This is a genomic window from Agarivorans gilvus (genome assembly GCF_001420915.1).
GTDB classification, from domain to species: domain Bacteria; phylum Pseudomonadota; class Gammaproteobacteria; order Enterobacterales; family Celerinatantimonadaceae; genus Agarivorans; species Agarivorans gilvus.
The window spans coordinates 3,138,015-3,194,404 of sequence record NZ_CP013021.1; the positions used below are offsets into that span (position 1 = coordinate 3,138,015).

General features: G+C 47.1%; 59 protein-coding genes and 2 pseudogenes (2 of these 61 cut by a window edge). 36 read left to right on the plus strand and 25 right to left on the minus strand.

Annotation, left to right across the window (positions count from 1 at the left end; genetic code table 11):
* On the plus strand, nt 1-307 hold the 3' end of the coding sequence (locus AR383_RS14755; RefSeq protein WP_055733823.1) for a M14 family metallopeptidase. Its footprint begins 818 nt before the window's first position; 307 of the gene's 1,125 nt are visible here — the last part of the coding sequence; the start codon falls outside the window, past its left edge; the stop codon is at nt 305-307.
* A 369-nt stretch (nt 308-676) separates the two neighbouring features.
* The gene (locus AR383_RS14760) at nt 677-1,411 is read left to right on the plus strand and encodes a PEP-CTERM sorting domain-containing protein (protein ID WP_055733824.1); all 735 of its coding nucleotides are present in this window, start codon (nt 677-679) and stop codon (nt 1,409-1,411) included.
* Nucleotides 1,412-1,473: 62 nt separating this feature from the next.
* Here the strand turns inward: AR383_RS14760 and gltS are convergent, their stop codons facing one another.
* Nucleotides 1,474-2,697, minus strand: coding sequence for a sodium/glutamate symporter (gene gltS, locus AR383_RS14765; protein WP_055733825.1), 1,224 nt, complete (start codon nt 2,695-2,697; stop codon nt 1,474-1,476).
* Nucleotides 2,698-2,842: 145 nt separating this feature from the next.
* A complete protein-coding gene (locus AR383_RS14770; RefSeq protein ID WP_055733826.1) occupies nt 2,843-4,183 on the minus strand; it encodes a sigma-54 interaction domain-containing protein in 1,341 nt (446 codons plus the stop codon).
* Nucleotides 4,184-4,362: 179 nt separating this feature from the next.
* Here AR383_RS14770 and AR383_RS14775 point away from each other — a divergent pair, with 179 nt between their 5' ends.
* On the plus strand, nt 4,363-4,794 hold the full coding sequence (locus AR383_RS14775) for a hypothetical protein (RefSeq protein ID WP_055733827.1): 432 nt from the start codon (nt 4,363-4,365) through the stop codon (nt 4,792-4,794).
* 71 nt (nt 4,795-4,865) lie between these two features.
* Here AR383_RS14775 and AR383_RS14780 read toward each other — a convergent pair whose 3' ends face one another.
* The 6 genes from AR383_RS14780 to AR383_RS14805 all read right to left on the minus strand — a co-directional run bounded on the left by AR383_RS14780 (nt 4,866) and on the right by AR383_RS14805 (nt 10,607).
* Nucleotides 4,866-5,810, minus strand: a complete 945-nt coding sequence (locus AR383_RS14780) for a mechanosensitive ion channel family protein (RefSeq protein ID WP_055733828.1) — start codon at nt 5,808-5,810, stop codon at nt 4,866-4,868.
* 171 nt (nt 5,811-5,981) lie between these two features.
* On the minus strand, nt 5,982-6,176 hold the full coding sequence (locus AR383_RS14785; RefSeq protein ID WP_055733829.1) for a hypothetical protein: 195 nt from the start codon (nt 6,174-6,176) through the stop codon (nt 5,982-5,984).
* A 4-nt stretch (nt 6,177-6,180) separates the two neighbouring features.
* On the minus strand, nt 6,181-6,360 hold the full coding sequence (locus AR383_RS14790) for a DUF1328 family protein (RefSeq protein ID WP_055733830.1): 180 nt from the start codon (nt 6,358-6,360) through the stop codon (nt 6,181-6,183).
* Between the two features lie 45 nt (nt 6,361-6,405).
* Entirely contained in the window at nt 6,406-6,963 is a 558-nt protein-coding gene (locus tag AR383_RS14795; protein WP_055733831.1) for a BON domain-containing protein, read from the minus strand.
* Nucleotides 6,964-7,195: 232 nt separating this feature from the next.
* A complete protein-coding gene (gene gorA, locus AR383_RS14800; protein WP_055733832.1) occupies nt 7,196-8,545 on the minus strand; it encodes a glutathione-disulfide reductase in 1,350 nt (449 codons plus the stop codon).
* A 58-nt stretch (nt 8,546-8,603) separates the two neighbouring features.
* On the minus strand, nt 8,604-10,607 hold the full coding sequence (locus AR383_RS14805) for an ATP-binding protein (RefSeq protein WP_055733833.1): 2,004 nt from the start codon (nt 10,605-10,607) through the stop codon (nt 8,604-8,606).
* Between the two features lie 187 nt (nt 10,608-10,794).
* On the opposite strand from AR383_RS14805, the gene prlC reads away from it, so the two are divergent.
* From prlC to glpG, 9 genes are all read left to right on the plus strand, one after another.
* Nucleotides 10,795-12,828: an oligopeptidase A gene (prlC, locus tag AR383_RS14810; RefSeq protein ID WP_055733834.1), complete on the plus strand. Its 2,034-nt coding sequence runs from the start codon at nt 10,795-10,797 to the stop codon at nt 12,826-12,828.
* A gap of 72 nt (nt 12,829-12,900) precedes the next feature.
* On the plus strand, nt 12,901-13,983 hold the full coding sequence (locus AR383_RS14815) for a mechanosensitive ion channel family protein (protein WP_055733835.1): 1,083 nt from the start codon (nt 12,901-12,903) through the stop codon (nt 13,981-13,983).
* A gap of 505 nt (nt 13,984-14,488) precedes the next feature.
* On the plus strand, nt 14,489-15,607 hold the full coding sequence (locus AR383_RS14820; RefSeq protein WP_055733836.1) for a branched-chain amino acid ABC transporter substrate-binding protein: 1,119 nt from the start codon (nt 14,489-14,491) through the stop codon (nt 15,605-15,607).
* A 95-nt stretch (nt 15,608-15,702) separates the two neighbouring features.
* Nucleotides 15,703-16,629, plus strand: a complete 927-nt coding sequence (livH, locus tag AR383_RS14825; RefSeq protein ID WP_055733837.1) for a high-affinity branched-chain amino acid ABC transporter permease LivH — start codon at nt 15,703-15,705, stop codon at nt 16,627-16,629.
* The gene (locus tag AR383_RS14830; protein ID WP_055733838.1) at nt 16,626-17,897 is read left to right on the plus strand and encodes a high-affinity branched-chain amino acid ABC transporter permease LivM; all 1,272 of its coding nucleotides are present in this window, start codon (nt 16,626-16,628) and stop codon (nt 17,895-17,897) included. Before livH ends, AR383_RS14830 begins: the two co-directional genes overlap by 4 nt.
* Nucleotides 17,894-18,658 (plus strand): high-affinity branched-chain amino acid ABC transporter ATP-binding protein LivG, encoded by a 765-nt coding sequence (gene livG / locus AR383_RS14835; protein WP_055733839.1) that lies wholly within the window; start codon nt 17,894-17,896, stop codon nt 18,656-18,658. The genes AR383_RS14830 and livG overlap by 4 nt, the downstream gene beginning before the upstream one ends.
* A gap of 19 nt (nt 18,659-18,677) precedes the next feature.
* Nucleotides 18,678-19,379: an ATP-binding cassette domain-containing protein gene (locus tag AR383_RS14840; protein WP_055733840.1), complete on the plus strand. Its 702-nt coding sequence runs from the start codon at nt 18,678-18,680 to the stop codon at nt 19,377-19,379.
* Between the two features lie 141 nt (nt 19,380-19,520).
* Nucleotides 19,521-19,847: a thiosulfate sulfurtransferase GlpE gene (glpE, locus tag AR383_RS14845; RefSeq protein ID WP_055735062.1), complete on the plus strand. Its 327-nt coding sequence runs from the start codon at nt 19,521-19,523 to the stop codon at nt 19,845-19,847.
* Entirely contained in the window at nt 19,844-20,698 is an 855-nt protein-coding gene (glpG, locus tag AR383_RS14850) for a rhomboid family intramembrane serine protease GlpG (RefSeq protein ID WP_157051754.1), read from the plus strand. Before glpE ends, glpG begins: the two co-directional genes overlap by 4 nt.
* A 34-nt stretch (nt 20,699-20,732) precedes the next feature.
* Here the strand turns inward: glpG and AR383_RS14855 are convergent, their stop codons facing one another.
* Complete coding sequence (locus AR383_RS14855; protein ID WP_055733841.1) at nt 20,733-21,134, minus strand: flagellar basal body-associated protein FliL; 402 nt, start codon at nt 21,132-21,134, stop codon at nt 20,733-20,735.
* 191 nt (nt 21,135-21,325) lie between these two features.
* On the opposite strand from AR383_RS14855, the gene AR383_RS14860 reads away from it, so the two are divergent.
* Nucleotides 21,326-21,889 carry a chorismate--pyruvate lyase family protein gene (locus AR383_RS14860; RefSeq protein ID WP_055733842.1) on the plus strand — a complete coding sequence of 188 codons (564 nt, stop codon included), beginning with the start codon at nt 21,326-21,328 and terminating at the stop codon, nt 21,887-21,889.
* A gap of 22 nt (nt 21,890-21,911) precedes the next feature.
* The gene (gene ubiA / locus AR383_RS14865) at nt 21,912-22,751 is read left to right on the plus strand and encodes a 4-hydroxybenzoate octaprenyltransferase (RefSeq protein WP_055735064.1); all 840 of its coding nucleotides are present in this window, start codon (nt 21,912-21,914) and stop codon (nt 22,749-22,751) included.
* Here the strand turns inward: ubiA and plsB are convergent.
* Complete coding sequence (gene plsB / locus AR383_RS14870; protein ID WP_055735065.1) at nt 22,748-25,141, minus strand: glycerol-3-phosphate 1-O-acyltransferase PlsB; 2,394 nt, start codon at nt 25,139-25,141, stop codon at nt 22,748-22,750. The two genes, ubiA and plsB, sit on opposite strands and share 4 nt — an antisense overlap.
* A 222-nt stretch (nt 25,142-25,363) precedes the next feature.
* On the opposite strand from plsB, the gene AR383_RS14875 reads away from it, so the two are divergent.
* Together AR383_RS14875 and AR383_RS14880 are read left to right on the plus strand one after the other, a co-directional pair.
* On the plus strand, nt 25,364-26,050 hold the full coding sequence (locus tag AR383_RS14875; RefSeq protein ID WP_055733843.1) for a zinc metalloprotease: 687 nt from the start codon (nt 25,364-25,366) through the stop codon (nt 26,048-26,050).
* Nucleotides 26,051-26,377: 327 nt separating this feature from the next.
* Nucleotides 26,378-27,715: a sensor domain-containing diguanylate cyclase gene (locus tag AR383_RS14880; protein WP_055733844.1), complete on the plus strand. Its 1,338-nt coding sequence runs from the start codon at nt 26,378-26,380 to the stop codon at nt 27,713-27,715.
* 37 nt (nt 27,716-27,752) lie between these two features.
* On the opposite strand, the gene AR383_RS14885 is transcribed toward AR383_RS14880, so the two are convergent.
* Complete coding sequence (locus AR383_RS14885; RefSeq protein WP_055733845.1) at nt 27,753-28,412, minus strand: thiopurine S-methyltransferase; 660 nt, start codon at nt 28,410-28,412, stop codon at nt 27,753-27,755.
* 312 nt (nt 28,413-28,724) lie between these two features.
* On the opposite strand from AR383_RS14885, the gene AR383_RS14890 reads away from it, so the two are divergent.
* From AR383_RS14890 to AR383_RS14935, 10 genes and pseudogenes are all read left to right on the plus strand, one after another.
* A complete protein-coding gene (locus AR383_RS14890; protein ID WP_232304749.1) occupies nt 28,725-29,198 on the plus strand; it encodes a GNAT family N-acetyltransferase in 474 nt (157 codons plus the stop codon).
* A 165-nt stretch (nt 29,199-29,363) separates the two neighbouring features.
* Nucleotides 29,364-29,915 carry a class IV adenylate cyclase gene (gene cyaB, locus AR383_RS14895; RefSeq protein ID WP_055733847.1) on the plus strand — a complete coding sequence of 184 codons (552 nt, stop codon included), beginning with the start codon at nt 29,364-29,366 and terminating at the stop codon, nt 29,913-29,915.
* 167 nt (nt 29,916-30,082) lie between these two features.
* A complete protein-coding gene (locus AR383_RS14900; protein WP_198150158.1) occupies nt 30,083-30,559 on the plus strand; it encodes a DUF6653 family protein in 477 nt (158 codons plus the stop codon).
* Between the two features lie 78 nt (nt 30,560-30,637).
* A pseudogene (locus AR383_RS14905) lies at nt 30,638-30,811 on the plus strand (NIPSNAP family protein); the annotation flags it as partial.
* A 375-nt stretch (nt 30,812-31,186) separates the two neighbouring features.
* Nucleotides 31,187-31,846, plus strand: coding sequence for a hypothetical protein (locus AR383_RS14910; protein ID WP_055733849.1), 660 nt, complete (start codon nt 31,187-31,189; stop codon nt 31,844-31,846).
* Between the two features lie 379 nt (nt 31,847-32,225).
* The gene (gene lexA, locus AR383_RS14915) at nt 32,226-32,876 is read left to right on the plus strand and encodes a transcriptional repressor LexA (RefSeq protein WP_055733850.1); all 651 of its coding nucleotides are present in this window, start codon (nt 32,226-32,228) and stop codon (nt 32,874-32,876) included.
* Between the two features lie 323 nt (nt 32,877-33,199).
* Nucleotides 33,200-34,267, plus strand: coding sequence for a cytochrome c oxidase subunit II (coxB, locus tag AR383_RS14920; RefSeq protein WP_083481763.1), 1,068 nt, complete (start codon nt 33,200-33,202; stop codon nt 34,265-34,267).
* A gap of 11 nt (nt 34,268-34,278) precedes the next feature.
* Nucleotides 34,279-35,868, plus strand: a complete 1,590-nt coding sequence (gene ctaD, locus AR383_RS14925) for a cytochrome c oxidase subunit I (RefSeq protein WP_055733852.1) — start codon at nt 34,279-34,281, stop codon at nt 35,866-35,868.
* Between the two features lies 1 nt (nt 35,869).
* On the plus strand, nt 35,870-36,454 hold the full coding sequence (locus AR383_RS14930; RefSeq protein ID WP_055733853.1) for a cytochrome c oxidase assembly protein: 585 nt from the start codon (nt 35,870-35,872) through the stop codon (nt 36,452-36,454).
* Entirely contained in the window at nt 36,438-37,313 is an 876-nt protein-coding gene (locus AR383_RS14935; protein ID WP_055733854.1) for a cytochrome c oxidase subunit 3, read from the plus strand. Before AR383_RS14930 ends, AR383_RS14935 begins: the two co-directional genes overlap by 17 nt.
* Before the next feature lie 10 nt (nt 37,314-37,323).
* On the opposite strand, the gene AR383_RS14940 is transcribed toward AR383_RS14935, so the two are convergent.
* Complete coding sequence (locus tag AR383_RS14940; protein WP_055733855.1) at nt 37,324-37,527, minus strand: DUF2909 domain-containing protein; 204 nt, start codon at nt 37,525-37,527, stop codon at nt 37,324-37,326.
* Here AR383_RS14940 and AR383_RS14945 point away from each other — a divergent pair.
* From AR383_RS14945 to dinF, 6 genes and pseudogenes are all read left to right on the plus strand, one after another.
* Nucleotides 37,520-38,248, plus strand: a complete 729-nt coding sequence (locus AR383_RS14945; RefSeq protein ID WP_055733856.1) for an SURF1 family protein — start codon at nt 37,520-37,522, stop codon at nt 38,246-38,248. The genes AR383_RS14940 and AR383_RS14945 overlap by 8 nt on opposite strands.
* The gene (locus AR383_RS14950) at nt 38,245-38,748 is read left to right on the plus strand and encodes a hypothetical protein (RefSeq protein ID WP_055733857.1); all 504 of its coding nucleotides are present in this window, start codon (nt 38,245-38,247) and stop codon (nt 38,746-38,748) included. Before AR383_RS14945 ends, AR383_RS14950 begins: the two co-directional genes overlap by 4 nt.
* A 16-nt stretch (nt 38,749-38,764) precedes the next feature.
* Nucleotides 38,765-39,624, plus strand: a pseudogene (locus tag AR383_RS14955) (COX15/CtaA family protein); the annotation flags it as partial.
* Between the two features lie 21 nt (nt 39,625-39,645).
* The gene (locus tag AR383_RS22585) at nt 39,646-39,780 is read left to right on the plus strand and encodes a hypothetical protein (protein WP_335338406.1); all 135 of its coding nucleotides are present in this window, start codon (nt 39,646-39,648) and stop codon (nt 39,778-39,780) included.
* Nucleotides 39,758-40,672, plus strand: coding sequence for a heme o synthase (cyoE, locus tag AR383_RS14960; protein ID WP_055733858.1), 915 nt, complete (start codon nt 39,758-39,760; stop codon nt 40,670-40,672). Before AR383_RS22585 ends, cyoE begins: the two co-directional genes overlap by 23 nt.
* Nucleotides 40,673-40,739: 67 nt before the next feature.
* Nucleotides 40,740-42,074, plus strand: a complete 1,335-nt coding sequence (gene dinF / locus AR383_RS14965) for an MATE family efflux transporter DinF (RefSeq protein ID WP_055733859.1) — start codon at nt 40,740-40,742, stop codon at nt 42,072-42,074.
* Nucleotides 42,075-42,078: 4 nt separating this feature from the next.
* On the opposite strand, the gene trmL is transcribed toward dinF, so the two are convergent.
* From trmL to AR383_RS14980, 3 genes are read right to left on the minus strand one after another with little or no spacing between them, the layout of a single operon-like run.
* The gene (gene trmL, locus AR383_RS14970; RefSeq protein WP_055733860.1) at nt 42,079-42,543 is read right to left on the minus strand and encodes a tRNA (uridine(34)/cytosine(34)/5-carboxymethylaminomethyluridine(34)-2'-O)-methyltransferase TrmL; all 465 of its coding nucleotides are present in this window, start codon (nt 42,541-42,543) and stop codon (nt 42,079-42,081) included.
* A 25-nt stretch (nt 42,544-42,568) separates the two neighbouring features.
* Nucleotides 42,569-43,903: an ATP-binding protein gene (locus AR383_RS14975; protein WP_055733861.1), complete on the minus strand. Its 1,335-nt coding sequence runs from the start codon at nt 43,901-43,903 to the stop codon at nt 42,569-42,571.
* 2 nt (nt 43,904-43,905) lie between these two features.
* Nucleotides 43,906-44,640, minus strand: a complete 735-nt coding sequence (locus tag AR383_RS14980) for a response regulator (protein ID WP_055733862.1) — start codon at nt 44,638-44,640, stop codon at nt 43,906-43,908.
* Between the two features lie 110 nt (nt 44,641-44,750).
* Here AR383_RS14980 and AR383_RS14985 point away from each other — a divergent pair, with 110 nt between their 5' ends.
* From AR383_RS14985 to cysE, 3 genes are read left to right on the plus strand one after another with little or no spacing between them, the layout of a single operon-like run.
* Nucleotides 44,751-45,248: a Spy/CpxP family protein refolding chaperone gene (locus tag AR383_RS14985; RefSeq protein ID WP_055733863.1), complete on the plus strand. Its 498-nt coding sequence runs from the start codon at nt 44,751-44,753 to the stop codon at nt 45,246-45,248.
* 48 nt (nt 45,249-45,296) lie between these two features.
* Nucleotides 45,297-46,199 (plus strand): cation diffusion facilitator family transporter, encoded by a 903-nt coding sequence (locus AR383_RS14990; RefSeq protein WP_055733864.1) that lies wholly within the window; start codon nt 45,297-45,299, stop codon nt 46,197-46,199.
* A 9-nt stretch (nt 46,200-46,208) separates the two neighbouring features.
* Complete coding sequence (gene cysE / locus AR383_RS14995) at nt 46,209-47,015, plus strand: serine O-acetyltransferase (RefSeq protein WP_198150160.1); 807 nt, start codon at nt 46,209-46,211, stop codon at nt 47,013-47,015.
* Between the two features lie 8 nt (nt 47,016-47,023).
* Here the strand turns inward: cysE and AR383_RS15000 are convergent, their stop codons facing one another.
* A complete protein-coding gene (locus AR383_RS15000) occupies nt 47,024-47,248 on the minus strand; it encodes a DUF1653 domain-containing protein (RefSeq protein ID WP_055733865.1) in 225 nt (74 codons plus the stop codon).
* Between the two features lie 192 nt (nt 47,249-47,440).
* Between AR383_RS15000 and zapB the strand changes: the two genes are divergently transcribed.
* Nucleotides 47,441-47,647, plus strand: coding sequence for a cell division protein ZapB (zapB, locus tag AR383_RS15005; protein ID WP_055733866.1), 207 nt, complete (start codon nt 47,441-47,443; stop codon nt 47,645-47,647).
* 18 nt (nt 47,648-47,665) lie between these two features.
* On the opposite strand, the gene rraA is transcribed toward zapB, so the two are convergent.
* From rraA to priA, 9 genes are all read right to left on the minus strand, one after another.
* Nucleotides 47,666-48,154, minus strand: coding sequence for a ribonuclease E activity regulator RraA (rraA, locus tag AR383_RS15010; RefSeq protein WP_055733867.1), 489 nt, complete (start codon nt 48,152-48,154; stop codon nt 47,666-47,668).
* Between the two features lie 162 nt (nt 48,155-48,316).
* Complete coding sequence (gene hslU, locus AR383_RS15015) at nt 48,317-49,648, minus strand: HslU--HslV peptidase ATPase subunit (protein WP_055733868.1); 1,332 nt, start codon at nt 49,646-49,648, stop codon at nt 48,317-48,319.
* Between the two features lie 19 nt (nt 49,649-49,667).
* Nucleotides 49,668-50,198 (minus strand): ATP-dependent protease subunit HslV, encoded by a 531-nt coding sequence (hslV, locus tag AR383_RS15020; RefSeq protein WP_055733869.1) that lies wholly within the window; start codon nt 50,196-50,198, stop codon nt 49,668-49,670.
* Between the two features lie 110 nt (nt 50,199-50,308).
* The gene (locus tag AR383_RS15025) at nt 50,309-50,638 is read right to left on the minus strand and encodes a hypothetical protein (protein ID WP_055733870.1); all 330 of its coding nucleotides are present in this window, start codon (nt 50,636-50,638) and stop codon (nt 50,309-50,311) included.
* On the minus strand, nt 50,625-51,293 hold the full coding sequence (locus AR383_RS15030; protein WP_055733871.1) for an AAA family ATPase: 669 nt from the start codon (nt 51,291-51,293) through the stop codon (nt 50,625-50,627). Before AR383_RS15030 ends, AR383_RS15025 begins: the two co-directional genes overlap by 14 nt.
* A 106-nt stretch (nt 51,294-51,399) precedes the next feature.
* Nucleotides 51,400-51,702: a PilZ domain-containing protein gene (locus tag AR383_RS15035; protein WP_055733872.1), complete on the minus strand. Its 303-nt coding sequence runs from the start codon at nt 51,700-51,702 to the stop codon at nt 51,400-51,402.
* 278 nt (nt 51,703-51,980) lie between these two features.
* A complete protein-coding gene (locus tag AR383_RS15040; protein ID WP_055733873.1) occupies nt 51,981-52,535 on the minus strand; it encodes an SPOR domain-containing protein in 555 nt (184 codons plus the stop codon).
* 2 nt (nt 52,536-52,537) lie between these two features.
* Entirely contained in the window at nt 52,538-54,289 is a 1,752-nt protein-coding gene (gene argS, locus AR383_RS15045; RefSeq protein WP_055733874.1) for an arginine--tRNA ligase, read from the minus strand.
* Nucleotides 54,290-54,441: 152 nt separating this feature from the next.
* A protein-coding gene (gene priA, locus AR383_RS15050) for a primosomal protein N' (RefSeq protein WP_055733875.1) crosses the window boundary here: on the minus strand, nt 54,442-56,390 show its 3' portion. Its footprint extends 250 nt past the window's final position; the window shows 1,949 of its 2,199 coding nt (coding positions 251-2,199); its start codon lies off the right edge, out of view; it ends in the stop codon at nt 54,442-54,444.

Here is a 56,390-nt window from a genome sequence, read left to right on the forward strand (position 1 = left end):
AGGGATCCCTTCTTACGATCAGCGCCATCAATTGTTAGAAGATACCTTCAAGCAGGCATTTAAGGCGATTTCTCCGGATTTTCAAGATACTCACGGTTACCCCAAAAATAAGCCCGGCGAAGCCAATTTAAATATCGCAGCAGCATGGCTGGGTGAACAATTTAAAACTCTGTCTTACACCATTGAAATGCCATTTAAGGATAATGCAGATTTGCTCGATCCCGACTTTGGTTGGTCGGCCGAGCGCTCGATGCAACTGGGAGCGGATGTCTTGTTCGCGATTAAGCAGACCCTCGCAAAAATTTAGTATTAATTAGGGAGGCGGCCTTGGCATTCTCCCTAGTCTGACCCAGCCTATTGCTGTTAACTGTCTATTTTTTTTACACTCGTGAATTGTGCTTTTTCATGACTGGCGAATGAAATTTCACATATTTTAGCTGCTTTGAAAGCAAACTGTGATGCCTGTCAAACTCTATTTACATGGCATAAAGTTCTAGATTTTACAATTGTTTGCCTGCGTTTTAGTTGAACGGCATCGTGTATGGTTATCTGTATGATAATAATAACTTTTTATTTACTGGAATGGTTCATGCTTCCTTTGCGGTCGATGATTAGGCTGATGCATGGAGTGCAACATGAAAAAAGTGATAACTAAGATGCTGTTGGTCGGTTTAAGTTGGGGGTATTCTCTAACTTTGCTTCTGCCGCGTTTATCTATGAGCAAGACGTAACTAATGAGGTGATTTTTGGCAGCGGCAACCTTAATGGAGGCTTTACTGTAGACCGGCAAAACGGCATTGAGCTCGGCTTGCGAGCTAAATTGCGCTTTGATGAAACCAACAGCCCGCAGAATATTTTTAATAGTGATGGTGCTGGCAGTTATCAGTTTGACAATGTTTTACCACCAAGCGGTTTTGGTTTTGCACCGGGTTCTACTTCTACCGCTATTTGGAACTTCGAGTGGTCAGTTAACAGTAGCTTCGATGGAAGCGGTGGGATGTTAAGTAGCTACAGCTATTTATTAGAAATTGATTTTGATCCCAGCGCAGCAACTAATTTCTTAGCCTTCGATCCCGTGAATGTGAGCAATGCAGATCATGCCCTAGGCAACAATTCCACCGCTAATGGGGCAGGCTTGATTGATTCGGTGAACTATGCAGCACTACTTGATGATTACAATCTGGTGCAAAATTCTTGGAACATGGAGTTTTTTGACGACGCCACTTATAGCTTCGACGCCAGAGTAGCGGGCACTTATGACATTAGACTCAGTGCTTACGACCAACAGGGGCGTGAATTAGCGAGTAGTGCCATACAGGTGGTTAATGCAGCCGTGCCTGAGCCACAAACTTGGTTGAGTTTTGCCTTGGCGATGTTTAGCTTGTTATGGATGCGGCGTCGACAAGCTTAATACCGGTAACTAGATTAACTAAAAACGGAGCCAAATTTAGGCTCCGTTTTGCTGTTTGGCGTTTAAGTTAAAAAACCAATATAAACTTGCAGCACAATCAGGTTAACGATGTCGATGAAGAAGGCCCCCACAATCGGTACCACCATGAAGGCTTGTGGTGAAGGTCCGTTGCGCGAAACCAGAGCACTCATATTCATTACCGCGGTTGGGGTCGCCCCTAAACCAAAACCACAATGTCCACCGGCCATAACCGCGGCATCGTAGTCTCGGCCCATGAAACGGTAACTCACATAGCTGGCAAACAGCGCTAACATCAAGGTTTGGCAGAATAAAATAATCAGTAGCGGTAAGGCTAAATCAAAAATTTCCCATAAACGCAGGCTCATTAGGGTCATCGATAAAAATAACGACAGTGACAGGGTACCGAGTAAATCCACACATTCACCGTTTACATGGTAGCGACCACTGAGTTCGCTGATATTGGCAATCACTACACCAAAAAATAAGGCGTAGACAAAGTCCGGCATTTTTAGCCAGGCCAAGGCTAAGTCAGCCTCGACTTGCTTGGTATATTTAGCTAATACCACGCAAACCAGCATCAGAAATAGGATTTCTATCACCGTGGTAGGGGTCACTAAATCTTCTTCTTTACGGCTATAGGTTACCAAGTCGGGGTGGGTTTTATGGTGGTTTTTCCCCTTGGAGAAGGGCGACTCAAGCTGGTCTTTTTTGATCAGCCGCTCACCCACTGGGCCACCAATAATGCCGCCCATCACTAAACCAAAGGTCGCTGCCGCCATGGCAAATTCGAGAGTGGGGATATGGTATTCTTCGGCAAAAATTTGCGACCACGCCGCCCCTGTACCGTGGCCTCCCGAGAGGGTAATGGAGCCGGCAAACAGCCCCATAAGCGGTTCTAAACCCAAGGATGAAGCCAAAATAACCCCTAGGCCGTTTTGCAACACGATATATACCGAGGCGATGCCTAGGAACACGAAAACCTTGGCTCCGCCCTTCATTAGCAGCTTATAGTTAGCAGCCAAGCCAATGGTGCTGAAGAACATCAACATGAAGGTATCTTGCAAGGGCAGAGAGAACCGTAATTCTATGCCTTGCAGCTTCAGCAGGGTGATACCGACAGCGACCACTAGGCCACCGACGATGGGTTCTGGAATATTGTATTTTTTGAGTAATGCAACGTAGTGGCAGATAATTCGGCCGATGAACAAGACACTTAATGCAATCAGAAAAGACTCTAGCTCTCCTATTTGGTAAACGGTATCCATAAAACATGACCTTTACTTTATAGTTGAGTGATTAGTATACAACGTTGTTTTCGGTCTAACACAACTGGCTTGAAATTTGAGCAGTTTTAGTCAGATGCTCGAAGGGCTCGACTGACACTAGTTCGAGCCTTGGCTTTACAATTGACTACTCTTGGTATTTATCGAGCTTGTTGTAGAGAGTTTTTACGCTAATACCTAAATCTTGTGCCGTCTCGGTTTTATTGCCTTCGTTTACGTTTAGCGTTTTGATGATGGCCGCTTTCTCTATTTCCTCTAGCGCAACCCCGGCTGGAATGATTTCCTCTAGGCTAGAGCCTGTTTCCAAAGGGGGCGCTTCAAAGATAAGATGCTCGGTGCTTATTACTTTATCCGCCAAGATGAAGGCGCGTTCAATGGTGTGTTTTAACTCTCTTACGTTGCCTGGCCAACTGTGGTTGGCAACTTTTTCCAGCGCGGCTTGGTGGATGGTTTTATGTTGGGTTTCGTTGGCGTTGCGGTACGCGATAAAGTGCTTGGCTAAGCCGACAATGTCTTCCCCACGCTCGCGCAAGGGTGGTACCGTTAATGGGAAATGTGCCAGTCTATAATACAGATCTTCACGTAGGTAATTCTGTTCCACTGCTTGCTGAGGATCTCGGTTGGTGGCGGCCACAATTCTCACTTTGGCTAACTTCGCAGCTTGTGCTCCCACTGGGCGGTATTCGCCGGTTTCCAGAACGCGTAGCAGTTTGACTTGTTGCTCAAGGGGCATTTCAGTGACTTCATCGAGAAATAAAGTCCCGCCTTCGGCTTGCTGAAAGACCCCTTGATGGGTCTTATTGGCACCGGTAAAAGCGCCTTTCACATGGCCAAATAGTTCACTGTCGACCAATTCTGGGCTTAGTGCGCCGCAGTTTATTGCAATAAAGGGCTGTTGGCTACGTTGGCTGGCAAGGTGAATGGTTTTCGCCACCAGCTCTTTTCCGGCGCCGCTTTCGCCAACAATTAGCACGTTGGCCTCGGTTTTAGCTACTCGTCTAAGTTGACGGTATAAGCGATGCATTGGGGCTGAAGAACCCACCAGCAAGCCAAACTGGTCTAAATCACTGGTGCCCACCCGCTGTCCTTTGGTCACTTTTTCTGAATAAAGCTGATTTATTTCCTCAAGCGTTTCGTTTAACACTTGGATGTCCAGCGGGGTGCGGTAGTGAAAAATGGCGCCAATTTGCATTAACTTATCTAGATGAGGGTTAGGCTCGCCTTGGCTGATGATGATTAAGTCCATGTCATCTAGCACTTTTAAGCTATTCAGTGTTTGATAGTCTTGTTCGCTGAAGTTAACAAGCTCAATAATGGCTACCGGCGGAGCCAATTGGCTTAAGCGAGTAGGCCAGTCGGCACAGTCCACGTCTTCAATTAAGCTAAATCGAGATAATTCTGTACAAGCCTTAATTTGCTGTCTCAAGTCCTTGTTTTGAATGTTGAAATAGAGCTTAGCTTGGTTCATGCAAGAATCTCAAAAATTTATCAATCTTCAATGTATGGGAATCCGGCGGTGGCGACAAGTTAAGTTGATTAATTTATTTATTTTTAATTGTCTTTGTTTCGCTTCCAGCTTGGTACAAAGCTTGTAAGTCATAAGAGGAAAACACTATTTGGTAACTGCTATGGACAAAGGAGCATCGGATGAACAGAACAGCATGCGCCAATACCGAGGACGAACCGCAGTTTGCTGTGGCAATTCAGGTTATTAATCTTTTAAGAGACCACTATCAGCGCTGTTTGAGTTTAATTCACCAGCCCTTGGAACACGCTGTTAGAAGGGCCTTGGAGCGCTTGATTAGAGTTGAGCAAAAAGCCATTTGTAGTTTGGCTAATTTCGTTAAAAAAGAGGATCTTAAGCAAGATATCATCAAACAAAGTAGCGCCTCTGTAAGGTTAGTTGAGCCATCTACAGATGCGCTCTTACAAGAAAACTTAGCTTTGATAGAGGCACTCAAGTTGCAGTTGCAAGCGCTGCAACAGCCTGCGTTAATCCAATTATTATCTTATTGGTTAGCGGCATTACAAATAGAGCATGATGAGCTGGCTAAGCACATACAGGCTCAGCGAGTGTAGGGCAAAGGTAAAATTTATTCATTACCGGTAATTTTTACCCAGTGTTGGCTGAGCTTAAGTGAGCGCTAGGCTCACTGTTCTGTTGTTTGCTGCTGATGCTGGGATGAGCGACTTAGTTGAAACCGGCTATGATTGAGCATAGTCGAGAGATCCTCTCCCCCTTTAATCGCAAAATCCATAGTACGGATCGGAAAGGGAATCACAATACCGGCCTCATTGAGGGTTTGTTTGATGGTGATTACGGCTTGGTGTTTTGCTTCCATAAACCCTACCTCCCCCGGATACGCTATCCATAACCAGACCAATAAATTTATACTGCTATCATTAAAGCCGTCGGCGTACACAGCGGTTTGTTGCGGGTCGTAAATGAATTTATGTTTATTCAGTGCATCGGTGATGAGTTTTGCCGCACGCTCGGGGTCGTCTGCGTAGGAAATACCCACTGGGATCTCAATTTTACGTATTCGATTGGCGCTAAAGTTCGTCAGAATGTTTCTAAACAGCAGCTTGTTAGGGATTATCTCTCGCTGCCCAGAAAAGGTGCTAACTATGGTATTGCGAAGGTTAATGGCTTCAACGCTACCAAATACTCCGTTTGCTTGAATAATATCGCCGATTTTAAACGGCTTACGAATACTCATGCTGATCCCAGAAATGAGATTTTCGGTCATATCTTGAAAGGCGAAGCCAATCGCCAAACCAACGATACCCGCCCCCGCCAGTAGTGAAGTCACTGTGCCTTTAAGGCCCACTAAGTCCAAGGCAATAAATAAGCCGCTGCTAGCTATTACGATCTTCACTATCGAGCTAAGCAGGCTTATTGCTTCTTTTGAATCAATGACCTTTTGAGTGAGGTTTTTGATGATGTGCCCCAGCACTTTTGCCAGTAACAGGAATACCAGTACCACTACAAGGGCTAACACAATGTTAGGTAAAAGTGTGATTGAGTCTTCCACCCAGTTTTGTAGTTTTTGCTGGATTAACGACCAGAAATTATTCAGATTGATATTGTCCATAAGTTGCCAGTCTGTTGTTAGTGCTAAGTTTGGGGGTTATGAGCTTGGCGAGCTTGAGAGGGAGCTGGGTAGGCTGCGCTAGTGCAATAGGGTCGGCTGAACACATGGTATTTACCTTGCAGCTGCGTAGCAAAGCGGCCGAAGCCGCTTGTTGAAACAACACACCAAGTACTAACAGTCTTGGTCTTCTGTGTTTAGCTGTTCTTTAGCTTGTTCACAGCTATCTTCGATGGCGTTTTCAATGTCGGTGGCCGCCTCATCTATGGACTCGCCAGCATTCTCGGCGGGCCCTTCACTACAGGCGCTTAAACTAAGTAACAGGGCGCTAATTAGCGCCAGGCTATAAGAACGTTTAGGTGATGTCATTTGCTTACCTTTGGTTGCTGCGTTTACTTTTGAACAGGTTAAAGACTAAAGAAAGCACCAGTAGCATTACGAACAGGTAAAAAATAATTTTAGCAATACCTGCTGCAGCACCGGCTATGCCGCCGAAGCCTAAAACGGCTGATATCAAAGCGATAATGAGGAATATAAATACCCAGCTAAGCATAGTGATAGCTCCTTTTATTTAACCGTTTTAGAGTGAAGTGAGGGATTATTGTAAAACTCTGAGTTGGTTAACCACTTCGTCTACATCATTGGTATTTCGGGCGATAGCGAGGGCTAAATCTTGTTCCGCATCTGAGCTAACTTCACCACTTAAAGTGACCACTTTATCTTCTGTGTTTACCTCGATATCAGTACCGCTAATTTCAGACTCTAATAACAAGCGGGTTTTCACCACGGTAGAAATTTTGCTATCGGTTAGGCTGTTTAACATCTCATTATCAGTTTGTTCTTGGTCTTGTTTGCTTTTAACAACCGTTAGTTGGTTATCCACCTCTTCGACTCCGTCCAAGTTAGCGACTAATTCTGCTGCCAGCGATTTTTCAATTTCGCTTTCTACCGAGCCGCTTAAAGTCAATTGGCCATCTTTCACATCAGTATTAATGTCGAAAGAGTTGAGGTTAGTATTGAGTAGTAGAGTGGTTTCGGCTTTGCCGTCAATCCACGCGTCTTTGGCGTCATCTTGCCAGTTATTGGCCGCGAATACAGAACCTGAAGTGGTGATTAAGGCAGTGCTAAGAACAATACTTGGTACTAAGTTTTTCATCATGGTTCTCCTTGGTTAATATTACATAGTTACCATAGCGAAGACCGTGCCAAAAATTTAAGTTGTTGATTTATAGTTGTTTTGTGTTGTTTTTGTGTTTTGAGGGATGCTTTTGCTGTAATTTGCTTGTGAAGATATTACAGGGTGAAATGTAAGAACTATCGGCAGCTTGGGCAGTGAAAAAGTAGGCTAAAGCGCAAAGTATCGCTTTAGCCTTGGTGAGGTGCGTTAATTAACGAAGGGTGACAAATTCTTCAGCGCTGGTGGGGTGAATCGCTACACAAGCGTCGAAATCCGCTTTAGTGGCCCCCATCTTCATGGCTACGCCAAAGCCTTGTAAAATTTCGTCCATGCCTAAGCCAATTCCGTGTAAGCCGACCACTTTTTCATCTTCACCTACACAAATGAGCTTCATTTTGGTGACTTGACGGTGTTGGGTCACTGCGGTGTACATGGCACCAAAGCTAGAGGTGTAAACTTTGACATGATTTTCACCGTATTTGGCTACCGCTTCTGGCTCGGTTAAACCAATAGTGCCAATCGCTGGGTGACTAAATACCACGGTGGGCACCAGTTCGTAATCCATCTTAGCGGTGGTTTTACCGTTAAATAGGCGTTCAGAGAGCAAGCGTCCTGCTTTTACTGCCACAGGGGTGAGCTCAATTTTACCGATGTTATCGCCTACCGCATAAACACCTTCTACCGAAGTATTAGAGTAGTCGTCGACTTTGATGTAGCCGTAATCGTCTAGCTCTACGCCGATGCCTTGCAGGTTAATTTGATCGGTGGCTGGCTCGCGGCCAATGGCCCAAATCAGCTTATCCACTTCAAGGCTGTTGCCGTTTTCAAAGTTTAATTTAAGGCTGCCATCGGCCAATTTTTCAACCGACTGAGGTATGCTGTGGGTATGCAAGGTAGGGCCGTCTTCGGCCATAATTTCCATTAGCGTTTCGTTTAGCATTGGGTCGAAGTCACGTAGCGGCGCATGCTTGCGCACTGCTAAATGGGTTTCGCTGCCTAAGGAATGTAATACGCCAGCTAGCTCTACCGCAATATAACCCGCGCCGACTACAACAACGCGCTTTGGTTGCTCACTTAAAGCAAAAAAGCCGTCTGAGTCGATGCCGAGTTCAGCCCCTGGAATGTTGGGTATACTAGGGCGACCACCTGTAGCGATGAGAATATGTTTAGCGCGGATTTGCTCGCCATTAACTTCTACGGTATTGGCATCAACAAATTTGGCAAAACCATTAATTAGGGTAACCCCATTATTGCTTAAGACGCGGTCATAGGAGCCATGAATACGCTCAATATAGGCTTCGCGGCTAGCCACTAGGGTTGACCAGTCGAATTTGTTGACGTGAACATCAAAGCCGTAATCAGGGGCATAGCGGTGAATGGCTTCGGCCACTTGGGCACCAAACCACATCGCTTTTTTCGGTACGCAACCTACGTTTACACAGGTACCACCAACGTGGCGGGCTTCAATTAGGGCGACTTTTTGGCCATACATTGATGCGCGGTTAGCAGAGGCAATACCACCACTACCTGCGCCAATGCATAGGTAATCGAATTCTTTCATATTTACTCCATGTAGGGCCGAAAACTTGCAGCAGTATAGCCTGTCCGACTAACAGATGTTAATCGGCTTTTTGTGCTTGGTAGGGGATCCGTATGGAGAAATGTACTCCTTCACCGGATTGGCTATCAAAAGCGATATGGCCTTTAAGTAGCTGTACTACCAAGTTGTAAACGATGTGAGTGCCTAAGCCGCTGCCGCCTTGACCACGTTTTGAGGTAACAAAGGGGTCGAAGATCCGTTGAGCAATATCACTATCTACACCGCGTCCAGAGTCATGATAATCAATGTGTAATTGATCGTTTTCTTTTTGAATGGAAATATTAATACGTTTTTCTCCATCCCAGTCTTCAAATCCGTGTTTCACCGAGTTGAGAATTAGGTTGGAGTAGATTTGAGTGAAGCTACCAGGGAAGCTATACAGCTCTAAATCACTGGGGCAGTCCACCACAATTTCACAACCAGAACGGCGAATTTTGTGGCCTAGTGAGGTAATTACTTGATTCACGTTCTCATTTAAGTTGAAGGTGTAACAAGCCTCGGAGCTTTGGTCCACCGCCACTTGTTTAAAGCTGCTGATTAAGTCGGAAGCGCGGCGTAAGTTGTTAAGTAATAGCTCGGTAGATTGGTTGAGGTTTTCGATTAACTTTTCCATCAACTTACGGCTTAGCTTGCCACTTTCAATGTTCTTCTTCAGTTGATTGCTTTGCTCTTGCAGATAAGAGGCGGCGGTAACACTAATGCCAATAGGGGTATTAATTTCATGAGCTACCCCGGCGACTAATCCACCTAACGAAGCCATTTTCTCTGCTTCTACCAGAGATTGTTGGGCATTTTTCAATTTGTCGAAAGCACTGGCCAACTGTAGGTTACTTTCCTCCAAGCGTTCGGTGCGCGATTGTACCTTTTGCTCTAGTTCGTCATTGAGTTTTTTAATCTCGTTCTCCACTCGTTTGAGCGGGGTAACGTCGTAACCAAAGGCAATCATACGTGAAACATGATTACCCTCGTAAAATGGTACGAAGGTCCATAATAGGGTGTATTTGTTGTTGGCTTGGTCGGTGAGAGTCAGTTCCTGATCTTGAATTACTCGCAGTTGGCGCAGGTCATTCTCAATTTTCTCTCGCATGTCGTTATCGATGAATACACTGAGCCAGTTTTGCCCGACTAATTCGTCTTGATGAAAGCCGGTAAGCATTACCCCTGCAGGGTTAGCGGTCAAAACATTGAGTTGGTTATCTAGAGTCACAATGACCGCGTTACTGGCATTAATGACGGTGGCCGAAAAGTCACGCTCGTGGGCCAGTTGCTCGGTGGCCTTGAGCTTTTGGGCAAACTCGTGGTCAATTTTTTGGGTCATTTGGTTGAGGGTATTAACCAATTCTCCCAGCTCGTCATTACGCGGTTTACCGCTGGCATCTAGCTTGAGAGGGGCCCCCAAGTTGTCTAAATCTAAGTTGCGGGTGTAGTCCACAATGGTATTAAGGTGGCGCACAATGATGTAGTAAATAATAAATAGAATGCCTATCGACACCACTAGGGTTTTAATGGTTTGGCTAACCAAAATTAAGATGGCTTTTTGCCAGAGCCGTTGATAAACCTGCTCTAATGAAGCTGCTACAAACAGCTTGCCGACCATTTCTCCTTGGTAAATTAATTCGAACTCTTGAGAAAGATCGTAATGGTCGGCGGAGCGGCCGCGGGCTAACAAAGGGACTTCAGAAGAGCCTAAAATTTCTTTGACCAACACATATTGCATGTTGGGTAAGTTCATAATGCCTTCGATTTGTACTTCAACTTGTTCTTCGTCCAAGTTCCATAAGCTGGCGGCAATCGGTTGTAAAAAGCTGACTTCGATTTGGTCAATGCTTTCTTCGATGACTTCAACATCTTGTTTATAGTCGTAACGTAATTGGATCAGGGTGATGATAAGTGCAAGCAGGGTCGAACAGATGAGAATGTAGGACAGCATTCGCAGAGATAAGCTGTTAGTTCCCTTATTTAAGGCTAATTTATGCCACAACCCAGTGTTTTGGCTCACTGAAGTTTTGTTGTTATTGTCCATTAATAAATGAGTCCTGTTGGCCTAGGCTATTGATAAACCAGAAAACCAAAATAATCCCTAAGGAAATCATAGTCTAATTCAAAGCTATGTAAACTGTGGAAATGATGATTCGCGGGTTGATTTACAAATTATCAACCCCAGATTAAGGTATTCATAGTTATCATTTCTTCAGCCTTAAGGATCCCCTATGAGCAACCCCTTACTTGATTTGCCAGGATTACCTCCCTTTAGCAAAATTAAGCCGGAACATGTGCAGCCCGCGGTAGAGCAAGTGATAGCTGAATGCCGCGCTACTATTGAGCAAGTACTCGAGCAGCCCAAGCCTACTTGGCAGAATTTTATCTTGCCTTTAGATGAGGTAAATGATCGCTTAAGCCGCTTATGGTCGCCAGTGAGCCACTGTAATTCGGTGGTGAATAGCTCAGAACTGCGCCAAGCTTATGAAGCCTGTTTGCCCTTATTGTCGGAATACAGTACCTTCGTTGGCCAGCACAAAGGCCTATACCAAGCTTACAAACAACTCGCTGAAGGCGACGAGTTTAGCGGTTACAATGCCGCGCAAAAAAAGACCATCAAGGATGCGCTACGTGATTTCGAGTTGTCGGGCATTGGTCTAGCGGCCGAGCAACAACAGCGTTACGGCGAAATAGTTAAGCGCCTCTCTGAATTATCTTCACAGTTTTCGAATAACGTATTAGATGCCACTTTGGCTTGGCAAAAACATATTACCGATGTTGAAGACTTAGCGGGTTTACCGGAATCTGCGCTAGCCGCCGCTAAACAAGCCGCCGAACAAAAAGACTTAGACGGCTACTTACTCACTCTAGAGTTCCCTAGTTACCTACCTGTGATGACTTATGCCGATAAGCGCGAGCTGCGTGAAGAGATGTATCGCGCCTTTTGTACTCGCGCTTCAGAGCAAGCCAGCACCGAACAGAAGTTTGATAATACTGCGATTATTGAAGAAGAACTGAAGTTACGTAGCGAGCTGGCCGAATTACTCGGTTTTGACAGCTATGCTGATAAGTCATTGGCCACCAAAATGGCCGAGTCTCCCGAGCAAGTGCTGGGTTTTTTAAATGATTTAGCCAGCCGCTCTAAGCCTCAGGCGGAACGCGAATTAGCCGAGCTAGAAGCCTTTGCCAAAGAGCATTACCAAGTTGAGCGCTTGGCCGCTTGGGATATGGCTTATTATTCGGAAAAATTGAAGCAGCATACTTATGCGATTTCCGACGAACAACTACGCCCTTACTTCCCCGAAGACCGCGTTTTAGGTGGTTTATTTGAAGTAGTGAAGCGCTTGTTTAAAGTTGAAGTGGTAGAAAAACAAGGTATCGACACCTGGCATCCAGACGTACGCTTCTTTGAAATTAACGATGCCAGTGGCGAGCTACGTGGTTCTTTCTATCTCGACCTATATGCTCGCGAACATAAACGTGGCGGCGCGTGGATGGATGGCTGTATTGATCGTCGAGTTGACGTGAATGGCCAGCTGATTAAACCGGTGGCCTACCTCACTTGTAATTTCAACAAACCGGTGGGCGACAAACCGGCATTGTTTACGCATGATGAAGTGATTACCCTGTTCCACGAGTTTGGCCATGGTATTCATCATATGCTGACCAAGGTTGATGAATCTGCGGTATCGGGGATTAATGGCGTGGCTTGGGACGCGGTAGAATTGCCCAGCCAATTTTTAGAAAACTGGTGCTGGCAAAGCGAAGCTCTGGCCTTTATCTCGGGCCACTATGAAAGCGGAGAACCCTTACCACAGGCCTTGTTAGACAAGATGTTAGCTGCGCGTAACTTCCAATCGGCGATGACTATGGTTCGCCAGTTAGAGTTTTCACTGTTTGATTTCCGCTTGCATCATGAAACGGGCTCACTCAGCAGCGTGCAAGATTTGTTAAATGAAGTTCGTGAGCAGGTATCGGTAATTAAGCCACCTAGCTTTAACCGCTTCCAAAATAGCTTTAGCCATATTTTTGCTGGTGGCTATAGTGCCGGTTATTACAGCTACAAATGGGCCGAGGTCTTGTCGGCTGATGCCTTCTCAAAATTTGAGGATGAGGGTATTTTCAATGCTGCAACTGGCTTAAACTTCTTAAGTAATATTTTGGAAAAAGGCGGTTCTGAAGAGCCCATGGAGCTATTCAAAGCCTTTCGAGGAAGAGAGCCGAAGGTGGACGCCTTGTTGCGTCACTCCGGTATTGCCGCTTAACTAAGTACGGCATGTCTAAACAGGAATAACGCGGCTTTGGCCGCGTTTTGTTTGTTAATAGAGAGAACCCCGATGTTTGAAGAATTTGCCCTGTGGTTAGAACAAGAGCAAGCACAGTTATCCACCTCAAACTGGCTGTTTGATGTGGCGGCAGTATTAGCCCTAACCCTGATTGCCTTTGTCATGTGGCGTTTGCTGGCCTCTCGCTTAAGCCGTTTAACTGAGAAAACAAAAACGGTGTGGGATGACGCAATTTGGTATGCGCTGTGGAAGCCGATCAATTGGATGATTGCGGTGGTGGGCCTGTCTTTGGTGGCAGTGGTATTTGCCAATACTCTTGATTCAGACTTCAAACCCTTTATTCCGATTATCCGCCAAGTGATGGTGGTATTTCTGCTGGCGTGGGCGGCGATGCGCTTTGTGCGTAAGGCTGAGCAGCAGTTTATTGAAGCGGGCAAAGACAAAACCACCGTGCAGGCGGTGGCTAAATTATGTCGTGCGGCAATTATTATTTTATTTCTGCTGGCGGTCTTTCAAACCTTAGGTTTTAGTATTTCTGGGGTACTGGCCTTTGGTGGTATGGGCGGCTTGATTGTGGGTATGGCTGCCAAAGATCTATTGGCAAACTTTTTTGGTGCCTTGCTGGTTTACTTTGATAAACCCTTTAAAGTGGGTGATTGGATCCGCTCTCCCGATCGCAGCATTGAAGGTACGGTAGAAAACATCGGTTGGCGGGTAACGAAAATTCGTACCTTCGATAAACGCCCCTTGTATGTGCCTAATTCTATTTTCTCTAGTATTGCGGTAGAAAACCCCAGCCGAATGAGTCATCGCCGCATTAAAGAAACCATTGGTATTCGTTACGATGATGCCGACAAAATGAGGCAGGTGGTGCACGAGGTGGAGCAAATGCTGCGTAACCATCCGGAGATCGATACCAGCGAAACCCTAATGGTGAATTTTGATAGCTTCAATGCATCATCTTTAGACTTCTTTATTTACACCTTCACCAAAACCACCAATTGGGTGCACTACCACCAAGTGAAACAAGATGTATTAGCTAAGGTGATTGATATTGTGTTGGCTAATGGGGCAGAGTTTGCCTTTCCCACCCGTACTGTCCATCTCAGCTCCCCCCAAGCTGCAGCAGATTAAACCAAGCGTTGCTGGGAATAGCCGGCTATTCCCAGCATTACATCCTGCTTGTTTGAGTAATTATTACTGAATATTTATTCTGCCTAATAGCGTAAATCTTCAAAATATAAGCGTGGGTAACAGCTAAATCTCACGCAAATATGTCTATTTACTTTATATTTATTCTGAAATTTTTGATTTCACCTTGTCAAAATTTACTTATCTAACTGCCTTGTAGCATATTTGGGATAAATAAGAGGTAAATGCTGAATTTGTGATCATATGTGGTGTAAATAATTATCTTTCTAGTGGTTTTTTCTGAAAGTGCTTTGATTGTACGACAAAAGCTAGATTTTTAAGTTGCAAAAACTCAGGTTGCAAGCGCCGCCTGCTCTGCGGCAACTTGTGAAAGCCTATAAATTTAGGGTAAAACAACAGCCAATGAGGTGAATTTTGTATTAAGGCTTAATACGACACTTCTGCAAACACAATCAATATATATAAAAAAGCGAACATGGAGTTTTCAATGACTAAATGGAAGAAATCAGCTTCAGGGCTAGCGGTATCCTTAGCACTATTGGGTGCCGCAACGTTTGCACACGCAGCAGATACCGTTAAGGTGGCAATTGCTGGCCCAGTAACCGGTCCGGTAGCGCAATATGGTGACATGCAATTTGCTGGTGGCGGCGTAGCGGTGGACTTGTTGAATCAAGCCGGCGCTTTGTCGGGCAAGCAAATTGAAGCCGTGGTCTACGACGATGCTTGTGAACCTAAGCAAGCGGTAGCGGTAGCCAACAAAATCATTAATGACGGTGTTAAGTACGTAATTGGTCATTTATGTTCAGGTGCCACTCAACCGGCTTCAGACGTTTACGAAGATGAAGGTGTATTGATGATTACGCCTGCTTCAACCAACCCCGATATCACTACTCGTGGTTACGGATTAATTTTCCGCACTATCGGTCTAGATAGTGACCAAGGCCCAACCGCCGCGCGTTACATTATCAACAGCGTTAAACCTGAGCGGGTTGCGGTTATTCACGATAAACAACAATACGGTGAAGGTATTGCTACCTCTGTTAAACAAGAGCTAGAAGCTGCTGGTACTAAAGTGGTGGCCTTTGAAGGTGTAACCGCAGGTGACAAAGATTTCTCAGCGCTAATTGCTAAATTGAAAAAAGAGAATGTAGATTTTGTTTACTATGGCGGTTACCACCCAGAGTTGGGTTTGATCCTGCGTCAATCTGCTGAAAAAGGCCTAGACGCTACCTTCATGGGCCCAGAAGGCGTGGGTAACAAAGATATCTCTGCAATTGCTGGTCCAGCATCTGAAGGTTTGTTGGTGACTTTGCCGAAGAAATACGACTTAGACCCAGCTAATAAACCCATCGTTGATGCTCTAGTCGCTAAAGGTGAAGACCCAACTGGGCCTTTTGTATGGACAGCTTACGCGGCAATGCAGTCTATTGTGGCCGGGGTAAATGGCGCGGGAGATGATCCAGAAGCCGTAGCCGAATACCTACGTAACAACAGTGTAGATACCGTAATGGGCCCTCTACAATGGGACGAAAAAGGCGACCTTAAAGGTTTCGACTTTGGTGTATTCACTTGGCATGCTGACGGTTCTTCTTCAGCCGCTAAGTAATTCCGTACTATACGCCGGTTAGCCATCGGCTAATCGGTGTTTCTGTTTTAAAGACGCTTAATTGGTGGTCATTGAACCACTGAATTGGGGCAGCTATGTCTGAGCAATTTTTCTATTTCTTTCAGCAGCTAGTGAATGGACTAACCGTTGGTAGTACTTATGCGCTGATCGCCATTGGTTATACCATGGTGTATGGCATTATCGGCATGATTAACTTCGCCCACGGTGAAGTGTATATGATCGGTAGTTACGTGGCGTTTATTGTGCTGGCTGCACTCTCCCTTATGGGGCTAGATTCTCTACCTATTTTATTGTTTGGTGCCTTTGCCATCAGCATTATTATTACCAGCGCCTATGGTTGGACGATTGAAAAAATCGCCTATCGGCCAGTGCGTGGCGGCAACCGCTTAATTGCGCTGATTTCCGCCATTGGTATGTCCATCTTCTTGCAAAACTTGGTTCGGCTTTCTCAAGGCAGCCGAGATATTGCCATGCCCAGTTTAATCACTGGCGGTTGGACCTTTGGCCCTGAAGATGGCTTCAATCTGACTATTTCCTACATGCAATTGGTTATTTTTGTGGTGACTTTTATCACCATGATAGCCCTGACTACTTTTATCACTCATTCGCGCATGGGCCGTGCATGTCGTGCTTGTTCTGAAGACATTGGTATGGCGAATTTGTTAGGCATTGATACTAACAAAGTAATTGCTCTCACTTTTGTGATCGGTGCCGCTTTGGCGGCGGTAGCTGGGGTGTTGTTGGGTATCTACTACGGTGTAATCAACCCCTATATTGGTTTTATGGCGGGACTAAAAGCGTTCACCGCAGCGGTTCTCGGGGGCATCGGCTCGATACCCGGCGCTGTAGTGGGCGGACTACTTTTAGGCATTACCGAAGCGATTACTGCCGGTTACTTCAGCACTGAATATAAAGATGTGGTGTCCTTTGGTTTGTTATGTTTTGTATTGTTGTTTATGCCTACGGGACTGTTGGGTAAACCGGAGGTAGAAAAGGTATGAGTAAGCTCAATCTTTCTGGCGCATTAATCTCCACCATTACCTTTATGTTATTAGCCGGCTGGCTAATGGGGATCCGTATGGAGCCCAGCAGCAGCGGTTTAAACCTCGCCTTGGCTGAGCCCGAGTATATAAAGTGGCTGTTTGTTGGCATGGCGGCGGTGTTTGTTAGCCAACTGCTTCAGCCTTTAATCTTTAGCGGCAAAATAAAAACCAAGACCCAAAAGAAAGCCTACTTTAAGTTGCCCAGCCCAGAGCAAAACCCTAAAGCCTACCGTTTGTTGGTGTCTTTTGCCTTGGCTGGCGCCATTATCTGGCCCTTTATTGTAAGCCGTGGCTCGGTGGATTTAGCCACCCTCACACTCATTTATGTGATGCTCGGTTTGGGTCTTAACGTGGTGGTGGGACTAGCTGGCTTGCTCGACTTAGGCTACGTGGGTTTCTACGCAGTGGGCGCTTACACCTACGCACTACTCAGTGCTGACGGCTTTGGTTTTTGGACTTGCTTACCGATTGCCGGTGGTATGGCGGCTTTATTTGGCTTCTTGCTGGGCTTTCCGGTATTGCGCTTGCGGGGTGACTATTTAGCCATTGTGACCCTAGGTTTTGGTGAAATTATTCGTCTATTGCTGAATAACTTAACCGAATTGACTGGCGGTCCTAATGGGATTAGCGGCATTCCTAAACCCACCTTGTTTGGCTTGGAGTTTAACCGTCGTGTTAAGGGCGAGGGCTTTGATACCTTCCATAATTTCTTCGGCATTAGTTATAACTCGGAATACAAGGTGATCTTCTTGTATTTGATGGCTTTGCTGTTGGTGGTATTAACGGTAATTGTGATTAACCGTTTATTAAGAATGCCGATTGGTCGTGCTTGGGAAGCCCTGCGCGAAGATGAAATTGCCTGTCGCTCGTTGGGCCTAAACCCCACGGTAGTGAAGCTAACAGCCTTTACCATTGGTGCGGCCTTTGCTGGTTTTGCCGGTAGCTTCTTTGCGGCTCGCCAAGGTTTTATTAGCCCAGAGTCATTCACCTTTATTGAATCGGCGATTATTTTGGCGATTGTAGTATTGGGTGGCATGGGTTCGCAAATTGGTGTGGTATTGGCGGCGATTATTATGACGGTATTGCCTGAGATGGCCCGTGAATTTAATGAATATCGCATGCTGATGTTTGGTTTGATGATGGTATTTATGATGGTTTGGCGTCCGCAAGGTTTGTTACCTATGTCGCGCCCTCATATTGAGCTAAAAGAGGGGGCCAAAGCATGAGTTCATTGTTAGACGTTAACGGCCTTACCATGCGCTTTGGTGGCTTGTTGGCGGTGAATAACGTTGCGCTAAAGCTCAACGAAAAAGAAGTGGTATCGGTGATTGGTCCCAATGGCGCGGGCAAAACCACGGTATTTAACTGCTTGACCGGTTTTTATAAACCCACCGCTGGGCAAATCCTCTATCGAGGTGAAGCACTGCAAGGCCTTGCTGGGCATCAAATTGCTCGCAAAGGCATTGTGCGTACCTTTCAGCACGTGCGCTTGTTTAAAGACATGAGCGTGATTGAAAACCTGTTGGTGGCCCAGCATAGGCACTTAAATACCAACTTCTTGGCGGGCTTATTAAAAACGCCCAGCTTTAAGAAGAGTGAGGCAGATGCTTTAGCCTTTGCTGAATACTGGTTAGAGAAGGTGGACTTAAAAGAGTTTGCCAACCGCAAGGCGGGCAACTTGGCTTATGGTCAACAACGTCGCTTAGAGATTGCTCGCTGCATGGTGACGCGTCCGGAAATTTTGATGCTGGATGAGCCCGCGGCTGGCTTAAACCCCAAAGAAACTGACGACTTAGATAAGTTAATCATGGACTTGCGAGACAATGAAGGGGTCTCGGTGCTGTTGATTGAGCATGACATGAAGTTAGTGATGGGGATTTCAGACCGTATCTATGTGGTTAACCAAGGCTGTCCTCTAGCCAATGGTAGCCCTGAGGAAATTCGCAATAACCCCGAGGTAATTAAAGCCTATCTGGGTGAGTTTTAGGGCGAGGGATAAAACAACAATGTTAGAGTTTAAGAATGTTTCAACCCACTACGGCCCAATTCAAGCCCTGCACGATGTTAATGTGAAGGTGAATGAAGGCGAAATTGTCAGTTTGATTGGTGCCAATGGCGCCGGTAAAACCACCCTATTGATGACCCTTTGTGGAGACCCACGAGCCAGTAGCGGCCAGGTGTTGTTTGAAGGCAAAGACATTACCGCTCAGCAAACCCACAGCATTATGCGTGGTGATATTGCCGTGGTACCAGAAGGCCGCCGCATCTTTTCGCGTTTAACTGTGGAAGAAAACCTGCACATGGGGGCATTTTTTGCCAACAAGCAGCAAACGGCCGAGCGTATTGAAGAGGTATACAGCCTGTTTCCGCGCTTGCTTGAGCGGGTTAACCAGCGTGCCGGCACTATGTCGGGCGGTGAACAACAAATGTTGGCGATTGGCCGAGCCTTAATGAGCAAGCCGCGTTTATTGCTGTTGGACGAACCTTCCTTGGGTTTGGCACCTATTATTATTCAGCAGATCTTTGATATTGTTGAACAATTGCGCCAACGCGGAATGACGGTGTTCTTGGTGGAGCAAAACGCCAACCAAGCGCTGCGCTTAGCCGACCGAGGTTACGTACTGGAGAATGGCCGTATCGTACTGGAAGACACTGGCGACAATCTGTTGGTGAATGAAGAAGTACGCAAGGCTTACTTGGGCGCATAAGACCAAGTTAGTAGCACTAAAAAGCAAGCTTCGGCTTGCTTTTTTTATCGCCAAATTTGGCGGTTTTAGGCTGCTATAGCTTTTGTCCTTTTCGCTTAAACCAGTTAAAGTGGTCGAAAAATCTAGGTGGTAAATACGATGATGGAACAGTTTGAACAAATTGATGTAACTGGCGCGCAACAGAAAATGGCTGAGCAAGGCGCGGTATTGCTAGACATGCGAGACCCGCAGTCATTTGCCCAAGCTCACCCAGTGAATGCCTTTCATCTTAATGATGGCAGCCTCAACCGTTTGCTTACCGAAACCGAGTTCGATACGCCGTTGATTGTGATGTGCTACCACGGCATATCTAGCCAAGGTGCCGCCCAATATTTGCTGCAACAAGGCTTTGAAGAAGTTTATAGCCTGCAAGGTGGCTTTGAAGCTTGGCGCAGTGTTGCGCCAATTGAATCTGGTGAGGCCGAGTGAAACATCTAGTTGTTATTAATAATCCCAGGGTCGCCCAGGCCTTTGTCGATTACATGGCGGTGCTCAACATCGAGTGTCAGCTTGCTCCTGCCGAGCAAGGCGTGGTGGTGATATTGATGGATGAGCAGCACCTAGAAAAAGCCGAATATGAACTCCAACAGTTTTTAGCCAACCCTAGTGATGCTAAATACTCGGCTGCTTCTTGGAAGGTGGCCGACAGCCGTAAAGCGACATTTTCTTACGGTGGTAAGGGTATGGTGAAAAGTGCCTTTCTGGCTCACGCTGGCCCGGTAACACTAGCTGTATTAGCCATTTCCGCAGTAATTTTTGCCTTGATGCAGATGGGCTTTGAACGCAGTTTGATCCTCAACCTCACCATTCCGCCTGATTTAAGCATGCTACTTTCGGCAGACTTTTGGCGAGTGATTAGTCCTATCTTTCTGCATTTTTCGATTATTCATATCGCTTTTAACGGCTTATGGTGGTGGCAGTTGGGCGGTGAAATTGAGCGCCAGTTGGGCAGCTCTAAATTGCTACTGATTACTATCGTGGCGGCGGTGATCCCCAATGTGGCACAACTGTTGGCAACCGGCCCCTTCTTTGGTGGCTTATCGGGTGTGGTGTATGCCTTGTTGGGCTACTGTTGGTTTACTGGCTGGCTGCGCCCACAAACCGGCTTACAGTTGAATCCGGCGATAGTCGGTTTTATGTTGGTATGGTTGGTGATTGGTTTTATGGATGTAGTGGGGCCATCTACGGCTAACCTAGCGCATTTATTTGGTTTATTTGTGGGTTGTGCACAGGCTTTATTGGATAGGTTTGTGACCACGGATAAAAGCAAAGCTGTTTGAGTAACAAGGCCCATCTTCGATGGGCCTTGGTTTTTTACTGGTAGATATACTTGGTAAACAGCAGTTTGCGAACCAGCTTCTTGCCGGTTTCTTGTACTAGTAAATCGTTAATCGCCTCTTCACACATTTGGCGAATGGTTTCTCGTCCATTCAACGACTTAATATCATCTTCGCTTTGTCTGCCTAAAATTTCGATAATAGTATCGCGGATCAACGGGGCATGATGCTCAATGCTGCTGAGGTCGCTTTGGTCTTCCACCATTACCTCGGCAGTCAATCGTACATAACCTAATTTTTTACCGGTACTGATGTAGTTGGTAATAATATCTGGCTCAAAACCAAAATAAGCAAAATTGGGATTGGTGGCTTCTTGGCTGTGCGCCAGCAGTGGCAAACTTAAGCTCAAACAAACTAGCCAGCGGTAAACAAATTTCATATGACTTTTTCCTTTATAGTCTTAGCTTTATTGTTTCCCTTAGTGGGCGGTAGGTCAAGTTAGTCGCTGGAAATATTCTTTACAGTGAATGTTTTATCGGCAAGGTAAGCTCGCTGCTCTGCTTGACAACGGTTTACATTAAATGGCTATTTACCTGATAATGAAGCCACTATTCTTAGCCGTGGATATGCGTGACTATTAACTATTCTCAGCCCTGCGGGGCCGATGGCAATTGGCAAGCGCCGCAACATTTTGTTTTTCCTTCTCCGGTTTTGGCGGACTGGCTGCAATACCCCGGTTCTTTAACCGCCCGTTTGCGCGAGCACTGTCAGCAGTTCAGCATCAAGGTGTTGTATGAAGGCTTTAGTGAGATTGCTCCACACGAACAATTAGCCCTCGCTTGTGCTGGACCCTATTGGGTGAGGGAAGTCTTATTGTGTTGTGATGGCGTGAATTGGGTATTTGCCCGCAGTATTATTCCGCAAAGCTCTTTAGAAGGCGATGCGGCTGCGGTGAGTCAATTGGCCGATAAGCCCTTGGGTGAGTTATTGTTTACTGGTCAAGGGCAGCGCCAAAGTATCGAGCTATGCCAAATTGCTGCGGCGTCGTCGATTTACCAATATGCCGACTCATCCCAGCCTTTGTGGGGGCGGCGTTCGCGTTTTCTGTTGGCTAACGCACCTTTGTTAGTCGCCGAAATATTTCTACCAGATTGTGCAGCGTATCGAGGAGATCCTGGTGTTGCAGCTAGCTAGTTTTCGTCCTTATTGGCAGTTAATGCGTGCCGACAAACCTATTGGCACTTTATTGCTATTGTGGCCCGCGCTGTGGGCGCTGTGGCTAGCCGCCGAAGGGGTGCCTGATTTGTCGGTGCTGCTGGTATTTGTAATAGGGGTGTTTTTAATGCGTTCGGCCGGTTGTGTGATTAACGATTATGCTGACCGCAAGGTTGATGGGCATGTTAAGCGCACGGCGCAGCGCCCTTTAGCGGCGGGCATAGTGAGCGAGACTCAAGCGCTATCGCTGTTTGCCGCTTTGGTGGTGTTGTCGTTTTTACTGGTATTAACTCAAAACGGTTTAACTATTCAGTTATCGTTTGTGGCCTTGGGTTTGGCCGCACTGTACCCTTTTATGAAACGGGTGACGCATTTACCGCAGTTGTTTTTGGGGCTGGCCTTTAGCTGGTGTATTCCCATGGCTTATGCTGCGCAAACTGGCAGAGTGCCAGCCGAAGCATGGCTATTGGTAGTGATTAACGTGACTTGGACCATCGCTTACGACACTAAATACGCGATGGTGGACCGCGATGACGATCTAAAAATAGGGATTAAGTCTACGGCAATTTTATTTGGCCGTTTCGACAAGTTGATCGTGGGTTTATTGCAGTTAGCATGTTTAGTCTGTTTTGCGGCCATGGCTTATATTAAGCAGTTGGGTCTGCTGTTTGACCTTGCTTTATTAGCGGCTGCCGCACTGTTTGTATATCAGCAGAAGTTAATCAGGTATCGCCAGCGTGAAGCTTGCTTTCAGGCCTTCTTAAACAATAACTATGTGGGCTTGGTGATTTTTGTGGGAATCGCCAGCCATTATGCATGGCTGGCGTGGTCGGCTAGTTAAGATTCTAAATCGAGTAGTGCGATAATCGAGTCGTAAACGCCGTCGGCTAAGAGTGGCGACAGCTGAGCGAATAGCTGCTGCGCTGCGTTACTCTCTTGATAGCCTTGTTCCCGCATCAGCGTCAATAAGTTACTGGTAATGCGTTTGTCGTAGTACTCTGGCGCATCAATGTGATGCATTTGCGCCAAGCGCTGGGCTCCAGCTAGCGCTTGTTTCTCTAGTTGCGCACGCTCTAGGTGTGGGCGATTGGCTAGCAAGGCGGCAACCACTGCATAGCGGTGCAGACTTTCCTGGGCCAGTTGGGCCAGCAATAACAAGCGGCCGCGGCGGTGCTTATCTATTCTAAAGCAATCACCATTTTCACTGATCAGCTTCAAGGCGACAAATTCGGCTAAGTAGCGCTCCACCAATTCGCTAATCTCATCGCTGTTATACCGTAAAAATAGTTCGCCTTTTAGTAAGGGGTAGAGCTGTTCTATGAGTGTTAATAGCTGCTCTCGGCTAATGCTGCGGTGTTGCAGTAAAGCGCTGGCAATAAAGGCAGGCATGATCAGCAGGTGAATGATGTTGTTGCGGTAGAAGTTCATCAAGACTTGTTGTTTTTCATCTAAGCCGATGATCTCACCCAGATAATCACTGTTAGTTTGAAACTTATCTAAGCTCAGTGCTTGGTCGATTAGCGCCTCGGCATCTAAATCTGGCACCGTAACATGCTCACTGTAAGGAACATTTTTAATTAGGCTTAGGCATAAGTCCATTTGCTTGGCGAGCTGTTTTCTGGGCATGGCGCGGTTTTCGGCAGCCAATAAAATACTGGCGCTTAAACACAGACCATTAACGGCGGCAGCGCTGTTAATATTTTCCATCAGTTGGAGCGAAATATCGTTCACAGCGGGCACTAACCAATGAGGTTTACTGCCTTCTTCTATGGGCTCTCGCCAGTCTGGAGCCAGTTGATTTAAGCGGTGGTTGACGTTGATTGGCTCACCGAAATTAACATAGCCGTGGCCAAAGTTACGTAGCTTACGCAGCATGCCAAACAAGGAGAATAAAGACTCTTTATCTTTGGCCTTACCTTTTAGTTCTTTGTAGTAAGTGCCTACTTCCATCACATGCTCGTAGCCAAAATACACAGGCACAATGGTCACTGGGCGCTCTAGGCCGCGCAACATGGCTTGCACGGTCATGGCTAACATGCCGGTTTTTGGGGGCAGTAAGCGACCAGTGCGGCTGCGGCCACCTTCGGTGAAGTATTCCACCGAATAGCCACGGCTGAATAGTTGGCTTAAATACTCTCTAAATACCGTGGAGTAGAGCTTGTTACCCTTGAAGCTACGGCGAATAAAAAAGGCGCCAGAGCGGCGGAAGAATGGACCTGCTGGCCAAAAGTTCAGGTTAACCCCCGCTGCAATATGCGGTGGCACCATGCCTTGGTGATACAAAACATAAGAAAGCAGCAGGTAGTCCATGTGGCTGCGGTGACAGGGGGCGTAAACAATCTCGTGGCCTTCTTGAGCCAATTGTCGAACGCGTTCGGCGTGGTTGACTTCAATCCCTGAATAGATTTTATTCCATACCCAACTTAATAGGGCATCGGCCATACGTAAATTGCGGTAAGAGAAATCGGCAGCTATTTCTTCAAGGTATTTTAAGGCGTTTTGCTTGGCTTGCTCAGGGCTGCTGTTTTTGGCCTTGGCTTCTTCTTGAATGGCTCTGCGAATGGTGGGTGAAGCTAACAGTTGCTCAAACATATGGCGACGGTTAGGCAATTTAGGCCCCGTGGCGATCATTTGCATGCGGCTAAAGTGGATCCGCGCCACACGTGCCAGTTTATGACCAATGCGTTTGTCCGAGCCTTGTCGCTGTGCCATTTCTTTTAAGGATACTGGTTGGCTGAAGCGCACTAGATTTTCGCGGCCTTTAAAAATAACCTGCCAAGTTTTTTTAAGCATGCCTGCAGGACGGGGTTTTTTACCACTGACTAGATCATCAACGCTTTCACGACCGGGGTAGCGGTCCCAAAACAGTTTAACTGGAATGAGTTGGGCGTTATGGCTTTCATCTTTGCGGTGCAAGCTTAATGCGGCAGTAAACTGTTCTACCGTGGCCTCAAGGGTTTCACCATTTTTGTCTGTTAAAAAGGCCACTCGTTGATGGCTCTCTCCGGCGAAAATAGCAGGCTCAAGTGGATCCGGTAGACCTAGTTCTTTACAGGCGAGCTGCAAAGTGAGTACATCGGCGAGCGAATCGCGAGGAATAACATAGAAAACCGCTTGTGATAAATCTAAGTTAAACTCAGCAACCGGATTTTCTGGAACGAATTTGCCACGAATAAAAAAGCCAATTACAGAGCGTAATACAGCCAATATTGGAGTGGGTAATGATAACATCTCAAAGAGCTTATGGTGGTTAATGAATACAGGGCTTAGGGTAGCAGATTTAATCAAATTTGGCTTTGATTTGATGCAAGCTAGCCAGTGTCAAACGCGCTCATATTAAACTATTTAGGCCTTCGCGGGGAAGCTGGTAAAACCAGAGTTCCTAAGATCTACTGCTACTGTTAAAGTACTATTGGTCTCGGCATTAGCTTCGAATAAGAAAAGGAATTCACCATGTCTTGGTTTATTAAACGTGTTTTGTTTTGCGCATTGTGGCTGGTGGCTTCTGCTCAAGCGGCTTTTATTACCAGCAATGAGGCAGAGCTAGATGCGATTTACTCACAAGCAAATTTCGGCGAGCGGCCGATAGACATTCGTATTGGTAGTGCCACCGAGCTGGTTTTTCCTGAGTTGCTGGACATCAGTAGCGATGCTGAGATAAGCCAAATATTCAGCCAGCATGTTGGTCCTGCCAATGTAGTGAATTTTTATTTCGTAGATAGTATTAGTGCCTGTGGAGGACAGATCTCTAGCAGTATTGTGGGCTGTGGTGAATATTTTGGTAACGATTTTGTGGTGGAATCCAGTTACGCGGCGGGCCCCTATGGTGGCGAACTGTTGGCCCACGAACTGGGGCATAATTTAGGTCTGCCTCATCTCTCCGGTGCCTACCTAATGAACCCCTTCTTGAACAAGCAAACACTGATTACTCCCGCTGAAGTCACTAGGATTTTTAATAGTCCCTTAGTGCAAAGTTTAAATGACTACTATTGGATAGACATTAACCCCGTATTGATTGTGGCCGAGGCCAGTCAGGTGAGTGAGCCTGTCACTGTAGGATTGTTTATGTTGGCGCTAGTGATGTTGGCTTGGCGGCATCATCGCCAAGTCGCGGCGAGCACCACCATTATTGTGAGTTAGCTGATTAGTTTTACTTATTAAAGATTTACCCTGCGATTCTATGATGGGTAATGGCAAATTTTTAGTTAAGACATAGAATAAAGACTAGGTCGGGGCACAACCGTAAATGGTTTCGACAAGCAAGCTTAAGATCTTAATCGGTGCCGCAGCCGTATCACTAGGACGTGGCAAGTTGTCTGGTTGTTTGCACGGGCGGTTAAGTTTTTGGGCTGGGCTATAAACCAAGTTCAGCAAGATAATTATTCCACTTCATAGAATTTAATCCTTCGCTTATAGCGTCTTGCTTGTGGTCTATCATAGTAGTGAATCGTCATTTTAGGCGCTGGTATGTTAAAAAAACGGTACTTCTCAGCTAATTCGGTTATTTCGGCTATTACTGCTCTGATCATTACCATGATGGCTTTGATCGCCTGCTTAATGGTGTATTTTCTTAGTGTATTAGACGATAACGCCATGAAAGATGTGCACACTCGAGTAAGTATTGCCCTTGCTATAGAGAAGGAGCATCTGCATAAGCTAACCATCGATTATTCTTATTGGGATGACGCCTATACCAATGTTTTAGCAGTACCCAATCCGCAATGGATTGAGGATAATTATCAAGATTACCTGCTACCCACCTACAACCTTACTTACATCGCCACGATTACCAGCGATAAACAAGTACAGTTGCATGCTCAGCGAGAGTGTTTAGAGCTTAACCCGCAAAATATTTATTCTTCAGCCATTTTAGAGCGCTTAAGGGGGAGTGAACCAGCCAGTCCAGCCTATCAAGCAAAGGCGTTTTTTAGTGAGGCCGATGGCCAAGTCTTTTTAGTCGGGGTAGAACCTTATCGTCGCGAAAACGATGGAGTGGTAGTCGATGGTGCGCATCTGGTATTGGCACAAGCTATCGACGACACCTATCTCGCAGTATTAGCTGAGCGTTTTCGGCTGCCCAAGCTTAGCTTAGTTGCAGCGGGTGAATATGATGATTCAATGTCATTAGAAGGCTTTTTACCCGCTAGTAACATCGCCACTATCTATTGGTCTAGCCCTCATATAATGAACCGAGTCGCTCCTTATATGATAGTGATTTTATTGGCTTTTTTAATTATTACTGTGGTTTTGGCTAGGTTGTTGTTAAATAAAGATTTTAGGCACCGGGCTCAGTATCAAGAAGAATTGTTTGAAGCGGCCACCACTGACCCTCTAACTAATGCCGCTAACCGCCGTTACTTTATGACCTTGGGTAAGAAAGAGTTTCAGCTACAATTATTGCAAAAACATAGCTTGTGTCTAATCGTGTTCGACTTGGATCATTTTAAGTTAATTAACGATACACATGGGCATGCTGTGGGAGATCTCGCCTTGCAGCATTTTGCTAAGATTTGCCAAGACAATATTCGTGCTACCGACTTGTTTGCTCGACTTGGCGGTGAAGAGTTTGCAGCGATCCTGCCAAAAGTAGACCAAGATAAAGCGATTGAATTAGCTAACAACATTCGTCTGGCCATCAGCGACGCGCCGCTGATGGTGAAAGAAAAATCAATCTCCTTAACGGTGAGCATAGGTTTAGCCTGCTTAAACCAAGAAAAGTCTCTGCAGGCCTTATTAGATCATGCCGACAAAGCCCTATATTTGGCCAAAAACTCGGGGCGCAATGTGGTGAAAGTCTACCAATAGCAAAGCCAAGCGCTGCTGTTTATAGCGGCTCGACCCCTTAGTCAGTGGCGGCAGTGAGTCGTTTCATTTGATAGACTTTATTTACCGTGGCGGGGGAAAATGCCACTGGGTAAGCGTCACCATAGCTTACTGCTATGGCAAAGTGTGGCGAGAATAAATCAAAGATCTCTTGGTCTACCAAGGCGGCTGAATCTTGAGTTCGCAGCGGGTCTACATCTTCGGTGGTTAATAGCAGTATGGGTTTGAGCAAGGGCATTAACGACAACAGCTTTCTCACATACTGCTTTCTTGCGGGTTCGGCTAAGGCGGTAAGCGCGGCTCTATCATATACCGCATCAATCTGGCCTAAATGAGTGTGTTTTAAGAGAAATATATCGCCGCAAAGGATCCGGATCCGTCCGTGACGCCATATGGTAAAGTGGCCCGAGCGGGTCTTCTTCGGCTTTAGTTGGTTTTCTTTAAAAAATGCCTTCACCGCGAGTGAACTCAATTCTATACCTATCACCTCAAAACCACGTGCTGCTAGCCACAGTAAATCGTTACTTTTGCCACACAAGGGCACCAATACCCGCCCCATGTTAGGAACCTTAAGCCGATGCCAATACTCTTGTAGGTGTCGGTTAACCAACGGCTGATGAAAATCAGTCTGTTGATTCTTCCACATCGCAAGCCATAGTTGGTTGTCTTGTGCTACCACGGTGTCGATTCCTTTTGTTGCAATCAATACATTGTTCGATTGTCGGCATCAATGTTGATGCTGGGTGAAGGGTTAAATTGAATCGAAATACCGCCAAATGCTTGGCTTGGAGATAAGTCGTTGCGCTGCTGCTTAAGAAAATCAACAAGGCTAGCGTTTACTCTATCAACAATCGTACCAGTTACTTGCTACTGACGTCGGTAATCTGCATTAGCAGGCTGCTTTAGCCTGGCGATTGTTTTAAAGTGGCCTAAAGACCAGAGGTTTAAGCGCGTTTGGCAGTTGGGGCAGTTGGGGCAGTAAATAGGATTAATGATGAGTATTCATTTAAGAAAAGCGACGAGCAGTGATGCTGCGGCAATTAGTCAGTTGATTTTATCGCTAACGGAAAAATACGTGTGTCCGAGTTTCGCTGAGTCTGCACGTCATATCCTACTCACTTCAATGTCTGCAGAAAATGTAGGCGCTTATTTGTCCGGCAATTACTTTTATATTGTTGCAGCCACTGCTGATGAAGACATCGTTGGGGTGGCTGGTATTCGTGACTATTCACATCTGTACCACCTATTTGTTGACGATAGTTATCAGGGCCAAGGCTTGTCTCGTAGGTTGTGGGAAGCGGTTAAGGCCGAAGCTTTAACCAATGGGAATCCGGGGCGTTTTACGGTTAATTCGGCGGTGAATGCTGAGCATGTTTATGAACATTTTGGCTTCCAACGTATCGACGGCATTAGACAGCAAAACGGTATAATTGATGTTCCAATGGTATTGGAAATAGCTAGCTAACAAATCTGCAACGGGGAGCAAACTCGCCGAGCCATTTGTTTTTACTTTGTGCTTAATTAACGGGTTGTATAGGGGCGTTTGTTTCTTGTTGTTGGTAAATGGCGCTGGTGATGTTCTGCACCAGTCTAGCTGTGTTAGTATCTTATTTTTTAGTTGGTATCGCATATGAATCACTCCCACTTCCAAGGAAAATATGAAGTAGAGCTTAAATACCGCTTACCCTCAAAAGCACAGTTCTTGAATACACTAAGTGGTATCCCTCATGAAGTTATGCTTCAAGATAATAGCGAAAGCGATTGGTATTTTGATCGGCCCAATCGCTCGTTAGAAGCTGATAATATAAGTATCTGTATTCGTAAGATGGAGCCTTCAGGCATCAAGTTATGGATTGTAAAGGGGCCTGAACCAGAGCGGTGTGAAGCCACCGATATCAAAGATGTCTCAAATGCCAAGAGCATGCTAAAAACCATGGGTTTTGAAGTGGTGCTAAAAGCGCATAAAACGCGCAGCATTTACTTTGTTGGAGAGTTTCATATCACGGTGGACTCCTTAGAAGGTATCGGTGATTTTGCCGAATTTGCCATCATGACGGACGACGAAGCGAAGTTATCAATTTATAAGTCGCAAATAGAAGCCTTAGCGCTGCAATTTGGTCTAAGCAAAGACGCACTGCAAACTAAATCTTACAAGCAAATGTTTATGGAAAAAGGCGTTTAATATACGACTTGGTTATCAGTCGCTAAATTTTAGCTAGGTTCCCTATTCAACAAGGCGAATGTTTGTAGCTAAACGACATTACGCAACTTGACTGGCATAAGGATATGCAACGTGGATACTCAGGAGCAACAATGGATATTTTGAAACTATCCGAAAGGCTTATGTCAATGGATGAAAGTTCATGGCAACGACATTCGAATCCTTTGAGCGTTTATTCCCGCTTTTCAATCTTGCCTTTGTTTACCATCGCCTTGGCCACAAGAGAGCTATTAGGATGGTGGACTTTGGCGGCACTAATGCTAGTGAGCTTATGGACGTGGTTAAATCCAAGGCTATTTGCTGCGCCCAAAACCACTAATAACTGGGCATCGATGGGCACTTTTGGTGAGCGCGTCTACCTGCATTACAAGAATGAAGGTCTTATTCCTGAACATCATTTGCGAGCCTGTAAAAAGATAGTCTTGCTACAGATAGTGGGTTTACCGTTTTGGTTTTATAGTCTGTATGCAATGGACTTTGCCTTAATGATTCTGAGTACAGCTTGGTTAATGTTTACTAAGACTTGGTTCGTCGATCGAATGGTATGGCTGTATCAAGACGTAAAAGATCTCAAGCCTGCCTTTCAGTCGTGGCTGAAGTCTTAAGGCAATCAAGAAAACGCTAGCCAGTTCTACCGGTTTGGCGTCTCCCATAAACTCACATTATGAGAAGGATTAATACTCATGATTACTTGTTATGTCAGGTATGTCATCGATCCTAAAAAGATTAAAGAATTCGAAGAATATGCGAAAATGTGGATCCCGCTGGTGGCTAAGTTTGGCGGTCAACACAATGGTTACTTTCTCCCTTCCGAGGGGGCAAACAATATTGCTTTAGCACTATTCACCTTCGAAAGTTGAAGTAACTCGCTACGCTCAAACAGACTTCAACTTATCTCCCTTGTTCACTTACGCTACTCGGCGAAGATGAAGGGATTGAAAAGCGCAATCTTGACTGTCGAGGGTGTGAAACGTTCTTGCCTATTTTTATAACTTGATGAATTTACGAGTTTTGTTGTGATGCCATTAAATTTACCGCGCCAAAATCTGGCGCGGTAAATCTATTCTCGCTTTGTCTTTTGTCAATAAGCGCTGTGAAACTTCGATTTTTGCTGGTAAGTTATTGTCATTATTAATTAATTTTACTTGGAATGAGTTTTACCTAGGTAAAAATGGCTGGGGTTTAATGAGAAGCCCGGGTAATTCACTGTTAGTATTCAAAAGGAGTATCGAGTGAATCAAAAGTTGTTGATCATTGTTGTTTCGGTAATTTTGGTACTACCGATGGCTGCATATACCTTTCAATTTGGGTTTGGTCTGTGGCAATCCCCTTCGGAGTGGTCTGACTTAGGTGGATATATTGGAGGCGTTTATACTCCGATACTTGCACTGCTTACTTTGACCGTATTGTGCGTCCAAATTTATCTTCAAGTTTTACAACATCGGCAACATCTTGTCAGTTTGCAAGAAAAAGAGTTAAGTGATTATTTGACTCAGTTAAATTATGAACTGGATAAAAAGATTGAAGGTGAACTTACATTGCGTCAATTCTTGCTTAGCCTATTAAACGAGAAAAATGTGGATGATATATCACAGATGGATCTCAGTTTAATTTGGGGACTTAACCAAAGTCACCATAAACTTTACTCTATGTGGAGCGGAGTAAGAGCTAGCCTAAAATATATAGAAAATCACTCAAAAATTAAGAATTATGAATCTACTCATTATGTTGTACAAAAAAATAAAATTATTGCATACATGAGCCCGCAAGTTTGTAGTTCACTTGATAAATTTAATTACGCAATGCTTTTTTCTCTTCAGCAAATCAATGGAACGAGAATTGATGAAATGGCAGTGCAGTATGAGTTTTGGCAAGATAAGTCGCTAGCTTGAATACTAGCAAACGCTTTAAGACGGATTCGCAACGTTCGGCGGTTTTGGTTTGATTTGGCTTGGCTTTTGTTTTTACGGTGTAATAATTGAGTGTCGTGGTAGTGTTGCTCACCACTTAAGCGGGCGTTACCAAATAGTGCTTTTACACTACGTAACTTATGCCTCAAAGCGAGTTAGCTAAACTCTTCGTATCCGTCTTTACCCCAATCTCTACTTATTTGTGATGGGCATCCGAGAAATGGAGTGTAGTTTCAAAGTAGCGGAAAGCATTTCAATGAAACTGAAATCTACACACAACTGCTTGATTTCATATTAAACCTTGCGTCATGCGCTATGCTGTATATACTAACAGTGTGCTGTATAAACTTACAGGTAGACTATGAAGCCCTTAACACCTCGCCAGACAGAAGTTTTTGAATTAATTCGTCGCAACATTGCTGAAACCGGCATGCCGCCAACTCGTGCAGAAATTGCTAAAGAGTTGGGCTTTCGCTCGGCTAATGCCGCTGAAGAGCACTTGCGTGCCTTAGCTAAAAAAGGGGCGATTGAGATGATCCCCGGCGCGTCTCGTGGCATTCGTATTAGCGAGCAATACTTGCCGGAAGGGGCTAATCAAGAGCCTAGCCCAGTGGAAGAAGAGAGCGGCCTGCCCTTAATTGGTCAGGTGGCGGCGGGTGAGCCAATTTTAGCCCAGCAACATGTCGAGTCGCACTACGCGGTAGACGCCAACCTGTTTCACCCCCATGCCGATTACCTACTACGGGTACAGGGCATGAGTATGAAAGACATTGGCATTATGGACGGTGACTTACTGGCTGTGCATAAAACTAATACCGCTCTAAACGGGCAAGTGGTTGTAGCGCGTTTAGACGATGACGTTACCGTGAAGCGCTTTGAGCGTAAGGGTAAAATGGTTTATCTGCATCCCGAGAACGAAGAACTGTCGACTATTGAGGTCGATCTTGAGTATCAGAGCATGGATATTGAAGGTTTGGCGGTGGGCATTATCCGCACGGCAGACTGGATGTAAGTCCTTTTTTCAAATAGTTCCCTCCCATTTTAAGCCCAAATCCTTTGATTTGGGCTTTTGTCGTTAACATCACATCTTTCACCTTAAACAACAAAATTAACAACAATATATTTACAAATCCTTAACTTAACGCTTAATTTATATACTGTGGGTTGTATTTAGTGGTTGCAGCTTATTGCTTTGGTGGGGACCTTCCCCTTACTTGGCAGGGCTTGTTGAGTTTACGAGCACTGCTTTTGGCTACTGCAAAGGAGAGCGCTGTGAGCCGAGGGATTCAGCTATTAGTGCTGGCATGCTGTTCGTTTCCTGCATTGGCGCAGGAAATGTCATTTAATTTACGCCCGGGTGTAACTGCCATTAGTGAGCAGGTTTACGACCTTCACATGACGATTTTTTATATTTGCTGTGTGATTGGCATTTTGGTGTTTAGTGCCATGTTTTGGGCGATTTTCCATCATCGTAAATCGAAAGGCGCGGTGCCAGCCCAGTTTCACGAGAGTACTAAGGTCGAAATTATTTGGACCATTATTCCTTTCCTTATTTTGATTGGTATGGCGATACCCGCTACTAAAACCTTGCTAGCGATGGAAGACCCATCCGATGCCGATCTCACCATTCAAGTCACCGGCTCCCAGTGGAAGTGGCATTACAAGTACTTTGAGCACGACTTAGAGTTTTACAGTGTCTTGGCTTCAGACATGGAACAGGTGAAGGGCAAGCTAAAAAAACGCGACAACTATTTGCTGGAGGTGGACCACCCCTTGGTATTGCCGGTGGGTAAAAAGGTGCGCTTCTTAATGACCTCGGAAGACGTGATCCATTCTTGGTGGGTGCCGGATTTTGCGGTGAAAAAAGATGCCAACCCCGGCTTTATTAACGAGGCATGGACGCGTATCGACAAACCCGGCATTTACCGCGGTCAATGTGCCGAGTTATGCGGTAAGGACCATGGCTTCATGCCGATTGTGGTGATTGCCAAGCCTGAGGATGAATACGCTAGCTGGTTGGCCGAGCAAGAGGCGGCCTATCTGGCTAAACAAGCTGCCGAGCAAGAGCTGGTAGCCATGACCATGGACCAAGCTGAGCTAATGGAGCTGGGCGAAAAAGTGTATCTGAAATCTTGTGCGGCGTGTCACCAGCCTAACGGTGAAGGTTTACCGGGGGTATTTCCGGCCTTAAAAGACAGCCCAATTGCCACCGGGGCAGTGAGCCAACACATAGATGTGGTGGTGAATGGTGTACCGGGAACGGCGATGCAGGCCTTTGGCAAGCAGTTAGGTTTAAAAGAACTGGCTGCGGTGATTAGCTACGAGCGGAATGCTTGGGGCAATGATACCGGTGATTTAGTGCAGGCCAAGGATGTGGTGGCCGTGCAGAACGCAGCGCAGTAGGGAGATAGGGAATGAGCACGATGAGCGAGCTTCACGCAGAGCACGAAGAACACCACCATGCCCCACGCGGATTAATGCGCTGGGTACTCACTACTAACCATAAAGACATTGGTTCGATGTACTTATGGTTTAGTTTCACCATGTTTATTGTGGGCGGTGCAATGGCCATGGTCATTCGCGCCGAGCTATTTCAACCGGGTTTACAGTTAGTCGACCCCAACTTCTTTAACCAAATGACCACCGTGCACGGCTTAATCATGGTATTTGGTGCGGTGATGCCGGCCTTTACTGGCCTTGCCAACTGGTTAATTCCGATGATGATCGGCGCGCCCGATATGGCGCTACCACGCATGAATAACTGGAGCTTTTGGATCCTCCCCTTTGCCTTTAGCATGTTATTGGCCTCACTGTTTATGGAAGGTGGCGGCCCTAACTTCGGTTGGACTTTCTACGCTCCGCTATCCACCAAATACAGCCCAGACAGTACCGCTTTGTTTGTGTTTGCCATTCACATCATGGGTATAAGCTCGATCATGGGCGCAATTAATGTGATCGTGACCATTATGAACTTGCGGGCTCCCGGCATGACATACATGAAGTTGCCATTGTTTGTCTGGACTTGGTTTATCACTGCGTTTTTGTTAATTGCGGTAATGCCGGTATTGGCGGGGGCGGTGACCATGGTGCTCACCGACAAGTATTTTGGCACCTCGTTTTTTGATGCGGCGGGAGGGGGCGACCCGGTCTTGTTCCAGCATATTTTCTGGTTCTTTGGCCATCCCGAAGTGTACATCATGATCTTGCCGTCTTTTGGCATTATCTCGGCGATTATTCCGGCCTTTTCACGTAAGAAGCTGTTTGGTTATTCGTCGATGGTCTACGCCACCGCGTCGATTGCGGGCTTGAGCTTTTTAGTTTGGGCGCATCACATGTTTACTACCGGTATGCCGGTGCAGGCCGAGTTGTTTTTCATGTATTGCACCATGCTGATCTCGGTGCCCACGGGGGTGAAAGTGTTTAACTGGGTGGCCACCATGTGGCGCGGTTCGATTACCTTTGAAACGCCGATGTTGTTCGCCATTGCCTTCATCGTTCTGTTCACCATTGGCGGCTTCTCTGGCTTGATGCTGGCGATAACGCCGGTGGATTTTCAGTATCACGATACCTATTTTGTGGTGGCGCACTTCCACTATGTATTAGTCACCGGCGCGGTATTCTCGATTATGGCGGCCGCCTATTACTGGCTACCCAAGTGGACCGGCAAAATGTATGACGAAGGGCTAGGGCGCTTGCACTTCTGGTGCTCGCTAATTTCGGTGAATGTCTTGTTCTTCCCGATGCACTTCTTGGGCTTGAGTGGTATGCCGCGGCGTATTCCCGACTATGCGCTGCAATTTGCCGACGTGAATGCGATTGTGAGTATTGGCGGCTTCGCCTTTGGCCTATCGCAGTTCATCTTTTTGTACATGGTGATCAAGTGCATTCGCAGTGGTGAGCCTGCTCCGGCGAAGCCTTGGGAGGGCTCTGAAGGCTTAGAGTGGGATGCCTTGCCTTCGCCGGCACCTTATCACAGCTTCTCTACGCCGCCAGAGGTGAAATAACATGGCTGGCCATCGTCGCTTGGTGCTAAGGCTGCTGCTGGTGGTGGTGGCCATGTTTGGCTTTGGTTTCGCCTTGGTGCCCTTGTACGACGTATTTTGCAAGGTCACCGGGATTAACGGCAAAACCGCCAAGCAAGCCAGCGAAGCCAGCCTTGGCGTAGACCAACAGCGTAGCATTACCGTGGAGTTTATTAGTTATGTGCCGCGCGCACTGAATTGGCAATTTGGCCCGCAGCAAAGCCATGTAACAGTGCACCCCGGCGAAACCCTAAAGGTTAACTTTAGTGCCAGCAATCTAAGCGGCCAGCGTGGCACCGTGCAGGCGGTGCCCTCGGTAAGCCCCGGTTTGGCGGCTAATCATTTGCAAAAGGTGAGCTGTTTCTGCTTCGAGCAGCAAACACTGGAGCCTGGTCAGCAGCAAGAGATGCCCTTGTTGTTTTACGTAGACCCAGCGTTACCCAAAGACATTACCACTTTAACCTTGGCTTATACCTTATTTGCTGTAGAGGAACAGCCAGTTGATAAGAACACAGCAACAGCACAGTTAAGTGCTAATGGAGAGCTGAGCAATGACGCAGCCTTATGAAAAATATTACGTACCCGCTCAAAGTATTTGGCCAATTGTGGGCGCAGTGGGTTTATTCCTTATCGCCATGGGCGCGGGTTTAAGCGTACAACAAATTGATAGTGAGCAAAGCTACGGCCTGTGGATTTTATCCTGCGGTTTCGTGGTGATAGTCAGCATGATGTTTGGCTGGTTTGGCAATGTGATCCAAGAAAGCATGGATGGCCTATACAGCGCGCAAATGGATCGTTCGTTTCGCCAAGGCATGAGCTGGTTCATTTTCTCTGAAGTGATGTTTTTTGGGGCCTTCTTTGGAGCACTGTTTTATGCACGGATGATCGCCGTGCCCTGGCTGGGCGGCGCAGGCAATAATGAAATGACGGGCATGGTGCTTTGGCCAGAGTTTGAAGCGGTGTGGCCCTTAGTAAAAACGCCCGCAGGCACTACCACCGAAGCCATGGGCTGGTACGGTTTGCCCTTACTGAATACGCTGATTTTGGTGGTTTCTTCGATTACTTTGCACTTTGCCCACGTGAGTTTGGAAAAGGAACGGCGCAGTACGCTTAAGTTGTGGCTAGCCATCACCCTGGTATTGGGCTTCTCCTTTCTGTTCTTTCAAGTGGAAGAATATGTACATGCCTATCAGGAAATGGGGCTGCGTTTAGATTCCGGTATTTATGGCAATACCTTCTTCTTGCTCACCGGCTTTCATGGCCTGCATGTGACGCTGGGAGCGGTGATGCTAAGCATTATGTTTTTGCGGATCTTGAAGGGGCACTTCAGTGCCGATAAGCACTTTGGCTTTATGGCTTCGAGTTGGTATTGGCACTTTGTAGACGTGGTGTGGCTATGTCTGTTTGTGTTTGTTTATGTGCTGTAGCCCGCCACCCTTAATAGGGGCGAGGGTTGGGTTGAATAAAGCCCAGAGCCATGGCAGCGAGGATCAGCAAAATCACTAAACAGCTAAAGATAAGTCGGCGACCCAGATAGTAGCTCATTGGCTTGTCGCCGCCTTTAAGCATCACCCGTAGCGCAAACAACATATTGGCAAAAACAAATAGGATTAACACGGCGAGCAGTATTTTTATGGCCATAGCGAAAACCTCACAATGTATTGATAGAAAGCCAGTTTCATACCGCTTATGGCTGTTTGTATTGTTAATGGTTGCCTTGATAGCGCTAATGGTCAAGCTTTCATTATGGCAATGGCAACGGGCTGAGCAAAAACAGCAATTGCTTGAGCAATATCTGCAGCTCTCGCAGCAAGCAAGCAGTTTACAGGCAGCCTTGAGCGAAGGACCCAAAGCCTTTCAACGAGTTGAGGTGAGCCAGATCCAAGCCTTAAACCAACTGCTGTGGCTAGACAATCAAATCCAAAACGGCCGAGTGGGTTACGACGTATTTACGCTGGCCGCTACCCCACAGGGGAAGGTCTTGGTGCGTTTAGGCTGGCAGCCCGCACCCATGTCTCGTGGGCAATTACCGGAAGCGCCGCGTACTGAAAATTTGCCGCAGCAGTACCGGCTTCGCCAAATCAGTCACAGCTTACTGCTAGATAAACAACATTGGTTAGAGAGCCTGCCGCAGGGCTTGCGGGTGCAGCAAATCGACCTTGCCGGTTTAGCCGCTCATTGGCAGGTAGAACTGTTACCCTTTGTTTTAGATAGCCAGTTGCAGTTTAGTTCCGAACAATTGGTAGCTATGCCGCCGCACAAGCATCAAGCCTATGCCTTGCAATGGTTATTGATGGCCATAGTAGCCAGCGGCTTAACCATTTATTTCTGTTGGCGTAGTCGCAATAAGGAGAGTGCATGAAGAGTCAGCAAAAAACCATGGTCTTATTGGCGGCGACCTTTTTACTGCCACTGTTATTGGCCTGGTTAGTGTTAAAACTGGATTGGTATCAGCCGGGCGCCTTAAGCCATGGCCAGTGGCTTGAGCCACCATTGCAATTGGATAATTACCCACTGGGCAAGTGGTCGATAGCTCAAGTGGTGGATGGCGAATGCACGGCGCTGTGTCAGCAGAATCTTGCCAAGTTAAATAATGCTTGGCTGGCGCTGGGCATCGCCAAACAAAAAACTTTGCGGATGGCCTTAACTCCAGCAAAGGAGCCCGAGCTGCTTAGTGAAGCCTCACTCACGCAACTTAGCTTGAGCAATAGCCAACAATTTAGTGCTTATAGCCAGCAGTGGTTGCTGGTAGATCCCACCGGATGGGTGATTTTGGCTTATCAGCCAAGTTTGGGCGATCAGCAGATTAAAGGGCTGATCACCGACTTAAAAAAATTAATTAAAAACTCTCGGTTTCAATAGCGAACAAGGGATGGATATGCAAAAAGGATTAGTCGCGGCCATTTTACTTGCCATAGTGGTAATTGGTTTAGGTGCTTATACCCGTTTAACCGATGCTGGCTTAGGCTGCCCAGACTGGCCGGGTTGTTATGGCCGCTTGGCAGTGCCTCAGCAGGCCGAGCATATTGAGCATGCAGCCAAAGCGTTTCCCGAACGCCCCTTAGTACCACACAAGGCGTGGAATGAAATGATTCACCGCTACTTTGCTGGCAGTTTGGGCCTGCTGGTGGTGGGGCTGGCGGTAGTGGCGTTTCGCCGTAAACAGCAGCGTTTGCTGGCTGCAGCGGCAGTGCTGTTAATTGTTTTTCAGGCGACCTTAGGCATGTTAACCGTAACCTTAAACCTAATGCCTTTGGTGGTCATGGGCCATTTGTTGGGTGGCTTTGCCATGCTGGCCTTATTGTTTAGCTGGTGGCTGTTGCAGCGGCGGCCCTTGCAAGCCACCCAACAAGCGGCGCCTTGGTTGTGGGGCGGTTTAGCGGTATTGCTGCTGCAAATTGCCCTAGGCGGATGGACCTCGGCTAACTACTCGGCGATTGCTTGTCAGGGTTTGCCTTTGTGTCATGAGCCTTGGACTGAAAATTACCGCTTAGATGCTTTTCATCCGCTACCGGAACCGCATAGCGAAGGCTATGAATTTGGCGTATTGGAGCATCAGCAACGGCAAACCATTCATGTTACCCATCGTATATGGGCGGGCTTTACCGCCGTGTATTTATTTTTGTTGGCGCTAAGCCATATCCAGCGTCGCCATAGCAGTATTCAACGGGCACGCGCTTCGTGGATGTTGCTACTGTTGTTCTGCCAATTAGCCTTGGGGTGGCAAACGTACTATGGCAGGTGCCGCTGGCAGTGGCGGTGGCCCACAATTTAGGCGCAGCCCTGTTGCTGTTAGCCATGCTGAGCTTGGTGTTAGCCCACTATCAGCTTGGCAGCACTGTGCCGATGAGTCACGATAAGGAGATGCCCTATGGCAAAGTTGAACACGCTTAATCTGCCCAAGTCTCTACGCTGGCGAGTTAACTGGCGGGCGCTGTATAAGCTCACTAAACCCAAGGTGGTGGCGCTTATCGTATTAACCTCGGTGGTGGGTGCTTGTTTGGCCACCTCGGGTTTGCCTCCGTGGCAAGCCCTGCTCTTGGGCAATTTAGGTATTGCTTTGATGGCCGGCGGCGCGGCGGCCTTTAACCACTATATTGATAGCGAAGCCGATGCGGCGATGGCGCGAACCCATAAGCGGCCCTTACCCAGTGGCGCGGTGGCCAATTGGCAGGCGGTGCTATGGGCGTCGTTGTTATCGTTAGCGGGTTTTGGCTTGCTGTATCTTTGGGTTAACCCTTTAACGGCTTGGTTAACTGCGGCCAGTTTGGTGGGTTATGCGGTAATTTATACCCTGTGGCTAAAGCGGGCCACACCACAAAACATTGTGATTGGTGGTTTGGCGGGGGCGATGCCGCCCTTGCTGGGTTGGACGGCGGTAAATAACAGCGTATCGGCCGAGCCGCTGTTATTGGTGATGTTAATTTTCACTTGGACGCCACCACACTTTTGGGCCTTAGCGATTGCTCGTCGCGATGAGTACGCCAAGGTCAATATTCCAATGTTGCCGGTGACCCACGGGATCCGTTTTACCAAGCAGTTGGTTTTGCTGTATTCGCTATTACTGTTTGTGGTGGCGTGGTTGCCCTTCTTAGTGGGTATGAGTGGTTTGCTCTACTTAGGCTTAAGTTGTGCGCTGAATGCGCGCTTTATCTGGTTGGCTTGGCGACTTTATGGAGGGGATAATCAGCGCGATGCGATGCGTTTATTTGGCTATTCAATAGTGTATTTAATGCTGTTATTTGTTGCCTTGTTAGCCGACCACTGGTTGTTTGCGCTGTTGTAAGCTTTTGCTATTGCCGAGAGGGTAAGCAGCTTTTACACTCTCGCTATCCTTTTTAAGTTGGATTTTCATGTCTGCTTCCCGCTTTTCGGCGATTGCTGCTATCGCCGTGCCGATGATCCTATCCAATATTACCATTCCCCTATTGGGTCTAGTTGATACCGCAGTGATTGGCCACTTGGAGCATGCCCATTATTTAGCGGGCGTGGCACTGGGCTCGATGGTGATAGCCTTAGTCTACTGGTTATGTGGCTTTTTACGCATGTCTACCACGGGTTTGAGCGCCCAAGCCTTTGGTGCCAACGATCCGCAAGCCTTAATTCGCACCGGGGTTAATTCGGCCGGCATCGCTGTGCTGTTGGGCTTGGCGCTATTGTTGCTGCAACAACCGATTTTGCACTTAGCCATGGCCTTGGCTGGCGGCAGTGAGCCTGTGCAGTACTACGCTGCCGAGTATTTTTCGACGCGCATTTGGGGCGCTCCCGCGGCCTTACTTAATTTGGTGGTATTAGGCTGGTTACTGGGCATGCAAAATGCGCGGGCCTCGATGCTGTTATTAATGTTTAGCAATAGCCTGAATATTGGCCTCGACCTGTTGTTTGTGGTGGGTTTTGACTGGAAAGTGCAAGGAGTGGCGCTGGCCACGGTGGTGGCCGACTACTTCGGTTTGCTGCTCGGGCTGTATTTAGCGCGCCGTCAGTTTTTGGCGCGTTTTCAGCAGCTTCCCAGTTTGGCCCAGTGTTGGCGAGGAGTAAGCAAGTTGCATTTAGCGGCGCTGTTTAGCCTTAACCGCGATATTTTCTTACGCTCTCTGGCCTTGCAAGCCTGCTTTGCCTTTATTACTTTTCAGGGTTCGCGTTTGGGCGACAACATTGTGGCTGCCAATGCGGTGCTGCTTAATTTTTTGATGTTTGTTTCCTTTGCCTTGGATGGGCTGGCCTACGCGGTAGAAGCCTTGGCCGGTAAGGCTAAGGGCAGAAATGACCGCGCCTTATTTGTGGATACCATTAAGCGCTGCTTGCAGTTGGCGCTGGTGGCCGGAGTCAGTTTTAGTTTGATATTTGGTTTATTGGGCGAGCAGTTGGTGGCCTTGCTCACCGATATTCCGCTGATCCGCGAGACCGCCGATAATTATTTAGCTTGGATGGTGGTATTGCCCTTGGTATCGGTATGGTGCTTCATTTTGGACGGGGTCTTTATCGCTACTTCCGAAGGCCGAATTATGCGTAATTCGATGTTGCTGGCCAGCTTTGCTGGCTTCTTTCCGCTATGGTGGTTCACCCAAAGTTGGGGCAATCATGCGCTATGGTTAGCCATGACGGGCTTTATGGCCCTGCGTGGGCTGAGTTTAGGCTGGGTGTATTGGCGCGCCTTAAACCAACAGCGTTGGTTTAAGGCGGCTTAAGCCGTTATACGCCGTCGGGGTAGCCTAGCTGGCGCCAAGCTTCGTAAACAAATACCGAGACGGCATTGGATAGGTTCATGCTGCGGCTATTGGCTAGCATAGGAATTCGTAAGCGAAATTGGCCGTCGATTTCATTGAGTACCTGATCTGGCAGGCCGCGTGTTTCTGGGCCAAACATTAAATAGTCGCCGTCGGCAAAACCGAAATCGCTATGAAAGCCGCTGCCCTTGGTGGTGCAAGCCAGCAGACGTTTGGGCTGCTCGCTGTCTAAGAAGGCTTGATAGTTGGCGTGGCGTTTCACTTCTGCAAACTCGTGATAGTCTAAGCCTGCGCGCTTTACCTTTTTATCGTCCCACGCAAAACCTAAGGGTTCGATGAGGTGCAGGCTACAACCACTGTTGGCCGCTAAACGAATGATGGCGCCAGTATTTTGCGGAATTTCTGGCTCGTAGAGCACGATGTTGATCATGGCTTATCCAGTTGGCTAAAAAGCGCTATTGTAGTGGTAAGCGCAGGCTGACTTCTAGCCCTTTCAACGAATGATTTTTAGCACTAATGCTGCCGCCATGTTGGCGCACCGCCGATTCGGCAATAGCCAAGCCTAAACCCACGCCACCGCTGTCTCTATCGCGAGCTTCGCCGCAGCGGTAGAAGGGGCGAAAAATACTGTTAAGCTCGCTGTCGGCAAGGCCTGGACCATCGTCCAGTATCACTATGACTAATTGTTTATCTTCTACTTTTGCGCTTAGCCTAACTTTGCTGTCGGCATATTTCAGGGCGTTGCGGCAGACATTTTCTATGGCCGAACTGAGTAACTGCGGATAACACACCAAACTGAGTTGTTTCGGGTAGTCGGCGTTAAATTGCTTATTGAGTTGCTCGGCTTCAAATTCACAGTTGTTGATCAGGTCGGCGATTACGTCATCGAACTTGGTTTGCTGCTGCTTGGCGTTGACCTGCATGCGCGATAGCGACAGCAAGGCATTGATCATTTCTGCCAAGCGCTGAGATTCGCGCTCAATTCGCGCCACTTCAGGAGTCACTTCTTGGCGTTTCTTGTGTAAGGCGAGGGCCATGTTGAGTCGAGTGAGCGGAGAGCGTAACTCATGGGAAATATCACTGAGTAAGCGCTGTTGATTGCAAATAGCCTGACTGAGAGTGTCGACCATGCGTTGCAGGCTGTCAGACAATTGGCCTATCTCGTCACCGCGTTGAATATCTGGCAATTGCGTATCTAGGTAACCCAGTGAGACTTTATTGGCGGCCGAGCGCAAGCGTTTTAGCGGCTGCACGATATGCCGTGTCAGCAGCACACACAATATTAAACTGAGCAGCAGTGATACTGAAATAAGAAACCAAGGCGAGAAGCCAAGCTTGCGAATAGAGTGTAATTGCTCCGGCGGTGGGCGGCGCTGAATATACAGTAGGTAGTCTTGGTCTTTGAGTTTGATAGGATAGGGACCGACCCACAGAAACTCTTCATCAACACTCACCCGCGGATTATTAGGATCGGCATGGTCTAGAATAAAGCGGTGCATGCCCCGGCTTAAATTGGCTTGATTGATCACTTGGCCGTTTGCATCGACAATGAAAGCTTGGCCTAAACGCGAACGTTTGTGAGGGCGCAGTAAGGGGTTGAGAAAAAACTCAGGATTACGTTCGATGCGTTCGGCGTATTCTTGCAGGTTGTTGAGCTCCCACTCTGGGGCTTTAAAGTCGTCTGCCTTAATTAACTTAGCCAGGCTAATTGAGATATAAGCAGTGATGACCAAGATCACCCAGAACGAGACAAATATCTTAACAAAGAGGTTGTTTACTAGCCTATTCATACCTACCACTCTAACCACATGTAGCCTTTGCCGCGTAAGGTTTTAATCCGTGGTAGCTGGTCTTTGCGTGGCGGGATTTTTTTGCGCAGATTGCTAATGTGCATATCTAGGCTGCGGTCAAAGGCTTGCAGGCGTTTGCCTAAGACCTTTTGGTTGAGCTGTTCTTTATCTAATACCTGACCGGGATTTTCTAGCAGTTGCTGTAGAAGTAGTAATTCGGTACTGGTGAGTTCAAGCTCTTGCCCGTCGCAGTGCGCTTGTTGCTTGCTCACCGAAAGGCTTAAGTCTTGATGGCGAATTAGCGTGTGGTTGTTTTCACTAGGGCTAGCGTTTTGAGTACGGCGTAAAATGGCTCGGATCCGCGCCAGTAATTCTCTTTCACTGAAAGGTTTGCCTAGGTAGTCATCGGCGCCCAGTTCTAAACCTAGTACGCGGTCGATTTCATCACCCTTAGCAGTTAGCATCAATACCGGTTGCTGGCTGTCTTTGCGCAGCTCTTTTAGCACTTCAAAGCCGTTTTTACCCGGCATCATTACGTCGAGTAATACTAAGTCATAAGCTTGTTGCTCTAGCTTGCTTAGGCCACTTAGGCCATCGTTACAGATGTCGCAGCTAAAGCCTTCTAGCTCTAGCAGTTCGCCAAGCAATTCGGTTAGCTCTTTGTCGTCATCAATTAGCAGGAGTTTCACTGGTACCACACTATTTACTGTTAATAGTTGAATTGTACAAAACTTCATGGCCTTTACAGTGATTGAATAGCCGCTTTTACATTGCTTTACACTTTGCTGCCATTTGTTTGCATTGGGCTTTGTAAACTAATAGTGAATCAACGAGTCGAGGAATAATTATGAACAAGTTAATCGTTAGCGCGCTATTCGGCAGCATGGTATTTGCCCCTCTAGCTATGGCCGCTCCTGGTAATGGCGGTAAAGCGGGTTGCATGCAAGGTCGTGGTGAATTTCCACAAATGCAAATGATGCAAGAGTTGGACTTAAGTGATGCCCAGCAAGCGCAGGTGAGAGACATCATGCAGCAGTACCGTGGTAAAGGTGCAATGAAGCAGCAAGACCAACCAAAGCAGCAAGGTCAGCGTGGGCAAGCAATGTACCAGCAACGCATGGCGATCATCAGTTCGGCTAAGTTTGACGAAGCGGCAGCACAAGCTCTAATCGCCGAACAAGCTGAGCGTCATCAAAGCATGATGGTGAATCATTTGCACGCTCAGCAACAGGTCTATCAAATACTGACTCCTGAGCAGCAGCAAAAATATCAGCAATTACATGCTGATAGAATGGAAAAACATCAGCGCTTCATGGCTAAAGGACAGAAAAAAGCTCAACTTTAGTAGGCCTGAACCGTTATACTTTACAAAATCGTTTGAAGAATTTGTAAAGTGGAAAAGCATAATTATCAGCGCTTGGTCACCATAGCTACTTGGGTTGCAACCTGTGTAGCGGTGACCTTGCTTGTTATTAAGAGCAGCGCATTTTTATATACTGGTGCGGTAAGTATTCTCGCTTCACTGATCGATTCCCTGATGGATATGGGAATGTCGGTAGTGAATTTGTTGGCTGTTCGTTATGCCTTGCAACCCCCTGATAAAGAACATAGCTTTGGCCATGGCAAGGCGGAACACCTAGCGGGTATGGCGCAAGCCGCGTTTATCACCGGTTCGGCCATTATGCTGCTATTTAGTGGTGTGACCGAGCTGCTCGACCCCAAAGCTATTCAACATAGCAATGCGGGGATTAGCGTAATGGTGATATCAACCCTAATCACCTTTGCTTTAGTGATGTTCCAGCGCTACGTGATTCGCAAAACCAACAATACCGTGATTAAAGCCGACTCTATGCACTATGCCATGGATATCTACATGAATGCGGCAGTATTGGTGGCCTTGTTATTAAGCCGCTTTGGTTGGTACTGGGCCGACGGTTTGTTTGCGGTGCTGATTGCTCTGTACATTTGTTACGGTGCTTTTGGCATCGCCAAAGACTCGGTGCAAAACCTTTTAGATAGGCAGTTGCCCGAGTCCTTTCAAATACAGGTTTTGAATTGCGCCTTAGCGGTGCCAGAGGTGATGGGGGCACACGATATTCGTACTCGCCAAGCGGGGCAAACTAAATTTATTCAGCTTCATTTGGAGCTAGATGATAAGCTAGATCTTTACACGGCACATAAAATTGCCGATCAAGTAGAAGATAAAATTGTTGAACTGTGGCCTGAAGCTGATGTATTGATCCACCAAGATCCACAGTCTGTGGTCCCGCAGGAAAAGAAATTAGAACTAGAGTAAGGTGAAGCAGTGGCAAAGGATAGCGATTTTCAAATCAAGCAAACCCTAGCTGAAACAGTGTGGTTGCAAGTTCGCGATGAAGCCAATCGTATGGCTGAAGATGAGCCGATGTTGGCGAGTTTCTTTTATTCCACCATTTTGAATCATGATAGTTTAGCCGCGGCCTTGAGCTTTCAGCTGGCCAGTAAGTTAGACAGCTCAACGGTTCAGGCGATTTTGTTGCGCGAGTTTATTGAAGAAGCCTTACGCGCCGACCCTAGTATTCTAGAAGCAGTGGCGGCCGATATAGTAGCGGTGAAAGACCGTGACCCTGCGGTGGCCTATTATGCGGTTCCCTTGTTATACCTGAAGGGCTTTCATGCCTTGGAAGGCTACCGTGTGGCCAACTGGTTGTGGAAGCAAGGTCGTTTAGCCTTAGCGCGTTACATACAAAACCAAATTTCGGCGGTATTTGCAGTGGATGTGCATCCTGCGGCCACCATCGGCAAAGGCATCATGTTCGACCATGCTACCGGCATTGTGGTGGGTGAGACTGCAGTGATTGAAGATGATGTATCGATACTGCAATCGGTGACCTTAGGTGGAACAGGTAAAGAAACTGGCGATCGTCATCCTAAGATCCGCCAAGGTGTATTAATTGGCGCTGGGGCTAAAATCCTCGGTAATATTGAAGTAGGGCGGGGCGCTAAAGTGGGAGCGGGTAGTGTGGTATTGGAGCCGGTGGCGGCTCATACTACGGTAGCTGGCGTGCCGGCAAAAGTGGTTGGCACCCCATGTTGCGAGATGCCAGCAATGGATATGGGGCAAAATATCTAAGCCGCTGATTACTCTTTTTCAAGTGCCTCAACAAGAGCGAAACGAGGCACTTGCTCCCCTGCTACATCCACTGTTTCAAAAAACATTTCATAGGGTCTTACCCATAACTTTGCGTCGCCATATAAGGGGCGATATAAGACTAAGATTTGCTCGGTTTCAGAGTGTATTACCGTGTCGATTACTTGGTAATCTTGCCCCTTGTAATGGCGGTAGCGGCCTTTTTGTATATTCATGACTATTTATTCAACAACTAGTTAGCGAAATACTGTTCTACTCTTGTTGGCTAAAGATGACAAGAGTATGCTGCTGTTAAAGCAGTTGTTATCAGTATGTGAGTACCGACTTTGGCTCTTGTGCAGATAACTACTGGTTCAGTTCAAAGCCGTGTACTGATTAAGAAACGGAATTAACGGGAGTAAAGAGTAATGTCCTTTGAAGTATTAGAAAAATTAGAAGCAAAGATCCAAGTTGCGGTTGATAGCATCGAATTGTTGCGTATGGAAATTGATGAGCTGAAGGAACAGAACAGCAAGCTAAATGATGAAAACAGCCGCCTGTTACAAGAGCAACAAGCTTGGCAAGAACGCCTTAAGGCTTTATTAGGCCGAATTGAAGACGTTCACGCCGAGTAGTATTAAACACCTGAGTGCTTACTCTATGTCGAGCGGCTCAGGTGAAAGAATCACTCCGGTGGTATCGGCATAGATGTGATCTTCCGGTAGGAAGGTCACGCCGCCAAAGTTAACCGGAATGTTAATATCCCCAGTTTCATCATCGGCATCGGCACCAACAGGAATAGACGCCAGTGCTTGAATACCTATGTCTAGGTCTTCTAAAGCGTCAACATCGCGCACGCAACCATACACAATAATGCCATCCCATTCGTTCTCGGCAGCTGTCTCGGCAATGTTCACATCTACCAAGGCGCGACGCAGCGAACCGCCGCCGTCGATCAGTAATACTCTACCAGTTCCAGACTCCTGCACCACTTGCGCAATTAGTCCGGCATTTTCAAAGCACTTGATGGTGGTGATTTCGCCACCAAAGGCATTTCTGCCGCCATAACTAGCAAACATCGGCTCGACAACGTCAACTGTGTCGGCATAGAGGTCACAAAGTTCTGAGGTATTGTATTCCATGGTTTGGATCCTAAAATTGGCCCGAGTATTCGCTACCAGTATAAACCCTAAGTTGCCGTTTTCAATTAGGAAATGGTAAGAGCGTCAGAAAAGCGGAGTGTACTAAAGAGAGGCTGGCTTGGGAGCTAAAAAAAAGCCGCCAAATCGGCGGCTAATTTCACGCTATAGAATGAAGCGGCTGAGGTCTTCGTCGGCCACTAAGTCACCGAGGTATTTGCTAACGTAATCGGCATCGATGACCATGGTTTGCCCTGCGTTGTCTGAAGCGACAAAGCTAAGCTCTTCCATTAGTTTCTCCATTACCGTGTGTAAGCGACGTGCGCCAATGTTTTCGGTGCGTTCGTTTACCTGCCACGCTGCATCGGCGATTTTACGAATGCCGTCTTCGGTAAACTCAATGTTTAAGCCTTCAGTGGCCATCAGCGCTTTGTACTGCTCAGTTAGTGAGGCGCTAGGCTCGGTTAAGATCCGCACAAAGTCTTCGGCGCTTAGGGCGCTCAGGTTAACACGAATTGGCAAGCGGCCTTGTAGCTCAGGAATCAAGTCTGAGGGTTTGGCAACTTGGAAAGCGCCCGAGGCAATAAACAGAATGTGATCGGTTTTTACCATGCCATGTTTGGTATTCACGGTTGAGCCTTCAACTAAGGGCAGCAAGTCTCGCTGTACACCTTCACGGCTGACATCGGGGCCAGACACTTCGCCACGCTTACAAATCTTGTCGATTTCGTCTAAGAATACGATGCCGTTGTTTTCTACCGCATGCAGGGCTTTTTCTTTAAGCTCTTCTGGATTGATCATCTTGGCCGCTTCTTCTTCAACCAAAAGCTTGAAGGCTTCTTTAATTTTCAGCTTTCGCTTCTTGGTATCTTTATTGCCCGCTAGGTTTTGGAACATGCCTTGAAGCTGGTTGGTCATTTCTTCCATACCAGGAGGTGCCATGATCTCTACACCCACTTGCGGCTGAGCTAAGTCGATTTCAATCTCTTTGTCATCTAACTGACCTTCACGAAGTTTCTTGCGGAAGGCTTGACGTGTTGAGCTTTCTTCTGGCTTTTCATCGTGGCCAAAACTGTCTCGTGCGGGAGGTAACAAGGCGTCGAGAATGCGGTCTTCCGCTTGGTCTTCGGCGCGGTAACGAAACTTTTCGGTTTCTTGTTCGCGAGTAATCTTGAACGCCACATCGGCTAAGTCGCGAATGATGGTTTCCACTTCCTTACCCACATAACCCACTTCGGTGAATTTGGTGGCTTCCACTTTAATGAAAGGCGCATGAGCAAGCTTGGCTAAACGGCGGGCGATTTCAGTTTTACCAACACCAGTTGGGCCAATCATTAGAATGTTTTTAGGCGTGACTTCTTGGCGTAAATCATCGTCCAATTGCATGCGGCGCCAGCGGTTACGTAGGGCAATTGCCACTGCGCGTTTGGCGTCAGCTTGGCCAACGATGTGGTTGTCTAGTTCTGAGACAATTTCTCTTGGGGTCATTTCCGACATAATTTCTTCCTGCAAAGCCTTAGGCTTTAGCGTCTAATTCTTCAATAGTCTGGTTTAAGTTGGTAAATACGCAAATATTGCCCGCTATGGTTAAGCTTTTTTCGGCAATCTCTCTGGCACTTAAATCAGTGTTTTCTAATAGGGCGAGGGCTGCGGATTGGGCGAATGGCCCACCTGAACCGATGGCGATGAGGTCGTGTTCGGGCTGAACTACGTCACCATTGCCGGTGATGATCAAGGACGCTTCGGCGTCGGCTACCGCCAGTAAGGCTTCTAATTTTCTTAGCATGCGGTCGGTGCGCCAGTCTTTGGCCAACTCAACTGCAGCTTTAGTTAAGTGGCCTTGGTGCATTTCCAATTTGGCCTCAAAACGTTCGAATAGGGTGAAAGCATCGGCTGTGCCGCCGGCAAAGCCGGCCAGAACCTTACCGTGATATAAACGACGCACCTTTTTCGCGTTGCCCTTCATTACGGTGTTGCCAAGAGAGACTTGGCCATCGCCAGCAATAATGACTTTGCCATTGCGGCGTACGGAAACGATAGTAGTCACGTTATTTCCTCAGTTTGTTGAGCTAACTTACTACGTTAGCTTGGGCTATATCTGAGAAGTGGGGGATAGTGATAGGGATTTCAAGGTGTGGCTCAAAAAACTCGCCGAAATTAGCCGTCTTGATATCGCTTTAATAGATCTTGCTGTTGCTGAATGCTCAGTGAGGAAAATTGCTTTATTAATACTCGAAGTAGTTTAGATTTGGCTATCTGGTGCTGTAAAGCGGCTCGCTGTAAGTTATTAACTGCGCTGTTATCAAAGGTGAAGGTACAGTGGCGAAAGTTGGCAATGGGTTTGCCTTTCTCATCTTGTTTCGCCAGTAGGCTTAAACTAGGACGCCCTTGAGCGTAGTTGTCAGCATCTTCTATAAACTGGTCTACACTCAACTTTTTTCGCTGGTTGGGCTTGTTCGCCTGTTTTTTTAAATCAGATAAACTCATGAGAGTCTTCTTGTTCTATGGCGAAAAGTTCATTAACGATGGCGGCGATTTCTGCGGCGGCCTTGCCCTCTTGATCTATCTCTATTACCGAGCGGCCGCTTTCCTCGCTGTCATCATAAATGTTCCTTGAAAAGGTCACCGAGTCGAGTACGTGGAGGCCAAAGGAGCGACACACTTCTTTGGCTTCGAGAATACGTGTCACTTGGCTGGGCAATGAAGGACATTGGGTTATGACAAAACTGGCAACCATTTTAGGGTTGACCATTTTACAGGTACTGAGCATGTCTTCCATGTGCGGCAGGGTTTTTAAGTCACGGCGCTTGGGGCGCAGTGGAATAAGTACATACTTGGCTACCGACATAGCGGCACGCATGGCTAGGTTATCTTGGCCACCACAATCAACGATAACAAAGTCGTAGCCACTTTCTAGGCTAAGTAGATCTTTGCGAATTTTGCCGTACAGTTGAATACAAGAAATGCCGGGTAAGGACTCATCTTCGTTGCGGGCTTGTATCCAGTCGGATGTGGTACGCTGCGGGTCGCAATCAACCATTAGAATATTGGCATCGAGGCTTGTTTTAAGATGCACCGCGATATTTTGTGCCAAGCAGCTTTTGCCGCTGCCTCCTTTCTCTCCACCCACCAGTATTAACATGGCTGCTCCTTGTTATCATGACTTGTTATGCCTTATTAGCATAGACGGTGACAAGTTAAGATAAGTATAAGACAGTTGGTCAATTTTGCTTAAGTTGATAGCTTTTCTATTGTAATAACAAAAACATATGGTAGCTGGAAAAGTTCTTTCGATGACAGCGCGCCACTTTGGCTTTGAGTTCGGTATTACTGGCTTGCTCAGAAGTGAACTTTACGATGAGTTTGGTGCCGATAGGTAAGTCGTCACTATGGGTGATTAACATACCTCTACGAGAGATGTCGATGCAGATAGCTTCAATCGATTGTTGCTCGCCGTTGCTGTCTTTCCAGTTAATTTGAACTGGCTCATTTTCAAGATCGAGTCGCATAGAGCGACGGCGGTCAAGTTGCTCTAGTTCGGTGTTTTCCATTTCGTCGCGTTCCCTAATTAGCATCGCGGGCGAAGCTTATAAAAAGCCCACATTTTAAGTAGTTATAACGTATTAGCTTAGCTACATTTTTATAACATAGTTGAGAAGCAGTTCAAATAACTAATATTTTTAGTTGTTTAGCATTGCATTTGGCCTCTAATTCACTAAGAAACCAAGTGCTTAAGTACTTGGTTTAGAGGCTTACTTGGCATTATCGCTAATCCGTAGCAGACCCGTGGGATAGCGAGTACAAAAAAGGGCCTAGTAGGCCCATTTTTTTAGAAACTCCAGTGCCAAATTTGGCAGCCGTTGATTTTAGCACGCTGTAAGATGTGGCGATCTCGCTCGGCGTCTCGTTTGCTTGGGTAGGGGCCAAGTACTACACGATACCATGCTCCATTGCTGCCTTCGGTACGCTTAATTTGGCTTTCTAAACCGGCAAAGGCGATCAGAGCTTTGCTTTCTTCGGCGCGGTCTCGACTGCGGAAGGACGCGCATTGCATCTGGTAGGGCTTGCTCGGTTTCTGTTGCTCGGTAATTTCTACCTCAACCTGTTTCTGTTCAAGCTCTTTTACGTAGCTACGCTCTTTGGGCGGTTCTGGTAATTGGGCTTTGGGTTTAGCCGGACTAGGCGCTGGAGTTAATTCACTTAAGCTGGGCGCTGGTGTAGGGGCTGTGCCTTTAATATTAAATAGCAATACAGCAAATCCAATAATTGCCGCTAGCACAGCCAGTGCTAGCGGAATAGGAAAGCGTTTAGGCTGATTCGCCGCACGGCTAGATTTCGCCGTGCGCTTTTTGGGCTTACTGCGCCCTACATAGTCCTTGGCCATGCTTACATCCGTTCCAGGGTCTCAATTCCTAGTAATGATAAGCCTTGGTTTAGTACCTTCGCTGTTAGGTCGGCTAGGCGCAAGCGGCTGCACTTCTGCTGCTCATTAACATCTTTAAGGATTGGGCAGGCTTCGTAAAAGGTCATGAAGGCTCCAGCCAATTCATAGAGGTAGTTACACATCATGTGTGGCATACCCTTGTTGGCTACATTATGTACCGCATCGCTAAATTGGATCAGTTTTTGCGCCAAGGCGATTTCTGCATCCTGTTCTAAGTTGATAGCTTGGTTAAGCGCGCTAATATCGAGCTCAGAGCGGCGAATAATCGATTGGATGCGGGTATAGGCATACTGCAAGTAAGGTGCGGTATTACCGTTGAAGGCCAGCATGTTTTCCCAATCAAAGATGTAATCGGTGGTGCGGTTTTTCGATAAATCGGCATATTTTACCGCGCCCATCGCAATCACTTTGGCGGCTTGAGCTTGTTGTTCGGCATCAAGGTCACGAGACTTTTCTGCCACGATGGTTTGGGCGCGCTGCTCGGCTTCTTCTAACAAATCAACTAATTTAACGGTGCCGCCACTACGGGTTTTAAACGGACGGCCATCTTTACCTAGCATCATGCCAAAGGCGTGGTGCTCTAGTGGGACTTCTTCAGGCACGTAACCGGCTTTACGAACGATGCTCCACGCTTGCATTAAGTGCTGATGCTGGCGAGAGTCGATGAAATACAATACTCGGTCAGCGCCTAGCTCTTGGTAGCGGTATTTAGCACAGGCAATGTCGGTGGTGGTGTAGAGGAAGCCACCGTCTTTTTTCTGAATGATCACGCCCATAGGGTCGCCATCTTTGTTTTTGTATTCATCTAAAAAGACCACGGTGGCGCCGTTGTCTTCTACCGCGAGGCCTTGTTGTTTAAGATCGCTAACAATGTTGTTAAGCATGGGGTTGTACATGCTTTCGCCCATCACATCATCTTTGCTAAGCGACACGTTCAGGCGATCGTAAACTGCTTGGTTGTGGTTAAGAGTAATGTCGACCAGTTTGCGCCACATGGTGTTGCAGTATTCGTCGCCACTTTGCAGTTTCACAACATAGTTGCGGGCTCGCTCGGCAAAGGCTTCGTCGCTGTCGTAGCGTACCTTTGACTCACGGTAAAACGCTTCTAAGTCGGCTAACTCGATGCTACCTGCATCGGTACCGCGTTGTTCTATTTCTTCTAAGTTGGCAATCAACATACCGAACTGGGTTCCCCAGTCACCGATGTGGTTGGCGCGGATCACCTTGTGGCCTAGAAATTCTAAGGTGCGAACTACCGCGTCACCAATGATGGTGGAGCGCAGGTGGCCAACATGCATTTCTTTTGCGACGTTGGGGGCAGAATAGTCCACAACGATGGTTTGGCTTTGCTCTACTGGCTTAACGTTGGCGTTAGCTGAGTTAGCCATGGCTTCAATTTGACTCGCTAACCAATCGTTATTTAAGTAAAAGTTGATAAAGCCCGGTCCGGCGATGTTGGTTTTTTCAACCAAGTCGGATTGAGGCAGGTTGTCCACGATAAGCTGGGCTAATTCACGCGGGTTTTTGCCTGCTGGCTTGGCCGCCATTAGGGCTAGGTTGGTGGCTAAGTCACCATGAGCTTTGTCTTTGGTTCGGTCGACCTGAATTCGGGGTTCGAATTCTTCAGGTAGCAACTGTTGTTGTTTCAGGGCTATGACCGTTTGTTCCAGAAGTTGTTGAATAAGCTCTTTCATTTAGGTTGACACCAATCTCGCGTAAATAAACTGTACAAAGCGGGCATTTTACCGACAATCGTTGACGAAAACTATCTCTTATCGGGCCTATTTCTGTCCTTGGAACGATTTGCTGGCGATCGGCCAGTCCTTGTTTGGTAAGCCTTGTTCGCTTATTGCATATCGTAGGGATCGATATCTAAGGACCAGCGTACCTTGCGACTGAGCTTTTGTGCTTCTAATTGGGGCAGTAGTTGATGCACGAGCTGATGCAGCGGCGCGCGCTGCTCGGCTTGAATCAGCAATTGCATGCGGAATTTCCCTGCTCTGCGAGCCTGCGGCGCTGGGCTGGGTGGAAACACCCAAGTGCCTGCTTGTTGTAGCGGCTGAGCCAGTTGATAGACTTGCTGGCTAAGCTCTTGTACCGCGTTGCCATCGACACTTTCAAAGCGAAATAGCGCCTGAAAACTAAACGGTGGGAGTTCGGTGTCCCTGCGCTCGTTCAGAGCAAAGCGAGCGAAATGCTGATAACCATTGTTAATTAAGTCCTGTAATAACTCATGTTCGGGGTGATGAGATTGCAAGATCACCTTGCCGAGTAAGTTGGCGCGCCCTGCGCGTCCGGCCACTTGCACATAAAGCTGAGCTAAGCGTTCGGGGGCGCGAAAATCTGAGCAAAATAGCGCATGGTCGATGTCCAGCAGTGCTACCAAGGTGACATTAGGAAAGTGATGGCCCTTGGCGAGCATTTGGGTGCCAAGCAAGATTTGGTAGCGATGTTGGTGAATATCATCCAGTAGCTGCTCTAAACTGCCTTTGCGTCTAGTGCTATCGCGGTCGATGCGAGCGACTTGGTAGTCGGGGAAAATACTCAGCAAGGCCTCTTCGAGTTGTTCGGTGCCTAAACCGGTGGTTACCAGGTTAGTGGAGCCACATTGGCTACATTGCTGGGGCACCGCTTTTTGGCTGCCGCAATGGTGGCAAGCGAGATGGCGCGGCTGCTGGTGATAGGTGAAGTAGGCTTCACAGCGCTCGCATTCACAAACATGACCACATTCATGACATAACAAGGCGGGCGCGTAACCGCGTCGGTTCAAAAACAGCATCACTTGGCGTCCGGCTTTTAGCTCCTGACGCATTGCTTTAATCAGTGCCGGAGATAGGCCGGAGTTAAGTGGCTGTTGGCGTATGTCCAAGAGTTGTTGCTCGGCTTGTAGCGCATTACCTGCGCGTTGCTTCAAGCTAAGGTGAGCGTAACGCCCGCTTAGGGCATTTTGTAGGCTTTCCAAGGAGGGGGTTGCCGAGCCCATTACCACCGGTATTTTTTCCATGCGGCCACGCACAATAGCTAAGTCGCGAGCATGATAGCGAAAGCTATCTTGTTGCTTAAACGAGCTGTCGTGTTCTTCATCGATGATAATTACCCCCGGCTTAGCTAGCGGGGTAAACACCGCCGAGCGAGTGCCGATAATAATACCGGCTTCACCGCGCTTAGCCTTTAACCAGGCACTCAAGCGTTCGTTGTCATTTAGTCCTGAATGAATGGCAAAAACGGGCACCTTAAAGCGTTCACTAAAACGCGCTAGGGTTTGTGGCGTCAGCCCAATTTCGGGTACTAATACCAGTGCTTGGGTGCCTCGGGCTAGCGCTTCGGCTATCACGTTGAGGTAGACTTCGGTTTTTCCCGAGCCGGTAATACCTTCAATAAGAAAGGCCTGAAACTGACCAAGGTGTTGGTTAATCGCCGCTACTGCGATGGCTTGCTCGGCATTTAATTGCAATGGCGCTTGTTTGTTGGTGTCTTCACTGGCCCATAGTTGTGCCTGTGGATGAATGGTGATTTTTTCAATGATGCCTTTGTCGTGCAGTGTTTTAATGGCGCTGCGCGATAAGTCTTGTTGTTTGCATTGTTGCTCGGTGAGGGGGCTATGCTGCTGCAAGCTGGCTAAGACTACGCCTTGTTTGGGGGCGCGTTTATAATCATCGAGATTAATCGGCATGGCCGTTTCGCTTATACGCCAAGCTTCAATGGCTTTGGGGCGAGCTGGCTCTCCTTTGCGTAATAGCGCCGGCAAGGCTTGGCTGATCACATCTCCCAAGCTGTGGTGGTAATAGCTACTGG

What these genes read in the sequence shown, in the direction of transcription:
- hslU (WP_055733868.1), bottom strand. Translation starts at nt 49,648, where the DNA reads ATGTCGGAAATGACCCCAAGAGAAATTGTCTCAGAACTAGACAACCAC.
- glpE (WP_055735062.1), top strand. Translation starts at nt 19,521, where the DNA reads ATGGAACAGTTTGAACAAATTGATGTAACTGGCGCGCAACAGAAAATG.
- AR383_RS14980 (WP_055733862.1), bottom strand. Translation starts at nt 44,640, where the DNA reads ATGAAGTTTTGTACAATTCAACTATTAACAGTAAATAGTGTGGTACCA.
- AR383_RS14875 (WP_055733843.1), top strand. Translation starts at nt 25,364, where the DNA reads ATGTCTTGGTTTATTAAACGTGTTTTGTTTTGCGCATTGTGGCTGGTG.
- AR383_RS14855 (WP_055733841.1), bottom strand. Translation starts at nt 21,134, where the DNA reads ATGAAATTTGTTTACCGCTGGCTAGTTTGTTTGAGCTTAAGTTTGCCA.
- lexA (WP_055733850.1), top strand. Translation starts at nt 32,226, where the DNA reads ATGAAGCCCTTAACACCTCGCCAGACAGAAGTTTTTGAATTAATTCGT.
- AR383_RS15000 (WP_055733865.1), bottom strand. Translation starts at nt 47,248, where the DNA reads ATGAATATACAAAAAGGCCGCTACCGCCATTACAAGGGGCAAGATTAC.
- prlC (WP_055733834.1), top strand. Translation starts at nt 10,795, where the DNA reads ATGAGCAACCCCTTACTTGATTTGCCAGGATTACCTCCCTTTAGCAAA.
- trmL (WP_055733860.1), bottom strand. Translation starts at nt 42,543, where the DNA reads ATGATCAACATCGTGCTCTACGAGCCAGAAATTCCGCAAAATACTGGC.
- cyoE (WP_055733858.1), top strand. Translation starts at nt 39,758, where the DNA reads ATGGCAAAGTTGAACACGCTTAATCTGCCCAAGTCTCTACGCTGGCGA.
- argS (WP_055733874.1), bottom strand. Translation starts at nt 54,289, where the DNA reads ATGAAAGAGCTTATTCAACAACTTCTGGAACAAACGGTCATAGCCCTG.
- AR383_RS14830 (WP_055733838.1), top strand. Translation starts at nt 16,626, where the DNA reads ATGAGTAAGCTCAATCTTTCTGGCGCATTAATCTCCACCATTACCTTT.
- AR383_RS14880 (WP_055733844.1), top strand. Translation starts at nt 26,378, where the DNA reads ATGTTAAAAAAACGGTACTTCTCAGCTAATTCGGTTATTTCGGCTATT.
- AR383_RS14820 (WP_055733836.1), top strand. Translation starts at nt 14,489, where the DNA reads ATGACTAAATGGAAGAAATCAGCTTCAGGGCTAGCGGTATCCTTAGCA.
- AR383_RS15035 (WP_055733872.1), bottom strand. Translation starts at nt 51,702, where the DNA reads ATGGAAAACACCGAACTAGAGCAACTTGACCGCCGTCGCTCTATGCGA.
- AR383_RS15025 (WP_055733870.1), bottom strand. Translation starts at nt 50,638, where the DNA reads ATGAGTTTATCTGATTTAAAAAAACAGGCGAACAAGCCCAACCAGCGA.
- coxB (WP_083481763.1), top strand. Translation starts at nt 33,200, where the DNA reads ATGTCATTTAATTTACGCCCGGGTGTAACTGCCATTAGTGAGCAGGTT.
- AR383_RS14805 (WP_055733833.1), bottom strand. Translation starts at nt 10,607, where the DNA reads ATGGACAATAACAACAAAACTTCAGTGAGCCAAAACACTGGGTTGTGG.
- ubiA (WP_055735064.1), top strand. Translation starts at nt 21,912, where the DNA reads ATGCGTGCCGACAAACCTATTGGCACTTTATTGCTATTGTGGCCCGCG.
- AR383_RS14900 (WP_198150158.1), top strand. Translation starts at nt 30,083, where the DNA reads ATGGATGAAAGTTCATGGCAACGACATTCGAATCCTTTGAGCGTTTAT.
- rraA (WP_055733867.1), bottom strand. Translation starts at nt 48,154, where the DNA reads ATGGAATACAATACCTCAGAACTTTGTGACCTCTATGCCGACACAGTT.
- ctaD (WP_055733852.1), top strand. Translation starts at nt 34,279, where the DNA reads ATGAGCACGATGAGCGAGCTTCACGCAGAGCACGAAGAACACCACCAT.
- AR383_RS14775 (WP_055733827.1), top strand. Translation starts at nt 4,363, where the DNA reads ATGAACAGAACAGCATGCGCCAATACCGAGGACGAACCGCAGTTTGCT.
- AR383_RS14950 (WP_055733857.1), top strand. Translation starts at nt 38,245, where the DNA reads ATGAAGAGTCAGCAAAAAACCATGGTCTTATTGGCGGCGACCTTTTTA.
- AR383_RS14890 (WP_232304749.1), top strand. Translation starts at nt 28,725, where the DNA reads ATGATGAGTATTCATTTAAGAAAAGCGACGAGCAGTGATGCTGCGGCA.
- AR383_RS14780 (WP_055733828.1), bottom strand. Translation starts at nt 5,810, where the DNA reads ATGGACAATATCAATCTGAATAATTTCTGGTCGTTAATCCAGCAAAAA.
- AR383_RS14935 (WP_055733854.1), top strand. Translation starts at nt 36,438, where the DNA reads ATGACGCAGCCTTATGAAAAATATTACGTACCCGCTCAAAGTATTTGG.
- gorA (WP_055733832.1), bottom strand. Translation starts at nt 8,545, where the DNA reads ATGAAAGAATTCGATTACCTATGCATTGGCGCAGGTAGTGGTGGTATT.
- AR383_RS14975 (WP_055733861.1), bottom strand. Translation starts at nt 43,903, where the DNA reads ATGAATAGGCTAGTAAACAACCTCTTTGTTAAGATATTTGTCTCGTTC.
- AR383_RS14815 (WP_055733835.1), top strand. Translation starts at nt 12,901, where the DNA reads ATGTTTGAAGAATTTGCCCTGTGGTTAGAACAAGAGCAAGCACAGTTA.
- AR383_RS14930 (WP_055733853.1), top strand. Translation starts at nt 35,870, where the DNA reads ATGGCTGGCCATCGTCGCTTGGTGCTAAGGCTGCTGCTGGTGGTGGTG.
- cyaB (WP_055733847.1), top strand. Translation starts at nt 29,364, where the DNA reads ATGAATCACTCCCACTTCCAAGGAAAATATGAAGTAGAGCTTAAATAC.
- AR383_RS14940 (WP_055733855.1), bottom strand. Translation starts at nt 37,527, where the DNA reads ATGGCCATAAAAATACTGCTCGCCGTGTTAATCCTATTTGTTTTTGCC.
- livH (WP_055733837.1), top strand. Translation starts at nt 15,703, where the DNA reads ATGTCTGAGCAATTTTTCTATTTCTTTCAGCAGCTAGTGAATGGACTA.
- livG (WP_055733839.1), top strand. Translation starts at nt 17,894, where the DNA reads ATGAGTTCATTGTTAGACGTTAACGGCCTTACCATGCGCTTTGGTGGC.
- AR383_RS14790 (WP_055733830.1), bottom strand. Translation starts at nt 6,360, where the DNA reads ATGCTTAGCTGGGTATTTATATTCCTCATTATCGCTTTGATATCAGCC.
- plsB (WP_055735065.1), bottom strand. Translation starts at nt 25,141, where the DNA reads ATGTTATCATTACCCACTCCAATATTGGCTGTATTACGCTCTGTAATT.
- AR383_RS15040 (WP_055733873.1), bottom strand. Translation starts at nt 52,535, where the DNA reads ATGGCCAAGGACTATGTAGGGCGCAGTAAGCCCAAAAAGCGCACGGCG.
- AR383_RS14795 (WP_055733831.1), bottom strand. Translation starts at nt 6,963, where the DNA reads ATGAAAAACTTAGTACCAAGTATTGTTCTTAGCACTGCCTTAATCACC.
- AR383_RS15030 (WP_055733871.1), bottom strand. Translation starts at nt 51,293, where the DNA reads ATGTTAATACTGGTGGGTGGAGAGAAAGGAGGCAGCGGCAAAAGCTGC.
- AR383_RS14785 (WP_055733829.1), bottom strand. Translation starts at nt 6,176, where the DNA reads ATGACATCACCTAAACGTTCTTATAGCCTGGCGCTAATTAGCGCCCTG.
- dinF (WP_055733859.1), top strand. Translation starts at nt 40,740, where the DNA reads ATGTCTGCTTCCCGCTTTTCGGCGATTGCTGCTATCGCCGTGCCGATG.
- AR383_RS14840 (WP_055733840.1), top strand. Translation starts at nt 18,678, where the DNA reads ATGTTAGAGTTTAAGAATGTTTCAACCCACTACGGCCCAATTCAAGCC.
- AR383_RS14945 (WP_055733856.1), top strand. Translation starts at nt 37,520, where the DNA reads ATGGCCATAGCGAAAACCTCACAATGTATTGATAGAAAGCCAGTTTCA.
- gltS (WP_055733825.1), bottom strand. Translation starts at nt 2,697, where the DNA reads ATGGATACCGTTTACCAAATAGGAGAGCTAGAGTCTTTTCTGATTGCA.
- AR383_RS14985 (WP_055733863.1), top strand. Translation starts at nt 44,751, where the DNA reads ATGAACAAGTTAATCGTTAGCGCGCTATTCGGCAGCATGGTATTTGCC.
- AR383_RS14770 (WP_055733826.1), bottom strand. Translation starts at nt 4,183, where the DNA reads ATGAACCAAGCTAAGCTCTATTTCAACATTCAAAACAAGGACTTGAGA.
- zapB (WP_055733866.1), top strand. Translation starts at nt 47,441, where the DNA reads ATGTCCTTTGAAGTATTAGAAAAATTAGAAGCAAAGATCCAAGTTGCG.